Origin of the sequence: Rubrivirga litoralis, assembly GCF_031846415.1 — a bacterium.
Lineage (GTDB): Bacteria > Bacteroidota > Rhodothermia > Rhodothermales > Rubricoccaceae > Rubrivirga > Rubrivirga litoralis.
In genome coordinates this window covers 1-57,671 of the sequence record NZ_JAVRHT010000016.1, presented here as the reverse complement: position 1 = coordinate 57,671, position 57,671 = coordinate 1, and the positions used below count along the sequence as shown (strand labels likewise).

Genomic DNA, 57,671 nt, shown 5'->3' with positions numbered 1-57,671 from the left:
CGAGGGCGGGGCGGTCCGCACGCGGTCGCGGGGCCGCGCGTAGGGCGTCGGTAGCTTCCCGGGGCCGCCGCCCCGCCCGTCGAGTCCGCCCATGCCCGAGCGCTTTTCCGAGGAGGACGCCCGCCGCATCTTCGCGCGGGCCGCCGAGCGCCAGCAGGCCGCCGAGCCCGCGGCGGAGGGGCTGTCGCTAGCCGAGCTCCAGGAGGTCGGCCGGGCGGCCGGGCTGGACCCGGCCCACGTCGCGGCGGCCGTCGCCGAGGTGCGCGGCGCGCCGGCGCCCGCCCCGCCCGCGACGTTCCTCGGCGTCGACGTGGAGCCGCGCGCAAGCCGCGTGATTCCGGGCGGGGTGACGGACGAGGTGTGGGAGCAGATGGTCGCCCGTCTCCGGCAGACGTTCAAGTCCAAAGGGACGCCGACCGACGTCGGCCGCATCCGCGAGTGGACGAGCGGGCCGAACTCGAGCCTCTACGCGACCGTCGAGCCGGTGCCCGAGGGCACACGCGTGACGCTGACGACGTCGAAAGCGAGCGAGGCGGCGCAACATCGCATGGTCGCCGCCCTCTTCGGCACGATGGCGGCGGCCTTCGCCTTTCTGGGCGTCTTCAGCGAGGGCGGGGGGGACGCCGGGTTTTGGGCCTTCGTCTCCATATTTGCCGCGCTGGCCGTCGCGCTCCCGCTGCTCGGGCGCCAGAGCCAGAAGCGGTGGCACCAGCGCCGCCAGGGCCAGTTCGACGCGCTCCTCGACCAGTTCGAGCTCCTCGCCCGCGACGCCGCCCCGCCCGCTGCCGCCCCGCCCGTCGCCGCGGCGCCCGTGCAGGACCGCCCCGCCCCCGACGCCGAGGGCGGGGCGGGGCGGCTCGACCTCGACGACCTGCCCCGCCCGAGCGAGGCGCTCGACGCGCCGGAGCAGCCGGCCTCGCCCTCGCGGCGGACGCGGGCCTAGACGATGACCCCGAGCCGCCCCGTGCCCGCCCGGCCGCCCCGCCCGCTCCGCGTGGGCCTCGTGTACGACCGCTTCGGCGACGCGCCCGCCCCGCCCGACGCCCCGCCCGACTGGGACGCCGAGTACGAGCCCGAGGCGACCGTCGCCGCGCTCGAAGACGCCGTCCGCCACCTGGGGCACGAGCCGGTCCGCGTGGGGAACGTGCCGGCGCTGCTCGCCGCCGTGTGCCGGGGCGGGGCGGGGCGGGGTGGGCTCGGCCTTGACGCGGCCGTCAACATCGCCGAGAGCTACGGGAGCCGCAACCGCGAGGCCCACGCGCCGGTCCTCCTGGAACTGGCCGGCGTGCCGGCGCTGGGGAGCGACGCGCTCGCGCTGTCGGTCTCGCTCGACAAGCACCTCACGAAGACGGTCGCCGCGGCGGCCGGCGTCGCCACCCCGCCCGGCATCGTGGTCCCGGGGCGCACACCGCCCGGGGGCGGGGTGGAGCAGGGCGGGGCGGAGAGCATGGGCGTCCTCGGCGTGGCCGACGCCGACCTCGGGTTCCCGGTGATCGTCAAGCCGCGCTACGAGGGGACGGCCAAGGGGATCGCCCCGACGAGCCGGTGCGCCGACCGCCCCGCCCTCCGCGCCGAGGTCGCGCGGCAGCGGGCGCTCTACGGGCAGGACCTCGTGGTCGAGGCGTTCGTCGACGGCCCCGAGTTCACGGTCGGCGTGGTCGGCACGGGCGACGACGCCGAGGCGCTCCCGGTCCTTCAGCGCGCGACGGAGCGCGCGACGGGCATCGGACTCCACGCGCTCGACGAGGACCCCGCGCGTCCGTTCGCCTACGACCTCGACGGCGCCCTCACGCCCGACCTCGAAGCGGCCCTCCAGCGCGACGCGCTCGCCGTCCACCGCGCGCTCGAGTGCCACGACTTTAGCCGCGCCGACTTCCGCCTGGACCGGGCGGGGCGGCCGGTCTTTATCGAGACCAACCCGCTCCCGACGTTCGCGCCCGACGGCACGTTCGCGATCCTGGCCGAGCTCGCCGGCGAGCCGTACCCGGCGTTCCTCGCCGCCCTCCTCGCGCGCGGCCTCCGCCGCCTGGGGCTAGCGTGAGGGCGCATCGGGTTCGGGGTTGTCGGGTTCAGGGTTCAGAGCTGGCGGACTCTGGGCGGGGTGGACAACTCGGGGGCAACCACCCCGCCCCGCCCTTGACACCGCGGGCGGGGCGAAGGCGGACACCACGCCTACGACCTCGGCCACCCCGCCCATGGCGGGGCGGTTCGAATGCGGACACCATGCATGGTGTCCCTACGAAGTGGTTGCACGAAGGGGCCGCCCCGCCCGCGGTGAGGGCGGGGCGGCCGGGTGCAGACGCCGTGCGCGGCATTCCCGACCACCCTGCTCCTCGCGGCGGGCGGGGTGGCGCATCTTCTGCACATTCCTCGATCCCTCATCCCCAATCCCTCTCCCATGCCCCGCCTTTGGTGGCAGACCGGCGTGATCTACCACGTCTACCCCCGCTCCTTCCAGGACACCGACGGCGACGGCGTGGGCGACCTCGACGGCGTCACGGCGCGGCTCGACTACCTCGCGTGGCTGGGCGTCGACGCCGTCTGGATCGGCCCGTTCTACCCGTCGCCCGGCGCCGACTTCGGGTACGACGTGGCCGACTACTGCGACGTGGACCCGCTGTTCGGCGACCTCGCGGCGTTCGACCGTCTCGTCGCCGCGGCCCACGCCCGAGACCTCCGCGTGGTCGTCGACTGGATCCCCAACCACACGTCGAGCGAGCACCCGTGGTTCGTGGAGAGCCGGGCGGGGCGGGAGAGCGCGACGCGCGACTGGTACGTCTGGCGCGACCCGCGACCCGACGGCTCGCCGCCGAACAACTGGCTGAGCGCGTTCGGCGGCCCGGCGTGGACGCTCGACGAGCGGACGGGCCAGTACTACCTCCACTCGTTCCTCCCCGAGCAGCCCGACCTCGACTGGCGCCACCCCGCCCTCCGCGCGGCGATGTTCGACGTGCTCCGGTTCTGGCTCGACCGCGGCGTCGACGGGTTCCGCGTCGACGTGGCCAACCACGTGCTGAAGGACCCGGCGTTCCGCGACAACCCGCCCCACCCCGCCCCGAGCGGCGGGCACAAGCCGACGGCGCCGTACGACCGGCAGCGGCACGTCCACGACCGCGACCAGCCCGACGCCATCGACCTGTACCGCGAGGTCCGCGCGCTCGTCGACGGGCACGAGCCGGGCCGCGAGCGCGTCCTGCTCGGCGAGACGTTCCTCGCTCACGACCTCGACGCCTGGGCGTCCTACTTCGGGACCGACGAGGGCGGGTTGGCCTCGGGCGGGGCGGAACGGGGCGGAGCCGACTCGGGCGGGGCGGCGCTCCACCTGCCCCTCAACTTCGGCCTCCTCGGGACGGCGTGGACGGCGCCGGCGCTCCGCGCCCACGTCGAGGCCGTCGAGGCGGCCGTGCCCGCGTGGGGCTGGCCGAGCTATGTGCTCGGGAGCCACGACGAGCGGCGCCTGGTGGGGCGGCTCGGGCCGGAGAAGGCGCGTCAGGCCGCCGTGCTCCTCCTCGCCCTCCGCGGCACGCCGACGCTCTACGCCGGCGACGAGATCGGGACGCCCGACGTCAACGTCCCGCCCGACCGCATCCGCGACCCGGCCGCGCTCCGCACGGGGATCGCCGGGCTGGGCCGCGACGCCGGCCGCACGCCGATGGCGTGGGACGGGACCCCGAGCGCCGGCTTCTCGTCCGCCCCGCCCGAGGCGCTGTGGCTCCCGCTCCACGACGGGCACGAGGCGATCAACGTCGAGGCCGAGGCGAGCGACCCTGACTCCATGCTGAGCCTGTACCGTCGGCTCCTCGCGCTGCGCCGTGCCCGCCCCGCCCTCCACGCCGGGAGCGTCCGCGTGCTGGACGGCGTGCCCGCCGACGTGTTCGCCTGGGAGCGTCGCGCCGGCGATGACCGCGCGCTCGCCGTCCTGTGCCTGAGCAGGGCGGGGCGGACGGTCGAGGTCGGGGCGGGGTGGCGCCGCGCGGTCTCGACGCACCACGCCGAGCCGGCCGACGTGGGGCCGACGCTGGCGCTGGCCCCGTGGGAGGGGGCCGTGCTCGTGCCGTCGGCGTAGGCCGCCCCGCCCCGCCCAGACGAAGCGGGCGGGGCGGGGTGGAGAACTCGCCCCCCTTGCCTCTTCCCTCGTCCTTCTTGCCCCATGAACGTCGCCCTTCTCGCCCCGATCGCCTGGCGCGTGCCGCCCCGCCACTACGGCCCGTGGGAGCGCGTCGTGAGCCTACTCGCCGAAGGGCTGGTCGACCTCGGCGTCGACGTGACGCTCTTCGCCACGCTCGACAGCGAGACGCGGGCGACGCTCGACGGCGTGTGCCCGCGCCCGTACGAGGAGGACCCCGACATCGACGCCGGCGTGTGGAGCGCGCTCCACATCGGCTACGCGATGGAGCGGGCGGGGCGGTTCGACGTCGTCCACAACCACTTCGACTTCCGGCCGCTCACCTACGCCGGCCTGGTCGACACGCCCGTCGTGACGACGATCCACGGGTTCTCGTCCGAACGGATCCTCCCGGCCTACCGCGCCTACGCCGACCGCACACGCTACGTCTCGATCTCGGACGCCGACCGCCACCCCGCCCTCCCGTACGCCGCGACGGTGTGGCACGGGATCGACCTGGAGGCGTTCACGCCGCGCACGGACGCGGACGATTACCTCCTCTTTTTCGGCCGCATCCACCCCGACAAGGGCGCGGCCGACGCCATCGAGGTCGCGCGGCGGGCGGGGCGGCGCCTGGTCCTGGCCGGCATCGTGCAGGACGAGGGCTACTTCCGCGAGGCCGTCGAGCCGCACCTGGGCGAGCGGGTCGAGTACGTGGGGAGCGTGGGGCCAGCGGAGCGCGACCGGCTCCTGGGCGGGGCGGCGGCGCTCCTGCACCTCATCCACTTCGACGAGCCGTTCGGGCTGAGCGTGGTCGAGGCGTTCGCGTGCGGGACGCCGGTCGTGGCGCGCCCGCGCGGGTCGATGCCCGAGCTCGTCCGCGACGGCGTCGACGGGGCGCTCGTCGCGGGCGTGGACGAGGCCGTCGAGCGGCTGCCCGAGGTGGTCGCCCTCGACCGGGCGGCCATCCGGGAGGGGGCGGAGACCCGGTTCTCGCGCGAGCGGATGGCTCGCGAGTACCTCGCGGTTTACGAGCAGATCGTGGGCGGGGCGGGGTGAGGGGGCGGGGTGGGGCCGTCGCGCCTCACGGTCCGCTCTCCCTCGGCGGCTCGTCCAGGGCGCGAGCCTCGACCTCGGGCCAGCGGTCAAGGTAGTCGGCGAGGCTCAGCCACAGGGCCACCTGGACGCCGTAGAACCACTCGGCGCGGACGTCGGCGGCGACCGCCCCGCCCGCGGCGGTCGCGCGGGCGCCCGGCACGATGGCGCCCAGCGTCCCGAACGGCGTGACGGCCGCCGTCTGCATGCCCTGGATGCGGTGGATGGTCTCGTGGGCGAGGACGAGGGGCGCGGCGTCGGCCTCGACGAGGACGGTCCGCCCCATCGTCCGGCCGCGGCGCGTGTAGCCGGGCCGGCCGCCCAGGTCGTCGAGCTCCCACACGGGCACGCCGCGCCGCAGCCGCGGGCGCCCGCCCGAGAGCGGGACGGCGACCGACGCGACGAGCGCGAGCGGGTCCAGCTCGAACGCCACGTCCTCCACCCCGCCCCGGACGCCCGAGCGCCGCCCCGCCCGCGCGAACGGCGTGCGGAGGCGGAGGTCGATCGGCCCGAGCGGCACGCGGAGGTGGCTGAACGGCCCGGCCCGCCCGGCGGCGTTCTCGGCGACGGACGCCGCCAGGATAGCCACGCCGTAGCCCAGGGCGGGGCGGCCGCGTCCGGCGGCCACCTTGGCGCCGTAGAACGCGGCGCCGGCCGCGGCGCCCCACGCGAGCGCCTCGGCGCCGTCGCCGGCGTCGCGGACGCCGCCTTCGAGCACGCCCCGCCCCAGCACGAGCGCCGCCGTGCCGCCCACGTTGACCGCCGCGATCCGGCGGCGGACGGCCGGCGTCTCCAGCGCGGCCACGCGTTCGGTCCATGTCGGCGCGGGCGGGGCGGGGCGGGGCGCCTCCTGGGCCGCCCCGCCCGGGCCGAGCGGGGCGGCGAGCACGAGGAGCAGGACGGGGAGCCGGTAGATCGGTGAGTTGGTGTGTGGCCGCCCCGCCAGCAGCGAGTGAGGGCGGGGTGGCGCGTCGTTCAAAAGATGCGTGCCCCGCCCTACGGACCCACTGATCCTCCACTGATTCTACTGATCCACGGTCTACTCCAGCCGCAGGCGGGCCACGATGGGGAGGTGGTCCGAGCCCTTCCGCGCGGCCTCGGTCGCGTGCGTCTTCAGCGAGACGACCGTCGCGCCGCGGGCGTAGAGACGGTCGAGGGCCAGCACGGGGCGGACCGACGGATACGACGCCGGCCAGTCTCGGTTGTGGTGCCGGGCCTCGAAGGCCTCGGCGAGGGCGCGTGACGCCCGCGTCGGCCGCCACGCGTTCATGTCGCCGAGGAGGACCGCCGGTCCGCTCGCGATCTGCGGGTGTTCGAGGAGCGCCCGGACCTGCCGCGCCCGCGTCCGGTCGACGAGCGCGAGGTGCGTCGCGGCGACCGTCACCAGCCCGACCTCGCTCCGCAGGCGGACGGCGAGGGCCGCGCGCCGTTCGAGCCGCCCGAACGAGAGGTCGATCGCGAGCGCGCCCGCGAGCGGCCACCGCGAAAGGACGGCGTTGCCCAGCTCGCCGCGCTTGTGCTGGCGCGTGACGACGAACGCGAGGTGGTAGCCCAGCGCCTCGGCCACGTCCGTGATCGGGTCGTCGTCGCGGTCCGAGGGCCGGAGCACCTCCTGGAGCGCGAGGACGTCGGCGTCGATCTCCTCGATGACCGCCGACGCCCGCTCGGGCCGGTACGCCTTGCCGCCGCGGACGCCGGCCCAGCGGTGGACGTTGTAGGACGCGACCGTCAGCGAGCGGCCGACGACACCGCCGTCGCCGTCGGGCGGGGCGGCCAGGTGCGTCGAGAGGTAGGGGGCGTCGGGCGCGTCGCGGGGCACGGGCGGGGCGGGGGGGAGCGGGGGTGAAGACGGCGCGCCGGGGCGCGGCGATCCCGCCCCGCCCGTTATCCTCCCGACACCCACCCCGAACACCGAATGGACCGCCTCCAGTGCAAGGCCTGCGGCTCGCTCTCGATGCTCCCGATGGACCTCGAGCCCGACGAGACCGATGATTTCGAAGCGCTCGTCGACGACCAGGAAGCGCGCTTTTTCACCTGCCACGTCTGCGGCGACAACTGGCTCACCGTCCGCCGCGTCGAGGACGGCGACTGCAAGATCACGTTCGTCCACCAAATGGGCCTCCAGCCGCTCCTCAAGCGGACGGCCCACATGAGCACGCCGGTCCTCCTCACCGAGGACACCGTCGAGCACTGGGCCTACTTCCTTGGCGACGACGAGGTCGCCGAGCACCGCTGGCGCGACACGCTCGACGAGCGCCGCAAGGTGCTCCGGTCGATCTGCACGAACTAGCGGGCGCCGCCCCACCCGCGGAGCCTGCTCCGCCCGCCGCGTTTCGAGGCGCGCCCGACGACCGGGCGCGCCTCTTTTTTTGGCCCTGGTGCCGGACGGGTACCGCCCCGCCCGAACCTCAGCGGCGGCGGAGAGTGCGGGCGGGGCGGGTGCTCCGGCACGGCCCGCCACCCCGCCCGCTGAAGGAGACGAGAGGAGCGATTCACTTGGGACGCAGTGGGTTGAGACGAGGTCTCGCGTAACCTGTGCTGCCGGCACACCACGCTTCGCGTGGACTCTCGACCGTCGCGCCACACTCCATGGATCCCCGATGTCCAGAGCCTTTTGTCTTGCGGCCTTGCTGGTTTCGGCGTCGGGGTGCTCCTCCATCGACATCACGGAGCACGGGCTGATCCATCCCCGGCGCGCCGAGTCCTCTCCCGAAGTCGTCCCCGGTGCCGTCGCTGCTGCGTTTCCGGGCGTCGCCTACGAGGAGCAGCGGATCAAGGCGGCGGACGGGACGATCCTCTACGGCGCGCTCCTCCGCCAGCCCGGGGCGGACCTCACGGTGCTCTACTTCGGCGGCAACGAGTTCACGGTCGAAAGCTCGGGGCTCGGAACGGCGCAGGCGCTCCTCCCCCTCGGCATCAACCTGCTCCTCATCGACCACCGGGGGTACGGGTGGAGCGACGGCACACCGACCGTAAGCCTGTTGCAGTCCGACGCCCTCGACGTGTTCGACCACGCCGCCGCGCTGCCGGACCTGGGGAGCCTCGTCGCCCACGGCTTCTCGCTGGGGAGCTTCCTCGCGGGCCACGTTGGGGCGAACCGCCCGGCGGCCGGGGTCGTGCTGGAGAGCTCCGCGACGACGCCCGAGGAGTGGGCCAGCGTGCGCATCCCGAGCCTGTACAGGCCGTTCGTCACGGTCCAGGTCGACGGCCCGCTTCGGATCGTGGACAACCGGGCGGAGGTCGAACGGATTGGGGAGCCCCTGCTCCTCCTGGCCGGCGACGAGGACGCCACGACGCCGCCCGTGCTCTCACGCCGGCTCTACGAGGCCTCCCCGCTCCCGGCCAGCCGAAAAACGCTCGCGGTCATCGCAGGGGCCGGCCACGGCGACGTCCAGCAGCAGCCGGAGTTCGCCCGCGTCTACCAGGCGTTCCTGGACCGGGTGCGGGCGACGCGGGAGCCTCGCCCGTAGACGCCGGCTCGTTGGGCGGGGCGGGCGGAACGGGCGGGGCGGGCGATTCGCGGTGCACGAAAAGCCTCCGCCCCGCCCTCGCTGCCGCGGGCGGGGCGGCCTCCCCAGGGCGGGGCGGTTCAGCGCATGCCGGCCGCCGCGAGCGCGGCCGCCAGGAGCGCCGCCCGCTGCCCCACGTCGGGCACGGCCTCCAGCGGGACCCCGAACGAGGCCGTCCGCCCCGACGCGACCGCCGCGCCCTGCCCGTCTGCGTAGCGCGCGACGAGCCGCCCCGCCCCGCCCGCGCGCACCACGTCGGGCGCGCGGACGGCGTAGCGGTCGGGGCCGTAGGACGCGGCGAACGGGACGAGCCCGGCGCCCGCGTCGAGCGCGTAGGCGTCCGGCGCCGCCCCGCCCGCCTCGACGCCGAGGTACCGGCGGACCCACGCCGCCGAGGCCGGGTCGGCCGCCGCGTCACTCAGCCAGTGCGCGCCCGAGACCACGAGCGCGCCGCCGCCGTCGAGGTAGGCGCCGAGGCGGTCGCGGAGCGGGGCGGGGAGCGCCTCGAAGTCTGGCGCCCGCGCGGAGTCGGGGTGCGGCGTCCGCCGCTCCAGGCCCAGCGCGAGGTCGACGGCCGCGTAGTCGTCCAGCGCCACCGCCCCGCTCTCGATGGCCTCGTCCGTGGCCGAGACGAACGAGTGGCCGAGGGCGAGGAGCGCGGCCCCGTGCGCCGCCGCGTGGTCGCGCGTGTTGCCCGCGATGACCGTCGCCTCCAACTCCGCCCCGCTCGCGCCCCAGCCCGGCTGCGCGTCGCTCTCGTAGGCGAGGTCCGGGTCGAACACGCGCTGCGCGCCGACCGTGAGCACGCTGCGCCCGTCCGGCACGCCCACGACGTCAACGAACCCGGCGCTGTCGGGGAGCGCGACCGACGCGGGCGGGGCGACGCGGTCGAAGGCATCGACCACGAGGACCGGCCGCCCCGCCCCGGGCGCGAGCCCGACCGCGAGGGCTACGGACGGCGCGCTCGCCCCGCCCGCGTTGACGGCCACGACCCGGTAGCTCCGCACGACGCGGGGGGGCGGGGCGGGGAGGCTCGCCTCGGTCGCCCGCACGAGCGCGCCCTCGCCCCACCCGCGCTCGCCGTCGCGCGTCTGGACGAGGTAGGCGTCGGGCGCCGCCGTCGGCTCCAGCGGGTCGGCCTGGGGGCGCCACGCGAGGCGGACCGCCCCGCCCTCGAACGTCGCCTGGAGGTGCGTCGGGCGGAGCGGCTGGACCACAAACGGGCGCCCGCGCTGCTCGGCGAGCGACCGCCCGATGGCCTTGTACACGGCCCGCGCGGCGACAGCCTGGAACCGGGGGTCCAGCCCGAACTGCATGTCGCGGAAGTTCTGGTGCGAGAGGAGCTCTAGGAGCGCCGACGGCACGGCCGGCCGCGCGGCCTCGGAGTAGTTCCGGTCCCACAGCGAGCGCCGGTTCCAGTCCGGGTCGAACGTGGCGCGGAGGTCGTCGACGATCGTCGTCTGGAGGCGGTCGGCGAGGTCGCGGTTGGCGAGCCGCGAGGTCCCGTCGGCGAACGTGCCCGTCGAGTCCATGCCCGGCGAGTCGTAGATGAGGAGCGTCCCGACCGTCCCGTCGCGGTCGATCCCGGCGTCCGTGTGCCACGCGAGCGAGAGGTCGACCGGGATGCCGAGCCCGGGGTCGTCCGGCGCGAACGACGGGCCGAAGGGCGCGCCGCGGAGCCAGTTGACCCACTCGCCGCGGCTCCGGTAGTCGTCGACGTAGTCGGCGTCGGGCTCGCCGGTCACGTTGTAGACGGCGGGCGGGGCGCCGGCATACTGCTCGTAGTAGCGGGCCGCCTCGGTCCACCGCGGGCGCCCGCTCGTCTGGCCCTCGCGCGCCACGACCCCCACCCCGCCCCCGAAGCGGACGGCGTCGGCCGAGACCGTCCGGCCGTCGCCCGTGAGCGTGACCGAGGCCGGGCCGCCGAACTCCCACGTCCCGAGGTAGACCCACGTCTCCCCGCCCATCGTCTGGTTCACGAGCACCGCGCTCTCGCCGCCCGCGTGGCGGACCGTGTAGCGCGCGGCGTCCATGCGATCTGCCGGGTTACGGTCTGCCCCGCCCGCGTAGCTCACGTGGACCGCGTAGGCGCCCGGCGCGGGGAGGTCGGCGGTCCACGTGGCCGCGCCCTGCCCCTCGCGCGTGGTGCCGAGCGCGAACGGGTTCTGGCCGTCGCCGTACTGCGCGCGCAGGCCGAAGCCCGGCCCGCCATCGGCCCAGGCGCCCGTCTCGGCGTAGCCCGGGCCGCCGTCGTCGACGACCACCTCGGCCGCCTGCGGGTCCCGCTCGCGCGGGAGGAGCACGACGGCCCCGGCCCGCTCCAGCATGGGCACGAGCGTCTGCGTCACGAGCTGGACCGTGAGCAGGTCCTCGACGGTCGTGAACAGCCGCGCCCGCTGCCAGCCCCAATCGTCCGTTTCTGGGTTGAACAGCCACCCGTGGCTGGGCCACAGCGCCACGTGCCGCCCGGCGAGCCCGGCCGTCGGCGCCGCGGGCGGGGCGGCCGGGCGCGTGAGCGGGTACGCGGGTTCGGGCGGGGCGAACAACCGCGACGGGTCGAGGCTGAGCGAGTCGCGGTACGCGTTGGGGACGAGCGCCTCCAGCGCCGCGCCGCGCGTGACCACGCGGACCGGCACGCCCGGCAGCACGCGCCCGACCGCCGCGGCCACGTCGCGCGTGAACGCCGCCGCCGTCGCCGGGCGGACTGGCGCGTCGCCCAGGTCGCGCGAGAAGCGGACCTCGACCGCCCCGCCCGCCACGACGACGGAGTCGACCTTGACGCCCCGCCCGACGGGCAGCGCGCACCCGCCCGCGCGGCATCGGCTGAGCAGGCCGCCCAGGACGGCGTCCAGGCGCTCTGCCCGCTCGGCCGTCAGCGCCCGATCGGGCGCGGGCGGGGCGGCCGGCCCGCTCGACGCGCACCCGGCGACGGCGAGGACCACGAGGAGCAGGGCGGGGCGGAGGACGATCGGCATGCGGGACGGCGGCAGGGGCGGCCGAACGCTACGCACGGGCGGGGCGGCGCGCGAGCGGCGCGGCGGCCCCACCCCGCCCCCAACGTGCGAGAGAACCCTGCGGAGGCTGCTGGCGCGTCGACCGTCTTCCGACGGGTTCGCTGGGAGCCGTTGCGCGTCTCGTGTTGCGTGACCTCGGAGACGGAACACGGAACACGCAACACACCCTCAACTCATTATATCCGCTGTGACGCAGCGCTGCGGGCGGGGTGGAACGCGAGACGTGGTTCCGGCGGCTTGATACCCGAGCGCCTCGGCGCGCGCGGGGCGGGGCGGCACCTTGACCCCTCCTCTGCTCCGGCCCGACGCTCGGCCGCCCCGCCCGTGCAGACCGGGGCGGGGTGGCGGCCCTACACCTCCTTCAGCTCGTCCTCCAGCTGCTGCTTCCGCACCATCTCCGCGTACGCCCCGCCCTGGGCGACGAGCTCGGCGTGCGTCCCGCGCTCGGCCACGCGGCCGTCGTCGAGGACCACGATCTGGTCGGCGTCCTGGACCGCCGAGACCCGGTGGCTCACGACGACGACGGTCCGCTGGCCGAACTGGGCGCGGAGGTTCTCCAGGATCGTCGCCTCGGTCCGCGTGTCGACGGCCGAGAGGGCGTCGTCGAAGATGAGGATGGGCGGGCGGCGGATGAGGGCGCGGGCGATCGCCGCCCGCTGCTTCTGGCCGCCCGAGAGCGTGATGCCGCGCTCGCCCACGCGCGTGTCGAACCCGCGCGGGAAGTCCTCGACGTTGGCGAGCAGGTCGGCCTCCTCGGCCGCCTCGCGCACCTGCTCCTCGCCCGCGTCTGGGACCCCGAAGGCGACGTTGTTGCCGACCGTGTCCGAGAACAGGAACACCTCCTGCGGCACGTAGCCGATGGCGCCGCGGAGCGTCTGGAGCGGGATCTCGCGGGCGTCGACGCCGTCGATGAGCACGCGCCCCTCGGTCGGGTCCATGAGGCGGGGGACGAGCTCGACGAGCGTCGACTTGCCCGCGCCCGTCCGCCCGACGACGCCGACCGACGAGCCGGCCGGGACGTCGAACGAGACGTCGTCGAGAACGGGCGGGCCGTCCGGCGTGTAGCGGTACGTCACGTGGTCGAACGCGAGCCGACCCTCGACCGCCCCGCCCGCGCCGTCGCCGCCCGCGCCGCGGCCGGCCGAGACTTCCACCCCGCCCGCGCGGCCCGCCGCCCCGTCGCCGGCGGCGAGCGCGTCGGTGACCGTGGGCGGGGTGTCGAGGATCTGGGCGATCCGGCTCATCGACGCCGACGCCTGCTGGATCATCGAGACCACGTAGCCGAACGAGGCCACGGGCCACGTCAGGATCGTCACGTAGATGATGAACTCGGCGATGTTGCCCAGCGACAGCTGGCCCTCGATCACGAGCCGCCCGCCGACCCCGACGACGAGCACCGTCGAGGCCCCGATGAGCGTCGTGAGGACGGGCCGGAACGCGGCGTCGACGCGCGCGAGGTCGAGCGCCCGGTCCTGGTAATCGGCCGAGGCCCCGTCGATCCGCTGCCCCCACGCCTCCTCCTGGGCGTACGCCTTGACCACGCGGATGCCCGAGAGCGCCTCCTGCACGCGGCTCGTGAGCGACGAGTACGCCGACTGCTGGCGGTCCGTGCGGACGTGGACGAGCCGGCTCACGAAGAACGCGGCGACGGCCAGGATGGGCATGGGCAGCACGGCCCAGAGCGTGAGCGTGGGCGAGATGACCACCATGACCGCCAGCGCCGTCACGATCGCGGCGACGGCGCGGGCCAGGTACATCAGCGCCGGGCCGACGTACCGGCGGACCTTCTCGACGTCTGACGTCGCCCGCGTCATCACGTCGCCCGTCGGGTAGTGGTGGTAGAAGTCGGCCGAGAGCCGCTGGAGGTGGGCGTAGAGCCGGTTCCTCAGGTCGTACTCGATGTGCCGGCTCGCCACGACGACGAGCCGCCGCATGAGGAACACGAACACGCCGGCGACGGCGCTGAGCGCGACGACGAGCGCGCCGAGCAGGACGAGCGTGTTGCGGAAGTCGCCGTAGAGGAGGTCGCCCGCGGCCGTCCCGGCGGCGTAGCCCTGGACGGCCACCATGCGCGGGATGGCGTCGATCGCCTCGCGGATGACGCTGGGGACGACGAGCGCGAACAGCGACGAGACGAACGCGCACAGCAGCCCCGGGCCGATGAGCCAGCGGCGGCGCCAGAGGTCGGCGTTGAGACGGCGGAGGGGGGAAGCCATGCCTGCCCCAACGCCGGCTCGGGCGCGCGGTTCACGCGCCGCCACCCCGCCCCGCCCGCGCCGGGCGGGGTGGAGCCGAGGCCTCGGGCGGGGCGGGCGGGGCCGCTGGGAAGGGGGGGAGCTAGTGCGGGATCAAAGGGTCTTCTGCGTTATCAGCGTTCTGACCGGACGGGGCGGGGTGGGAAGAGTCCCCCTCCGGGACAACCGCGCAGCGTCGGCGCAGCCAGGAGGGGACACCCCGAAGGGACGGCGTAGCCAGGGGTGGTGGACCGGGCGGGGCGGGGCACATGAGACCCCTTGCCGCTGCCCTAGACGCGGTCCGCGAGCAGGTCCACGGCCTGCGTGGTCTCGTCGAGCGCCCGGTCGACGGCCTCGTCGCTCGCCGCCCCGCCCCGGGCCATCGCCTCGACCTCGCCCCAGCGGCCGGCGATCGTGTTCAGGCCCACGTTCGAGGCGCTCCCCTTGAGCTGGTGGGCCGCCGCGGCCAGCCCGGCCACGTCGCCGGCCGAGCGCGTCGACTCGGCCTCGGCGACGGCCTCGCGCGCCGAGGCGGCAAACGACTCGACGAGGTCGGCCACGAACTCGGGGTCCTCCTCGCCCAGCATGTCGGTCACGTGGGCGCAGACCTGGTCGTAGAGCGTCTGCACGGTCTCCGCCACCGTGGCCTCGTGGGGCGGGGCGGGGCGGGCGGCGGGCGGGGCGGCGAGCCCGAGCGCCTCGACGAGCGCCTCGGCCCCGAACGGCTTGGCGCAGAACGCGTCGAACCCGGCCGCCAGCGCCGCCTCCCGCGCCCCGCCCTCGGCGTGGTCGGCGACGGCGACGAGGCACGGGCGGCGCTCGGCGGGCAGCGAGGTGCGGACGGCACGGAGCGCCGCGACGCCGTCCATGGCCGGCAGGCGGAGGGCCAGCAGGACGGCGTCGTACGCGGTCCCCAGGCACCGGCGGACGCCGGCCTCGCCGTCGGCGGCCTCGTCGGCCGTGACGCCGAGGCGGCGGAGCAGGTCGAGCGCGGCGCGGCGGTCGGCGGCGTCGCCGTCGACGAGGAGGACGCGGGGGGCGGGGATCGACTCCACGGAAGCGGGCGGGGCTGGGGCGGCGGAAGAAGAGCCCCCCGCGTATCGGCGCTCGGCGCCGCCGACTAAACCGCGCCGCTCATTTCGCCCCTGGTTTCGTCGCCACCCCGCCCACGCAGGGCGGCGGGGTGGAAACGCGGGCGGGGTGGCGGGCCGCCCTACACCTCGAGCACGCGGACCTCCGCCTTGACCTCAGACTTTGGGATGAGCGCCGGCCAGTACGCGATGACCTCGCTCGGGCGCGGGCGCCCGCCGGCGAACCCCGTCACCGCGCTCGGGCCGGTCAGGATGAGCGGGGCGATCTCGCGGCCGAACTGCTCGACGGCCGCCTTGTCCTGGCCGCGCACGGACACGCGCAGCTGGACCTCGTCGAGGTCGGCCTCGCGCTTGGGGGCGGCCTCGTCCACCTCGGAGAGCGCGCCGGCGCCGAGGATCTCGGCCCGGTACTCGTCGAACTCCAGGCCCAGCGCGTCGAGCCGGTCGCGCAGGATGCCGGCCGCGGCCCGCGCCTTCTCGGCCGCGTTCGGCCAGGCGTAGACCAGCGTCGACGTCGCCTTCCAGCCGTCGGCGTAGGCGGCCGAGACCTTGAGGAACTCCGTGTCCGCCCCGCCCTCGATGCCGCTCACACGGACGCGGTCGGAGCCCTCGTCGTCGAGCCGGATCGACGTGAAGTCGGCGACGACGTCGGGCGTGATGTAGTCGGTCGGGTCGCCGATCTCGTAGAGCAGCTGCTCGGCCACGGTCCCGCGGCTGACGAGCCCGCCCGACCCCTCGTGCTTCGTGACCACGAACGAGCCGTCGGCGTTGACCTCGGTGATGGGGAACCCGATGCCGGCCATGTCCGGCACGTCCTGCCAGTCGGTGAAGTTGCCGCCCGACGACTGCGCCCCGCACTCGAGGATGTGGCCGGCGACGGTGCCCGCGGCCATCTTGTCCCAGTCGTCCCAGTCCCACCCGAAGCGGTCGACGAGCGGGGCGAGCGTGAGGCCGGTGTCCGTCGTCCGCCCGGTCACGACCACGTCGGCGCCCTGCGCGAGCGCCTCGGCGATGGGCCGCGCGCCGAGGTAGGCGTTCGCGCTCACGACGCGGTCGAGGACCGTCGAGATGGGCTCGCCGGTCTCCATGTGCTTTAGCTCCACGCCCCGCCCGACGAGGTCGTCGAGGCGGTCGAGCAGGTCGTCGCCCGTGACGACCGCCACCTTCAGGCCATGCGCGCCGCGCTCGCGGGCGCCGGCGACGATGGCCTCGGCGCAGGCGACGGGGTTCACCCCGCCCGCGTTCGAGATCACCTTGAACCCCTTCTCGCGGATGTCCGGGGCCAGCTCGGTCACGACGTCCACGAAGTCGCGGGCGTAGCCCATCTCCGGGTCGCGGAGCTTCTGCTTCTGGAGGATCGACATGGTCACCTCGGCGAGGTAGTCCATGACGAGCACGTCGATGGGGCCGCGCCGGGCCTGGTCGATGGGCGCGCGCTGGAGGTCGCCCCAGAAGCCTTGGCCGGAGGCGATGCGGAGCGGGGCGGAGTCGGACATGGGGCGGGGCGGAGGAGGGCGGAAGGGCTTCCGCTCAAGCTACTCCGCCCCGCCCCCGCCCGCCGTGGATCGCGCGTGCAACCCGGGTAGAGCGGGTAGAGCGGGAGGGCAGGTAGAGCGGGAGGGCAGGTAGAGCGGGAGGGCAGGTAGAGCGGGAAGAGCAGAAGGTGACAGCACGGGCGGGGCGGGGCGGCCTTCTTCGCCACCCCGCCCTTTTTGACGAGCGGGTTTTGTGAGCGGGCCGGGGTGGGGCACGCTCGTTTGCCGCCCCGCCCCTTTTCCCACGAGCGGGGCGGGGTGGGCCGGTTCCGCTCTACATGCCCTCCCGCTCTACCTGCTGCTCCCCCACTCCACGCGTCCCGCCCCGCCCTACGCCGCGCTCGGCCCGGGCGGGGCGGACTCCAGCCGGACGCTCACGGCCGTGCCGCCGTCGTCGAGCGCGCGGACGTCGAGGGCGCCGCCGACGCGCCGCGCGCGGTACGCCATCGTCCGCATCCCGAGCCCGCCGCCCCGCTCGAGCGCCCCGTCTGCGATGCCGACGCCGTCGTCCTCGACCGTGAGCGTGACGCCGGCGCCGTCCTCGTGGGCCAGCGTGATCGTGACCGCGCTGGCCCGGCCGTGGCGGGCCGCGTTCGCGAGCGCCTCCTGGGCGATCCGGTAGAGGTGGCCGGCGCGCTCGCGGGGCTCCACCTGCGCCGAGCCGACGGACACGAACCGGCAGTCGACCCCGAACGCTTCGGACGCGTCCTCGGCGAGGCGCCGGAGCGCGGCCTCCAGCCCGTCCGACTCGACGTCGATCGGGAACAGGCCGCGCGCGACGGCCCGGGCCTGCCCGAGCGCCTGCTCGATCATCTCCTGCGCCCGCTCGGCGTCGGCGGCGAGCGCGTCGTTGCCCCCGCGGCGGAGCGCGTTCTGGAGCGTCTGGAGTTTGAACGTGGCCCCGGTCAGCACCTGGCCCAGCCCGTCGTGGAGGTCCTGCGCGATCCGCTCCTGCTCGTTCGAGGCGACCTCGAGGATCTCGCGTTCGAGGTTGCGGCGCTCGGTCACGTCGCGCTGCGTGCCCACCCACTGCACGATCTGGCCGCCCTCGTCGCGAACCGGGGCGATCTCCCACTCGAGCACGAACGGCGTCCCGTCCTGGCGGTAGTTCACGGTCTCGGCCTGGACGGGCTCGCCGGCCTTCAGGCGCCGCCGGATCCGGTCGAGCACGGCCCGGTCGGTCGCCGGCCCCTGGAACATCCGGGGCGACTGGCCGATGACCTCGTCCAGGTCGTACCCGAAGATCCGGCGGTGGGCCGCGTTCGCGTAGAGGATGTGCGGGCCGGGCGCGTCGAGCGTGGCGTCGGTGACCAGGATGGACTCGGCCGCGCTCTCAATGGCCGCGGCGAGCAGCCGGCGCTCGCGGCTCGTCCGGCGGATCTCGGTCACGTCCTCGGCCACGTACGAGAACAGCGGCTCGCGCCCGTCTGCCCGATTGACGACGACGGCCAGCGCCCGGACGCCCTTGCCCTCGGGGTCCGAGCCCCATGGGAACGTCGTGTCGAAGTGGACCGGCCCGACCGACGCCGCCGCCTCGCGGACGTGGTCGAACCAGATGCCGGCCTCCTCTTCGGTGAACCCGACCTCGGTGAGCGCGCGTCCCTCGAACGTGTCGAACGTGGCCCCCTCGGACTGGAACAGGCCGACCGCCGCCGTGTTGGCCGCCCGCAGCTGGAGCCCGCCATCGACCAGCTCGACGACGCCCATGAGGAACGGAGCGCTGTCGAAGAACGACGCGAGCAGCCCGCGGTGGACGCCCGCGGCCTCGGCCTGCTCGACCTCCCCGGTCACGTCGTTCTGGACGCCGACAAAGTGGGTCACCTCGCCGGCCGCGTCGCGGACGGGCGAGATGTAGAGCCGGTTGTAGAAGAGCGTCCCGTCCTTGCGGTAGTTGCGGAGGACGACGTCGGTCGAGCCGCCCCGCCCGACGGCCGTCCGCACCTTGTCGAGCGCCTCGGCCTGCCCGTCGTCGTCGTCGTCGCGCGTCCCGTCGGCGCGTGTCTGGAGGAACCGGCAGTTCTGGCCGACGACCTCGTGGCGCTCGTAGCCCGTCGTCTCGAGAAAGTTCTGGTTGACGACGACGAGCGGCGTGTCCGGGAGCCGGGCGTCGGCGACGACGACGAGGTTGTTGACGGCGTCGAAGGCGCGCTGGATCAGGTCGCTCGCGTCGCGGACCGTGCCCTCGAAGCGGTCGCGGAGGAACAGGAGCGTCCCGTCGCCGACGACGCGGGCGACGGCCTCGGGCACGGCCCCGTCGGGCCGGATGCGGCTGGACTGGACGCGGACCCACGCCCACCCGCCCCGCCCGTTCCGCATCCGCACCTCGCGCTCGAACGGGGGCGGGGCGGCCCAGAAGGGGCGGCCCTCGTGCTGGACGGCGTCGTCGGGGTGGACGAGGTCGAGGAACGGGCGCCCGAGGGCCTCGTCGGGGTCGAGGCCGAGGACGTCGACCAGGCCGGGGCCGACGTAACGGACCGCCCCGCCCGCGTCGACGATCAGGACGGCGTCGGCGAGCGCGGCGGAGAGCGCCTCGAACGCGTCCTGGCCGTCAAAGTGGAAGTCGGGCTCGGGCGGGGTGGTCTCAGGCATGCGTTTGGGGGAACCGCTCAATCTATCCGGCCCGGCGCTCAGGGATCTCCCCGGCTGTGCCCCGGGCGCCTTCTCTACCGCGTCTGCACGCGGACCGAGTCGAGCGCCACGCGCGAGACCTCGAACGTCCGCCCCGCGTCGTGGATGTCGCCGTAGTCCTCGATCGCGCTGACCGAGTCGGCTGTCAGGTTCCGCCAGTCTTGGAACAGCACGCCGTCCACGCGGCGCTCGCCGTCGAGCGCGCGGAACCGCGTGCCCGTCTCGGCACGCGACGTGTCGGCCGGGTCTGCCGCGTAGGTGTAGGCGTAGTAGGCGACCCGGCCGTCGGGGCGGAGCCAGTAGACGTAGCGGTCGTCCCAGTCCGCCCCGCCCCCGTCCTGCGCGAACGTGACGCCGACGCGGTCGAAGGCCTCGCCGCCGACGCGGCCCGGCCCCAGCGACCGCGCGCGGACGGCGGGGTCCGCGAGCGGGGCGGGGAGGAGGGCGAAGTAGGCCACAGAGTTGACGGCCGTCGCGAGGCGCGCGGCCTCGGCCGAGTCCAGCGGCACCGCCGCCCCGCCTACGGTCCGGTGTGCGCCCTCGTTGTCGACGGCCTCCTCGACAGTCCGGCCTAGCGAGTCGGTAAGCGTGCGGGCGTAGCGGAAGGCGCCGCCGTCGCGGCGGAGCGTGAACGGCGTCCCGCGGAACTCGAACCGGACGTCGGCGCGGTCGAGCGCGGCCGAGCCGTGGACCGCCCGGGCGCGGTCGAGGAGCGCGAGCGCCTCGGCGTCGCCCTGCGGGCGGGGCGGCTCGGCGCAGGCGGCGAGGGCGACGACGGCGGCGACGGCCCACCCCGCCCACGACCATCGGGCGGGGCGGCGGACGGAGTCGGGTGGGGCAGAGCGGCCGCCCCGCCCGCGGCGGGCGGGGCGGGGTGGGCTCACGCGGGCTGCGGCGGGTCCGCGAGCGCGGCCCCGGCGGCGGTGGGGAACCGGACGTGGACGGCCGTGCCGCCGCCGGGCCGCCGGAACACGTCGAACGTGCCGCCGACGCGCCGCGCGCGGTACCGCATCGTGCGCAGGCCGAGGCCGCCGGCCCCGTCGTGGTCGGCGCCGTCGAGGTTGGCCTCGGGGATGCCGGCCCCGTCGTCCTCGATCGCGAGCAGGGCGCGGCCGTCGCCGTCGCCGCCGTGGCTGGGGTCCAGGCGGACCACGACGGACGACGGCCGGCCGTGGCGGACGGCATTGGCGACGGCTTCCTGGGCGATCCGGTACAGGTCGCCAGCGGCCTCGACGGGGCGGACCGCCGGCGCCCCCGAACTCACAAACTGGCACGCCACGTCGTACGTCTCGGCCACGTCCCGCGTCAGCCGGACCAGCGCGGCCGCCAGGCCGTCGACGCCGACGGCGACAGGGGAGAGGCCGTGGGCCAGCGACCGGGCCTGGCGCTGGGCGTTCTGGACGAGGTCGGCCGCCCGCTGGGCCTCGGCGGCGAAGGCTGAGCCCTCGGCCGCGAGGCTCTCGGCGAGCCCGTGGAGGTGGTACGCCGTCCCTGAGAGGACTTGGCCGAGCCCGTCGTGGAGGTCGCGGGCCACGTCCTCCTGGGCCTGGGCCGCCGCCGAGAGCACCTCGCCCTCGAGCCGCCGGCGCTCGGTCACGTCGCGCTGCGTCGAGACGTAGCCGGTGACGGCGCCGGCGGCGTCGCGGAGCGGGGCGATGTCGACCTCGACGAGGTACGGCGTCCCGTCCTTCCGCTCGTTGACGAGCTCGCCCCGGTACGGCCGCCCCGCCCCGAGCGCCCGCCGCATCCGGTCCAGCTCGGCCCGGTCGGTCATGGCCCCCTGCATGATCCGCGGGCTCCGGCCGACGACCTCGGCCCGGGTCCACCCGGTCATCTCCTCGAAGGCCCGGTTCACGTAGTGGATAAACGGCCCCGGCGAGTCCAGCCGGCCGTCGGTGATGACGACGGCGTCGGCCGCCTGTTCGAGCGCCGCCGTCCGCTCGGCCTGGGCCGCCACGAGCCGGTCAAACTCCGTCACGTCCTCGATCACGACGGCCGCGGTGCCGTCGTCGACCGGCGTCAGGGTGATCCGGAGGTGCCGGGCGCCGATGGCGTCGGGGTCGGCTCCGGGCGGCCACACGGCGTCCAGTTGGGCCGGGCCGCCGCCGTCGAGGCACGCCCGAACCGCGCGCTGCCACGCCGCGCGCTCGGCCTCGCCGTGGCCGAGCGCGGCGAGCGGCCGGCCGGCGAGGTCGGCCGGCTGCGCACCGTAGGCGGCCGCGAGCTCCCGGTTTACGCGCCGGTACGCGAGCGCCCCGCCCTCGCCGACCTCGACGACGCCCATCAGCCACGGGGCGCCCTCGAAGAACGCCCCGAGCAGGCGGCCGCGGGCGTCGCGCTCGGCCTCCACCTTGACGCGGTCCGTCACGTCGTTCTGGACGCCGACGTAGTGCGTGAGCCGCCCCGCCGCGTCGTGGACCGGCGTCACGAACAGGTCGTTCCAGAACATCCGCCCGCCCTTCGTGTAGTTGCGCACGAGGACGTGGACGGCCTCGCCGGCCGACACGCTCTGGCGGAGGTGGCGGACTCCGTCCTGGTCGCCGTCGCGCGTGCCGTCGGGGCGGTCCTGGAGGAACCGGCAGTTCCGACCCAGCACCTCCTCGCGCTCGTACCCGGTGACGTCGAGGAAGTGCTGGTTGACGAACGTGATGGGGAGGTCGTCCTGGGTGGCGTCGGAGACGACGACGAGGTTGTTGGTGGCGTCGAGCGCCCGGCGGAACAGGTCGAGCCGGTCGCGCGCCACGCGCTCCTCGCCGATCTCGCGCGCGAGCAGGAGGGCGTACCCGTCGAGCGGCCCGAGCCCATCCACCTCCACCCCGCCCAGGCCGGACGCCGATAGGCTCACCCAGCGCCCGTCGGCCAGCTGGACCTCCCACACGCCCGAGGCCGTCAGCGACGGGGGCAGCGAGCCGCCGCCGGCGAGGACCGACCGGACGGGGCATCCGCGGAGGGTGCCGGAGCCGAACAGGGCGTCGGCGCCGGTGCCGGCGTACACCACGCGCTCGTCGGGGTCGAGGACCACGAGGACGTCCCCGAGCGTCCGGGACAAAAACTGGAACGCGTCGCTCTCGTCCAGCCAGGCCGCCAGGCGGTCGGGCTCGGAGCGGCCGGCGAGGCCCGATAGGGCGGGGCGGCGGGACATCATAGTGGAAGGGATCTATAGACCCTGAATCTACGACGACCGCCCCGCCCCGCTCGCGGGGCGAACCCGCGCGGGCGGCGTCCCTCGGCACACGCCCCCGGCCAGTGGGGCGGGATGGTGCCGGGCGGGGCGGCTAGACGAACGGCGTCTGCTGGGCCGCCCCCGCCAGCTTCATCGTGTCGAGCGCGATTACGAGCTCCTCGTTGGTCGGGACCACCCACGCCTGGACCGGGCTGTCGAGCGTCGAGATCCGGGCCTCCGCCCCGCTCGCGGCCTCGTTGGCGTCGGCGTCGAGGACGATCCCGAGCCCCTCCAGACCATCTAGGATCTGGGCGCGGACGGGCGCCGCGAACGTGCCGATCCCGGCCGTGAACGCGACGGCGTCGAGGCCGCCCAAAACGGCGAGGTAGCGGCCGACGTAGCTTTTGACCCGGTAGCAAAACACGTCGATCGCCTGCTGACACCGGACGTCGCCGTCGGCGGCCTCGGCCAGCAGGTCGCGCATGTCGGCGGCGTAGCCGCTGAGCCCCAGGAGCCCCGAGTAGCGGTTGAGGAGCGTGTAGACCTCGGCGAGCGGCATCTCCTCTTTGTCCACGAGGTCGAACACGATCGACGGGTCGAGGTCGCCCGAGCGCGTGCCCATCACGAGCCCCTCCAGCGGCGTCATCCCCATCGACGTGTCCACGCTCCGGCCGTCGCGGATGGCGCACGCCGAGCACCCGTTGCCCAGGTGGAGCGTGAGCACGCGGCTGTCGGTCTTGTCGAGCTCCGCGAGCTCGTAGAGCCGCCGCGAGACGTAGTAGTGGCTCGTCCCGTGGAACCCGTACCGGCGGATCTTGTGGCGCCGGTAGAGCCGGTTGGGGAGCGCGTAGAGGTAGGCGTGGGGCGGGATCGTCTGGTGGAACGCCGTGTCGAACACGGCCACCTGCGGCACATCGGGGAACGTCTTCTGCGCGGCCAGGATGCCCCGGAGGTTGGCCGGGTTATGAAGTGGAGCCAAGTCGAACGCGTCGCGGATGGCGTCGACCACCTCGCCGTTGATGAGCGCCGACTCGGCGAACCGCTCGCCGCCGTGGACCACCCGGTGCCCGACGGCTTCGATGGGGGGGAGCACGTCGCGGTTCGGGCCGTCGGCCTCGCGCATCTTGCCCAGGAGCACGTCGAGGGCGACGGCGTGGTCGGGCGCGGAGAGCGACACGCGGTCGGGCTTGCCCTCGCCCAGCCGGAACGAGGCGAGGCTGGAGACGGCCCCGACCCGCTCGACCTGCCCCGACGCCAGCGTCTCCTGCGCCGCGGCGTCGATGAGGTCCACCTTCAGGGACGACGAGCCGGCGTTGATGACGAGGACGACCATGGGGGGCGGGAAACGAGGAACGGGAAGAGGCCGGGCGGAGCGCTACGAGGCAGACGGAAGATGCGACCACCCCGCCCTGCCGTGGGCGGGGCGGATTCGTAGGGACACCACGCGTGGTGTCCGCATTGGGGCGGGCCTGCAGGCCTCGGGGGCGGGGCGGCGACTGTTCGGACCGCCCCGTCCGCCCGGCAACCACCCCGCCCTTTGGGTCCTAGCCCCTCCTGGCTGCGCCGACGCTGCGCGGTGTTCAGGAGGGGGACTGCCTCGCCTCGGGCGGATGTCTGCGACACACAAGACCGCCCCGCCCGCGTTGGACACGACGCGTCGTGTCCAACGCGGGTGCCTGCGGGGGCGGGGTGGCCGGCGCCGGGCGGGGCGGGGCGGGGCGGGGCGGGGCGGGGCGGAACAAAGACGGGCACCACCCCGCCCGCGCGCCACATCCCTTATCCCGCCACGACCTGTGCGCGCTGCTGCTCGTAGGCGTCGTGGAGCGCGTCGGCGGCGGCGGCGCGGACGTCGGCGGCGGCGCCGTCGACCGGGGCGACAGCGCCGATGAACACGGCCGGGGCACTCGCCGAGGTCGACTCGCACCACGCGGCCACGCCGTCGGGGTCGAGGTCGAGGAACGCGCCGACCAGGAGGTCCCCGAACGGCTCCGTCCGGCGGACGGCGGGGTGGTCGGCGAGGCGCCGCCGGAGGCCGGCCTCCGCCTCGGCGACCTCGTCGGGCGCCTCGCGCGCGAGGATCTCCTCGGCGTCGGCGAGCGTGACGAGCGCGAACGCGAGCGGCCGGCCCTCGACCTCGGCCGCCTCCTGCTCCTCCCGGATCACGGCCGCGCGCGAGGGGCGCGCGGGCACGGGCGGGGCGGCGGGCGCGAGGTCGGAGAGGCCAGCGAGGAGGTCGGCGAACGGCCCCACCTGGCCGACGGCGGCGTCGGCGTGGGCCGGCGCCACGACCAGGAACGCCCGCGCCGCGGGCGGGGCGGCGAGCGCGCGGACGAGGACGTCGCCGGTGAACGGCCCCATCCCGCTCGGCTCGTCGAGGAGCGTGAGCTCGCCGTCCTGGGGCGCCCGGTGGAGCGGGCAGCGGTCGGCCGGGAGCGGCTCGGGGAGCCGGGCGCCGGCGGCGGCCTCGGCGACGTAGGCGTCGGCCTCCGCGTCGTAGCGGAGGACGCCGGCCGCCCCGCCCGCGTGAGCCGCGAGCGCGGCCAGCAGGTGCCGGGCCGGCTCGGCGCCGTCGGGCCAGAGCGTGGCGTCGGGGCTCACCTCGCCGTCCGCCACCGGGCCGGACGGCCGGGCGAGCGCGGGCGGGGCGGCCGCCGGGGCGGGCCGGGCCGGGCCGGGGCGGGGCGGGGCGGCGGCGCGGGCGGGCGAGGCGCTGGACTCGCGGACGGGCGACGCTCCCGGTTCGCGCGCGCGAACTTCAGAGAGCCCCAGGCTCGTCAGGTCGTCGCGGCCGAGCGCCGGGCGCGGCGGCGGCGTCGCGCGGCGGCCGCGCAGGACGACCCACGCGACGGCGGCCGCGACGAGGAGCAGGAGGAACCAACCGAGGGTGGACACGAGGGCGGGGCGGCGTCACGGGGCGGGCCGAGTAAGGTATCCGTCCGACGGGCGCTCCACAACCGGGACCGCCCCGCCCGCGGGTGCGTCTCTCCGCCCGCGCCGCGGACGGCCCCGCCGCCGGCCCGGCCCCTCCCACCCCACCCCGCCCCTCCCGTGGAGACCTACTACAAGCCCGAGCACCTGCCGCGATTCGGCGAGATCGAGGAGGGCTCGAAGCCCCTCGCCGACGCCTTCTTCAACTACTACGGCAAGGTGTTCGAGGACGGCGCGCTGACGGCGCGCGAAAAGTCGCTCATCGCGCTCGCCGTGGCCCACACGGTCCAGTGCCCGTACTGCATCGACGCCTACACGCAGGACTCGCTCGCGAAGGGCTCGGACCTGGAGCAGATGACCGAGGCCGTCCACGTGGCGACGGCCATCCGGGGCGGGGCGTCGCTCGTCCACGGGCTCCAGATGCTCGACGGCGTCAAGGCGCAGACGATGTGAGGGCGGGGCGGGGGGAGCCCGCTCCCTCTTTCCCTCCCTTTTTTCTCCTCCCCGTTTTCCGCCCCGCCTCTGCATGTCGTTCGACGCCACCGGCGACGGCTCCGCTCAGCCGATCTCGCTCCCCGTCCTCTCCGCTGAACTCGTCGCCGACGTCCAGGACGGGCCAAAGCGGACGACCAGCCTGTACGGGCGGCGGACGCCGCTCGCCGAGCCGGACGTCCAGCTCGCCGCGCTCGACGCCGTCCCGCTCGCTCTCGGCCCGACCGGGACCGGGAGCTTCCACGCCGACCTCGCGGCGTCCGGCTGGCCCGGCGGCCTCCGCCCCGCCCCGCTCGAGATCGTCCAGGTCAACGTGGGCAAGCTGTGCAACATGACGTGCCGGCACTGCCACGTCGACTCCGGCCCGGACCGGACGACCGAGAACATGGACCGCGAGGCCGTCGACGCCTGCCTCGGCGCCATCGACCGGATCCTGGCCCACCCCGACTGCGCCCTCCACACGGTCGACCTCACGGGCGGGGCGCCCGAGCTCAACCCGCACTTCGAGTACCTGGTCGACGAGTGCGTGGCGCGCGGCCTCCACGTGATCGACCGCTGCAACCTGACCATCCTGACCGTCCGCCGCTACCGGCACCTGCCCGAGTGGTTCGCCGAGCGCGGCGTCGAGGTGGCCTGCTCGCTCCCTCACTACCGCGAGCTGGGGACGGACGCGCAGCGCGGCGAGGGGACGTACGCCAAGTCGCTCAAGGCGCTCCGCGCGCTCAACGACGCCGGCTACGGCCAAAGCGACCCCGAGCGCGTGCTCACGCTCGTCACGAACCCGGTGGGGAGCTTCCTCGCTGGCAATCAGGCGTCGTTGGAGGACGAGTGGAAGGCGGCCCTCGCGCGGAACCACGGGGTTTCGTTCGACCGCCTGCTCGCGCTCAACAACATGCCCATGAGCCGCTACCTCGAGTGGCTGATCGAGAAAGGCCAGCTCGAGACGTACATGGAGCGGCTGCTGGGCGCGTTCAACCCGGGCGCCATCGACGGCGTCATGTGCCGGAACACGGTCTCGGTCGGGTGGGACGGCCGGGTCTACGACTGCGACTTCAACCAGCAGCTGGAGATGGACGCGGCCGTCCCGTTCGAGCACGTGGCCGACTTCGACCTCGACGCGTGGCAGGCGCGGGCGGTCCGCACGGCGCGCCACTGCTACGGGTGCACGGCCGGAGCGGGCTCCTCGTGCGGCGGCGCGACAGCGTAAGAAGGCAAGGGAGACGGGCAAAGGGGCAAGAGGGACCGCCCCGCCCAACGCGGGGGCGGGGCGGGACACGGGACCCGGCGAGGGCGTAGGAGGCGGCCACACCTCTCCCACCCATGCTCTCGCAGAAACACACCTGGATGCTCGTCTCGGGCGGGGCGGCCGTCGCCGCCGCCTTTGCCACCCGCTCTCTCCTCAAAGTCGGCTGGAACGCGGCGACGGGCGAGGACCCGCCCCTCAACCCGGCCTCGTCGGAGACGGCCTGGACCGAGGCGCTCACGTGGACGGTCGCGGCGTCGGTCGTGGCCGGCGTCGCGCGGCTCGCCGCCCGCCGTGCGGCCGCCCACGTCCTCGACGGTCCGGTCCCCACGGACCGCTACGACGCCTGACCGCCCCGCCCACGCGGGCGGGGCGGTACAAGACGCCAGTTGGGCTGAAGTCGCCGGGCTCGCTCCCGACCGCCCCGCCCACGAGCGACAGCCCACGCCCAGCGGAGACCGCGAACAGCAGCATCGGCGCGCCGGTCACGACGGTGTAGATCCTGGCGAGGGACAGCGGCTCGATCCGGCGGAGAACGGCGATCATGCGGGGCGGGGTGGTGGAGGCGTTCCGTGCCGAGCGCCGCGCGGCCCCGCCCCGCCCTCAGCGCTCGGCTTGGTAGGCGTCGAGGATCGCGCTCTTGAGCTCGTCCTTCGTCATCGTGCTCCGGCCGCTCACGTCGAGCTCCCGGGCGCGCTCGTACAGCTCGTCCTTGGTCAGCCCGTCGCCGTCGGCGTGGCCCAGCTCCGCCATCGTCCGGCGGACGCGGTCGGGCCAGTCGGCGACCTGCTCGCCGGCGTCGTCGGCCGCCTTCTTGGTCCGCTCGGCCTCGCGGCGGGCGGCGTCCGTGAGGAGCGCCCAGGCGTCGCGGGGGAGGTAGCGGGACATGTGGTCTCCCGCGGCGGCGTCGGCCGCCCCGCCCTCGGTCTGCCAGTCCTGGTCGGTCCACGCCTCCAGGCTCTTCTGGCTCTCGGCCTTGTCGCCGGCGTAGCCGCCGCCGCGCCGCTCGTACTCCTGCGTCAGAAGCTGCGCCTTGCGGGCCGACCACTCGCCCTCGTCACCGCCCTTGCCGCTGGCTTGGATCGCCTCCTTGATCCGCCAGCGGAGCTCAGGGTCGGTGTACTTGTCGCCGTAGTCGGCGGGGACGTCGGACGCGTCGATGTCGATCTCGTCGAGCCAGTCGTCGATGCTCTTTTCGGCCATGCGAGGGCGGGGCGGGGCGGGGTAGGCTCGTTCCACGACCGCCCCGCCCACGCGGTCCGCGGGCGGGGCGGTTCAGGGGAGGCCCGAGGGCGGGGCGGTCTCTGCGGAGTCTAGTCGCCCCGGCGCTTGGCGATGAAGTTGCTCGATCTGATCGACGACTCGCTCCAGCACTTTCTCGGCGAGATGAGCCGGCTCCTCGTCACCGATCACCTGGTCGTATGCCACTCGCACAAGCGGAGTTTGAGAACCGACTAAGCTGATTACGACGTGATCTCTCCCCGAGCGCCCGCCTACTTCCAAATGCACGTCCTGCGCCGGGTCTTCTACATATCCCCTTAGATACAACTCATACTTAAAGCTATCCCAATCAGCACGCACTAAAACTTCATCTACATCCCTGTTCCCAAGAAACTTTGTCGGCCTGTTTGCTTCGGCGTAGGTGCTGAACTCGTCCAATCCTGAGAACAAGGAGGCAAGGTCGCGTCCTCCTTCGTGGACCCGCTCAAGGAAGGGAACAACAAACCCCCGCGTAATCCGCGCCAGCGCCTCCGGCGTTCGCTCGACCGACCCGCCCGAGGTCTCCACCTCCTTCCTCAGCAGCGCCACGCGGCGGCTGAACGCCGTCGGGTCCGGCTCGCCGCGGAGGGCGCGGAGGTACAGGTCAAGCGTCGCCGTCAGCTCGTCGGCCACGAAGCGGACGAACGGGCCGAGGTCGCCGGCGTCCGCCTCCGCGAGTGCGCCGTAGTAGGCGGGCCGGTTCTCCTGGCGGATGACCGCCGGCGGGTACCCCGCCCGCATCAGGACGAGGTTCATGAGCAGGCGCGCCATCCGCCCGTTCCCGTCGTCGAACGGATGGATCGCGACGAAGCGGTGGTGGAGGTCGGCCGCGACGACGACGGCGTCCGCCCCGCCCTGCTCTACCTCTCGCCACCCCGCTCGGTAGCGGTCCACGAGGTCGGTCATGAGAGCGGGCGTCTCCTCGGGGCGCGCGTAGTAGTGCGTCTCGCCGGTCACGGTCTTGACGCTGTTCGAGAACGCTTTGAACTCGCCAGGCGTGACGGTCCGGCGCACGCGCTGGCCGTCCGCCGTCTCAGCCCACGTCTCGTAGGGCTCGCCGAGGAGCACCCGGTGAAGCTCGCGGACCGCCGCCAGCGTCAGCGGCTCGTCCGCTCCGGCGAGCCGTTCGAGGTGGTCCAGCGCCTCGCGGTGGCCCTTGATGTCGAGGTGATCCTTGAGCGGCTTCCCCTGCGCCGTCACGCCGTGCATGAGGAGCGCGCGCGTCTCGCCGTACGTGAGCGAGTTGCCCTCGATGGCGTTCGAGTGGTAGGTCCACTCCAGGCGGAGCCGCTGCATCGCCTTCCCGACCTGCTCCGGATCGAGGGGGCGCAGGGCGTCCAGCTCGTCTCGGAGAGCGCGGGCACGCTCGATCTGGGCGGCGGCTCCGAGCATCGCGGGGTCAGACACGGCTATCCGGGCGGGGTGGCGGTCTCTCCATATACGAACCGCGGCGCCCCGGTCGGGACGGTCCGCGCCTCGTCGGGCATCTCGACTTCGGGAAGATGCACGGGCGGGGCGGCGCCGTCGAGCGGGTTGGGCTCGGCCCAAAGCGTGCCCCGCGTCGTCTCCATGACCACCCAGTCTCCGGCGCGGCCGAGGACGTAGTCGCGGGTCAGCGGCACCTTGCCGTCGGGCGTGTCGAGCACGTAGGTGGGGACGGCGAAGCCGGACGTGTGGCCCCTCAGCTCGCGCATGATCGCCATGCCCGTTTCGATCGGCGTCCGCAGGTGGGCCGTGCCGCCGATGAGCTGGGCCTGGTAGAGGTAGTACGGCCGGACGCGCATCGTGACGAGCCCCTCGCACAGCGCCCGCATCGTCTCGGCGTCGTCGTTGACGCCGGCGAGGAGGACGGTCTGGTTGCCCACGGGGACGCCGGCGTCGGCCAGCCGCGCGCACGCCGCGCGGGCCTCGGGCGTGAGCTCCTTCGGGTGGTTGAAGTGCGTGTTGAGCCAGACCGGGTGGTGCCGGGCCAGCACCGCGCACAGCTCGTCCGTGATCCGCATCGGGTTGACGACGGGCAGCCGGCTCCCCAGGCGGACGACTTCGACGTGCGGGATCTGGCGGATCTCGCCCAGGAGCCAGTCCAGGTTCTGGTCCGAGAACACGAGCGGGTCGCCGCCGGTGAGCAGCACGTCGCGGATCTCGGGGTGCGCGCGGAGGTAGTCGAGCCCCGCCCGCAGCTCGTCCTTCCGCATCATGAAGTCGGCGTCGCCGACCATCCGCTTGCGGAGGCAGTACCGGCAGTAAACGGCGCACTCGGACGTGACGCAGAAGGCGACCTTGTCCGGGTAGTTGTGGACGAGGTTCTTGACCGGGCTGTGGCCGCCCTCGTCCAGCGGGTCGACCACGCCGACGATGTCGGGCTCGACCTCGGCCCGCTGCGGGACCACCTGGAGGCGGACCGGGTCGCGCTCGTCGACGGGGTCCATGAGGCTGGCATAGTACGGCGTGATGGTCCATCGGAACACGCCGCGCGTGGCCTCGATCGCCTCGCGCTCCGACGCCGTCGGGCGGACGTACCGTTCGAGGGCCTCGACCGTGTCGACGCGGTGGCGCATCTGCCAGCGCCAGTCGTCCCACTCGGCCGCCGAGCCGTTGTGCTGGGGCCGGGCCGTCATGCGCCGTCGGGCGGGGCGGGGCGGCCGCCGGAGGGCGGGGCGACCGGGACGTCGGCGGGCTTGCGGACGTACGGGTACTTCCGGTACTGCTTCAGGACCTCGGGGTCGCGCGTCGTCTCGAACGTCTCGCCGCAGAGCGAGCACGTGAACGCGATCTTTTTGGGCGCGCTCGACACGCCGTTGAAGAGCGCGAACCACCCGCCGCCGCCGTACGTCAGGTCGGCGCGGACGGCGTGGTGGTAACGGTCGAACCCGTGGGCGTTGCAGGTCGGGCGGTCGGGCACGGCGGGGGCGGGGTGGCTCCGGGTGGTACCGCCCCGCCCGGTCGCCGTTCGCGGACGGGCCGTGGATTCCACCCCGCCCGCTCGAACGTCGGCCGCGACCGTTCCGAGCAGGCCGGAGCAGGAAGGGGAGTGAGATGCCTTCGCCCTGGCTCCCCACGTCCGGCGTGGCCTCTGAAGTGCCGTGGCCCGAGCTGGGGAGGCGCTCTGCGGGAGCGGCCCCGGTGGGCGGGGCGGGGAGGAGCGCACCACCCCGCCCGGCGGGCTTCCTCTGCCCGTCCTCCCTTTTCCCTTCCCCATTTTCCCTCTTCGGGGCTCCCCGGCGGCCGACGCGCGTACAGGTCCGTCCCCTCCCACACCACCCCCCTTCCCGCTTTGTCTAGCTCCCAACCCTCCCTCGGCGTCATCGGCCTCGGCGTGATGGGCCGCAACCTCGCCCTCAACGCGCTCGACGAGGGCGTCTCCGTCGCCGGGGCCGACCTCGGCGCCGACGCCGTCGAGGGCTTCCAGCAGGAGGCCGAGGGCCGCGCCGTCGCCGCGACGACCGACTTCGACGCCTTTCTCGACGCGCTCCCGACGCCGCGGAACCTGCTCGTGATGGTCCCCGCCGGCCCGCCGGTCGACTCGGTCATCCAGTCGGTCAAGGGCAAACTGTCCGAGGGCGACCTGCTCATCGACGGCGGCAACTCGTTCTTCCGCGACACGCAGCGGCGGCAGGCCGAGATGGCCGAGGCCGGGCTTCACTTTTTCGGGATGGGCGTCTCGGGCGGGGAGGAGGGCGCCCGCCACGGGCCGAGCATGATGCCCGGCGGGCCGAGCGAGGTGTACGACCGCGTGGCCCTGATCCTGGAAGGCATGGCGGCCAAGGTCGACGGCGACCCGTGCGTCGCCCACCTCGGCGGCGGCGCCGCAGGCCACTACGTCAAGATGGTCCACAACGGGATCGAGTACGGGCTCATGCAGATCCTGGCCGAGGCCTACGACGTGTGCAAGCGCGGCCTGGGCATGGGCAACGAGCAGATGGGCGACCTGTTCGGGCGCTGGAACGAGGGCGCGCTCCAGTCCTTCCTGGTCGAGATCACGGCCGACATCCTCCACCAGCCCGACGCCGCCGGGGTCCGGCCCGACGAGGAGCCCAGCGACGAGAGCCCGCCCGAGGGCGCGACCGGCCGCTACCTCCTCGACTTTATCGCCGACCACGCGAGCCAGAAGGGGACCGGCAAGTGGACGAGCCAGGACGCCATGGACCTCGGCGTGCCCACGCCGACGATCGACGTGGCCGTCACCAGCCGCTACCTCTCGGCGCTCAAGCCCGAGCGCGTCGCGGCGGCCGAACTGCTCGGCACGCCGGCCGGCCGCGTGAGCGGGGTGGAGGCCGACGTCGTCGGCCAGCTCGGGAACGCCGTCCACGCGGCGTTCCTCGTCACCTACGCCCAAGGCTTCGCCCTCCTCAAGCGGGCGTCGGACGCCTACGAGTTCGGGCTCGACCTGGGCCAAGTCGCGCGCATCTGGCGGGGCGGCTGCATCATCCGCGCCGCCATGCTCGAGTCGTTCCGCGCGGCGTTCCGGGCCGACGGCGACTTGGACAACCTGCTCGTGGCGCCGGTCGTGGCCAAGGAGCTCAACGGGCACCAGGAGGACATCCGCGACATCACGGCCGAGGCCGTCCGCGCGGGCATCCCGGTCCCGGCGATCTCGGCGTCGCTGTCCTACCTCGACTCGTACCGGAGCGCGTGGCTGCCGGCCAACCTCGTCGCCGCCCAGCGCGACTACTTCGGCGCCCACACGTTCTCGCGCGTCGACCGCGACGGCGTGTTCCACGCCCAGTGGGCGCCGGCTGGGCTGTGAGAAACTGTTGAGCCGCCGGCTCCGAGTCTCCTCCCCCCCGGCGGGGGAGGTCGGGAGGGGAGACCCAGGACGGCCGCCCCGCCCTCGCTGGCCGCTCCGATGTCTGTCCCCTCCCTGGCCCTCCCCCGGTGGGGGAGGGGGAACCTCTACTAAACGGTTTCTGATAGCGACGGGTGACGAGTAGAGGGCGGGGTGGCGCCTGCTCAACCACCCCGCCCCCACCGTTCCCTCCTGCTCATCACTCATAACCCATTACCCGTAATGCGCGTCCCCCCCACGGTCCAGCTCGTCCTCTTCGGCGGCGGTGGCGACCTTGCCCACCGGAAGCTCGTCCCGGCCCTCTACGACCTCCACCGCGAGGGGCACCTGCCGGCCGAGGTCGACGTGGTCGGCGTCGACATGGCGGAGATGGACGACGGCGGGTTCGCGTCGTTCGCCTGCGACGCGGCCACCTCGCTCGGCCGCTTTTTCCCCAAGGACGCGGCCAACCAGGACTGGGACGCCTTCGAGGAGCGGCTGGCCTACGTCCAGGGCGACGTGACGCAGGCCGAGACGTTCGAGCGGCTCCGCGAGCGGCTCGACGCGCTCGCCCCGGACGGCGAGGCCCCGCACCGCGTGTTCTACCTGTCGGTCGCCCCGTTCCTCGTCGAGCCCATCGTGCGCGGGCTGACGGAGGCGCACCTGCTCGACGACATCGTGCGGAGCCGGATCGTCATCGAGAAGCCGTTCGGTCACGACCTCGAGAGCGCTCGGGCGCTCGACCGGACGCTCACCGAGACGATCGACGAGAGCCAGGTGTACCGGATCGACCACTACTTGGGCAAGGAGACGGTCCAGAACATGCTGGCCTTCCGGTTCGCGAACGTCCTGTTCGAGCCGATCTGGGACGCCCGTTACGTCGACCACGTTCAGATCACGGTGGCCGAGACGGTCGGCGTCGAACACCGGGGCGGGTACTACGAGGGGGCCGGGGCGCTCCGCGACATGGTCCAGAACCACCTGCTCCAACTCCTGTGCCTGGTGGCGATGGAGCCGCCCGTCGCGTTTCAGGCCGACGAGGTCCGCAACAAGAAGGTCGACGTGCTCCGGGCGGTCCGCCCGATCGCGCCCGACCGGGTGCACGAGGTGGCCGTGCGCGGCCAGTACGGGTCGGGGTTCCTGGGCGGGGCGGAGGTCCCGGCGTACCGGGCGGAGCCCAACGTCGACCCGCACTCGACGACCGAGACGTATGCCGCGCTCAAGCTCGAGGTCGACAACTGGCGCTGGCACGGCGTCCCGTTCTACCTCCGCACGGGGAAGCGGATGCCGCGGCGCGTGTCGGAGGTCTCGGTCCAGTTCCGGCCCGTCCCGCACCGGGCGTTCCCGGCCGGGGCCGACGAGGCGTGGCAGCCGAACCGGCTCGTCATCCGCATCCAGCCCGACGAGGGCATCGTGCTCCGGTTCCAGGCCAAGCGGCCCGGCCCGTCGATGCTGCTCCACCCGGTCGCCATGCGGTTCGACTACGACGACGCGTTCGAGACCCCGCCCGAGGCGTACGAGACGCTGCTCCTCGACGCCATCCGCGGCGACGCCACGCTGTTCATGCGGGCCGACCAGGTGGAGACGGCGTGGGAGGTGGTCCAGCCCGTCCTCGACGCGTGGGCCGACTCGCCGCCGGCCGAGTTCCCGAACTACGCCTCGGGCACCTGGGGGCCGGCCGCGGCCGACCGGATGCTGGCCCACGACGGCCGCTCGTGGTTCGAGCCGCTCCCGCCCGACCCCACGCCGGCCGGCATGGCGCCCGAGGCCGCCGCCGACGCGCGGCCGGCGTCGGTGGCGCAGGAGGGGTAGCGCCGCCCCGCCCCGCCCGGCACCACGCCGAGGGCGAGGCGGGGGCGGCAGGGTGCGGCCGCCCCGCCCTCGCCCTTCGTTGCGTGCCTGTTGGCTCCACCGCGGGCGGGGCGGTCGTCGGGCGGGGAGGCCGCCCCGCCCTACTCGGCACCGGGGCGCGGCAGGGTCCGTTGCCGATCCGCCACCCCACCCACGGCACGGGCGGGGCGGGCGTTGAGGCCGCCGCGCCGTGTGGGAATGCCAGCCGAGGGACACGGGGCATTTTGGTGTACCAAAGGAGACGGTGTAAGGGCCTAAATGTAGATTCGGCCGGCGCGCGCGATACCGATCCACTCACGCGCCCTCTCCCGCCTGTGCGCCGGCTCCTGCCCCTCGTCGTCCTGCTCCTCCCCGCCCTTGCGGCGGCCCAAGACCTCCCCATCCGCTGGGGGGACGTCACCGACGCCGAGCGCGCGCTCGACGCGGCCCCCGATGACCCCGACGCGGCGGCCGTCGTGCTGGGCGATGTCGGGGTGGCGGAGCTCGAATACGACCGGTACCGGAACGACTTCCGCTACACGGTCCGCCGCCACCGCCGCGTCAAGGTGCTCCGCGAGAGCGGCTACGAGCTGGGCGAGTTCGCCTACCGCTACCACCGCGACAACAAGGTCCGCAGCGTGAAGGGGCAGACGTTCGTGCCCGAACCCGACGGCTCGATGCGGCGCGTCGAGCTCGAGGGCGGGGCGGTCCTCGACGGCGACGTCGGGGAGGACCTCCGCGAGGTTCGGTTCTCGATGCCGGCTCTCACCCCAGGCGCCATCTTCGAGTTCTCGTACGTCTACGAGAGCGACAACATCTTCTCGCCGCCGCCGTGGGTCTTCCAGTCCGGCGAGCCGACGCTCGTGAGCGAGTACCGCTTCGAGGTGCCGGAGTTTTTCGACTACATGGCCTACACGCAGGGCGGCCAGGTCGAGGTGCAGCCGACCCAGGGCGACTACCGGCGCGACTGGCGGACGACCACGCTGCGGTGGACGGCCCACGACGTCCCGGCCCTCCGAGAGGAGCCGTTTACGACGACCGAGGCGGACTACGAGCAGAAGGTGCTCCTCCAGCTCCGCCGCATCAACCCGCGCAACCAGCCGACGCGGACCGTTCTCGGGACGTGGGAGAAGGTGGCCAACGAGCTCGACGGCCACAACGAGTTCGGGCGGCGCCTCCGCCCCGGCCGCCGCGTCCGTGCGCTCGCCGCCGACGCGTCGGGGACGCCGGGCGAGGTGGCCCGCGCGCTCTACGACCTCGTCCGCACGCAGTACGTGTGGAACGAGCGGGGCGGGGTGTTCGCGGAGCGCAACCTCGAGGACGTCGTCGAGACGAAGGGGGGAACGGCCGCCGAGCTCAACCTGCTCCTGGCGTCGCTCCTCCGCGAGGCCGGCGTCGCGGCCACGCCCGTCCTGCTCTCGACGCGCGGGAACGGCCGCGCGCTCGATCTCTACCCGCTCGTCAACCAGTTCGACTGGGTCGTGGTGCTGGCTGAGGTCGAGGGCGAGCCGCCCCAGCTTCTCGACGCGACCGACCCAAACCGGCCGTACGGCACGCTTCCGGTCCAGGCCCTCAGCGGAGCCGGCTGGCTCGCCGACCGCGACCGCCCCGAGTGGATCGACTTCGGGGCGCCCGGCGGCACCTCCACCTCCATCACCGTCCAGGCCGAGGTCTCGCCCGAGGGCGGGGCGGCGGGGAGCGTGCGCCTCCGGCTGGACGGGTACGCCGCGCTCGACGCGCGTACCCGACTGGACGAGGAGGCCGCCGGCGCTCCGGCCGCGGCCGCCACGCAGGCCGCCGAGGCGGCCGCCGAGGCCCCCGACGAGGTCGAGATGGAGGTGGTCTCGGTCGAGGGCGCCGGCGACCCGTACGCCCCGCTCCAGATGGACGCCACGTTCGCGGCGCCGGACGCCGGCGAGGTGGTCCTCGACGAGATCTACCTGACGCCGGCGCTCCTCATGCGGCTCGACGAGAACCCGTTCGAGCGCCCGACGCGCGCCTTCCCCGTCGACTTTGCCTACCCCTCGACGCGAACGTACGTCGCCGACCTCGCGCTCCCCGAGGGCTACGCCGTCGAGGAGGTGCCCGATCTGCTCGCGCTTACGATCCCGAGCCGGGCCGTGACCTACCGCCGCGCCGTCGTCGCGCAGCCGGGCCGGCTCGTCGTCCGCGCCGTGCTGACGGTGGCTCAGGCGCAGGTCTCGCCCGAGGAGTACCCCGCCCTGCGGAGGCTCTACGACGAGATCGTAGCGGCCGAGGGCGAGGCCGTCGTCCTGACGCGGACGGCCGCCCCGCCCCCGGCGGCCCCAGACGAAGCGGTTACAGAGGAGGCCGCCGCGGGCGGGGCGGATACGGGCGGGGCGGATACGGGCGGGGCGGAGGCCGCTTCCGAGACGGGGGGACAGCGATGACCGCCCCGCCCCGACTGACGTTTGCCGCGTGGTGCCTCGCCGCGGCGCTCTTCGCGGCCCTCCCCGCCCGCGCCCAGGACGCCGCGTTCGCCGTCACGCCCGAGACCGCCGCGTTCGCCGACGGGGCTCCGGCCGTCGTCCGGCTCTACGAGACCGAATACGACGTGGCCTCGCCCGGACGCGCGACGACGCGCGTGCGCCTGGTGACGACGGCGTTCGGGCCGGCGGGGCGGGAGGCGGCCGGGGCGCTCCGCCTCGTCCACGGCGGGTTCCGCGACCTACGCCGCGTCGAGGGCACGCTCCGCGACGCGGACGGCCGCGTCGTCGGTACGGCGGGCGGGCGCGACGGCGAGGACCGCGCGCTGACGTCGCTCTACGAGGACCTCCGGCTCCGCTCCGTCGAGCTCTACGGCGACCGCTACCCGTTCACGGTCGAGTGGGCGTACGAGATCGAGCACCGCGGCGTCCTCGGCTGGCCGACGTGGCGGCCGCAGCCGGAGGGCCGCCCGGTCGAGTCGGCCGCGTTCTGGCTCGAGGTCCCGTCCGAGGCGCTCGTGCGGACGTGGACGCGCGACTTGGGCGAGGGCGTCCGCGTCCGGTCGGGCGGGCGCGACCGCTACGCGTGGGGCCTCGCCGACCGCCCCGCCGCCGAGGCGGAGCCGTTCGGGCCGCCGTGGTGGGACCAGCTCCCCGAGCTCCGGCTGGGGACCGACCGCTTCGAAATCGGGGACGCTCCGGGCCGGCTCGACTCGTGGGACGCGTTCGGGGCGTGGTACGGCGGGCTGTCGCAGGACCGGCAGGCGCTCCCCGAGGCCGCCCGCGCCGCGGTCCACCAGATCATCGAGGGCGCAGCGACGGACCGCGAAAAGGCCCGGCGCCTGTACCGGCACCTCCAGCAGACGACGCGCTACGTGAGCGTCCAACTCGGGCTGGGCGGCTGGCAGCCGTTCGACGCGGCTTATGTGTTCGAGCGGCGCTACGGCGACTGCAAGGCGCTCACGAACTACATGCAGGCCCTGCTCGCCGAAGCCGGCATCGCGTCCGACCCGGTCCTGGTCGAGGCCGGCGAGCACGGCTCAGCGCTCGCCGAGGACTTTCCGGACAACGCGTTCAATCACGTCGTCCTCCGCGTGGCGCTCCCCGACGAGGCCGAACTGCCGATGCGGACGGCCCCGATTCGGACGGGCGCGGCGTGGCTCGAATGCACGAGCCCCTACGCCGCCTTCGACCACCTCGGCGCCTTTACCGAGGGCCGCCCCGCCCTCCGCGTGACCGACACCGGCGGCGAGCTTGTCCAGACGCCCGTGAGCGCGCCCGACGCCAACCGGACGCTCCGCACGGCGACCGTGCGCCTCGACGAGCGGGGCGGGGCGGAGGCCGACGTCGCGTGGGCGCTGCGCGGCGAGCCGCGCGCCGACGCCCTCGCCGCGTTCGACCGGACCACGTCGGCCGAGCACGCCGGCGTGCTCCGCGAGGTGACGGGCCTCCCCAGCCTCGACGTCCTCGACTTCGACCTGTCCGGCGCGGCCGAACGGCCCGACGAGATCACGATCGGCGCGCGGCTCCGCATCGCCCACGCCGCGCGGCGGGCGGGCGGGCGGCTCCTGGTCAGCCTCGTCCCGTTCGCGGGCGCGGCGCCGGCGCTGCCCCGCGTGGACGCGCGCACGCAGCCGGTGTGGCTGGGGTCGGCCTCGGCCGAGCGCGACACGGTTCGCTTCGTGCTCCCCGAGGGCTACGCCGTGCACCGCCTCCCCGAGCCGGTCCAGATCGTGAGTCCGGCCGGGCGCTACCGTCTGGAGGCGGAGACGGCGGACGACGGGGCGCTCGTCGTCGTCCGCGAGCTCGTCGTGGAGACGCCGCGCCTGCCGGCGGAGGCGTACGACGAGGCGCGCACCTTTTTCGCCGCCGTCGCCCGCGCCGACGCCGAGCAGGCCGTCCTCCGAACGGAGCGGTAATCCAGGCGCCGCCCCACCCCGACCTGGCCGCCCCGCCCGCGCAGAATCGGTGGAGTCCGCTGCTGGGCGGGGCGGCGCCGCCCGCGTGCGTAGGATGGTCCGTTCCGCCCTCCACGACCGCCCCGCCCATGTCGCCTCTCGCTCGTCGCACGCTCGTCGGCTCCGCCCTCGCGGGCGGGGCGGTCGCCGCCGGTGCCGCCGCCCTCCGCCACCCCGTGTTCGGGGCCGCGCCCGAGGGCGAGCGGCTCGCCCGGATGCGGCGGTCGCCGCAGTGGCGGGACGGCCGGTTCCAGAACCCCGAGGGCACGCGCGTGGGCGCCTCGCTGGGGGCCGCGTGGGCGTGGCTGACGGACCGGGCCGCCGACCGCCGCCCGGGCGGGGCGGTCCCGACGGTGCCCCGCCGCGCCGTCTCGTTCACGGCCCCGCAGGACCTCCGCGTGACGTGGCTCGGCCACTCGACGGCGCTCCTGGAAGTAGAGGGCGCGCGCCTCCTGACGGACCCCGTCTGGAGCCCGACGGCGTCGCCGGGCGCGGCGTTCGGGGTCCGGCGCTTTTTCGAGCCGCCGCTCCCGCTCGACCAGGTCCCCTCGCTCGACGCCGTCCTCGTCACACACGACCACTACGACCACCTCGACTGGCAGACCGTCCGGGCGCTCGTGCCGAGCGTGCCGCGGTGGCTGGTCCCGCTCGGCGTCGGCGCGCACCTGGAGGCGTGGGGCGTGCCGGCCGATCGGATCACCGAGCTCGACTGGTGGGAGGAGGCGACGGTCGCCGGGCTCCGCGTGGTCGCCACGCCGGCCCGCCACTTTTCGGGCCGCACGCTGGGCGACCGCGACCGGACGCTGTGGTGCGGGTGGGCCGTCCTGGGACGCGACCGCCGCGTCTACGTCACGGGCGACGGCGGGTACCAAGTGGCGTTCGCCGAAGTCGGCCGGCGGCTCGGGCCGTTCGACGCCACGCTCGTCGAGGTCGGTGCGTACAACGCGCTCTGGGCCGACATCCACATGGGGCCGGAGCAGGCCGTGCGCGCCGTCCAGGACGCCCGCGGCGGGCTCATGCTCCCGGTCCACTGGGGCACGTTCGACCTCGCGCTCCACGGGTGGACCGAGCCCGTCGAGCGGGCGCTCGTGGCCGCGGACGCCGCCGGCGTGCCCATCGTGGTGCCGCGCCCGGGCGAGAGCGTGTTCCCGTTCGCCCCGCCCCCGCCCGAGCGGTGGTGGCCGGAGTTGGACTGGCAGACGGCGGCCGAGGCGCCGGTCGTGTCGAGCGGGGTGGGGCGGTAGGTCAGTAAGTTATTAAGTCGGTGGGTCAGGCCGCCCCGCCCGGCAGGCCCGCCTGCGTCGGGCGGGGTGGTGGGCCGTGTCGTAGGGACACGGCTCGCCGTGTCCGCCGGAGGGCGGGGCGGTCATCGTCCGCTCGCCGCTCGCGCTGGTCCACCCCGCCCGCGTGGAGTAGAGCGGTGCACCGCGCCGCTTCCTGAGGGCGGGGCGGGGCGGACGCCGCGGGCCGCCCCGCCCGCGCGTTGCGCCGCTCGCGTCGGGTGGGGCGGACCCGCCGGGCCGGCCGATGTCACAGCGTCGTCACCGGGCGGCGGTACTCGTGGGCCGCCCCGCCCCGTTCTCCCAGGCCGCCCCGCCCCCGGCCCGCCTTGCTCTGCCCGCCCCGCCCGACAGCGGACCCGGCGGGCGGGGTGGAACGGCAGGGTAGGGCGGCGTGTAGCCCCCGATCTGGCCCAGCCCAACCCCGTGGACGACAGCATCCTGATCCGCGGCGCCCGCGAGCACAACCTCCAAGGCGTCGACCTCGACATCCCCCGCAACGAGCTCGTAGTCGTGACCGGCCTGTCGGGGAGCGGCAAGTCGTCGCTCGCGTTCGACACGATCTACGCCGAGGGCCAGCGGCGCTACATGGAGTCGCTCTCCAGCTACGCGCGCCAGTTCCTGGGCGTCATGGAGCGGCCGGACGTCGACTTTATCGACGGGCTCTCGCCGGTCATCGCCATCGAGCAGAAGACCGTGAGCCGCAATCCGCGCTCGACGGTCGGCACGGTGACGGAGATCTACGACTTTCTCCGGCTCCTCTACGCCCGCGCCGCCGAGGCGTATTCGTACAAGTCGGGCCGGCCCATGCGGCGGCAGTCGGACGACGAGATCATCGACGCCATCGCCGCCTTCCCCGAGGGCACGCGCGTGCAGATCCTGGCGCCGGTCGTGCGCGGGCGAAAAGGGCACTACCGCGACCTCTTCGAGCAAGTCGCCAAGCAGGGGTTCTCGCGCGTCCGCGCCGACGGCGAGGTCCGCGAGATCGAGAAGGGCATGCAGCTCGACCGCTACGCGATCCACGACGTCGAGGTCGTCGTCGACCGGCTCGTCGTCAAAGACGGCATCCGGCCGCGCGTGGCGCAGGCGGCCGAGATCGCGCTCGGCATGGGCGGCGGCACGCTCATCGCCCAGGTCGACCGCGTGCCCGCCCCGCCCGCGGACGGCGGGGGCGGGGCGGCTGCGGGCGGGGTGGTAGTCGAGCCCGGCGACGTCCTGTTCTCGCGCCACCTCACGGCCCCCGAGGACGGGCTGAGCTATGAGGACCCCTCGCCCAACACGTTCAGCTTCAACAGCCCCTACGGCGCGTGCCCGGCGTGCAACGGGTTGGGCGTGCGCAAGGAGATCGACCCCGGCCTCGTGGTCCCCGACGACGCCAAAACCATCGCCCAGGGCGGGGTGGCGGCGCTGGGCAAGCCCAAGGACGTGTGGGTCTTTAGCCAGCTCCGCGCCGTCGCCGAGGTCTACGGGTTCGACTTCGAGACGCCCATCCGCGACCTCACCGACGCCCAGCGCGGCGTGCTCCTGGGCGGGGCGGGCGACGAGCAGTTCGACATCGCCTACAAGTACAAGGGCCGCGAGGTCGTCTACCAGCACCGCTACGGCGGCGTCTACGGGCACGTCCAGCACACGCTGGACAACGCCTCATCGAAGACGCAGCGCCAGTGGGCCGAGGCGTTCATGCGGCTCCTCCCGTGCGGCGTCTGCGGCGGCGGCCGCCTCAAGCCGGAGTCGCTGAGCTACCGGATCGGCAACACGCACACCTACGAGGGCGACCAGAGCATCGCGGACCTCGTGCAGCTCGACCTCCGCGCGCTCCGCGCGTGGTTCGAGGGTCTGGAGCTGGAGGGCCGGCAGGAGACGATCGGCGGGCCGGTCGTCAAGGAGATCTGCGAGCGCCTGGACTTCCTTCTCAACGTCGGCCTGGACTACCTCACGCTCGACCGCCCCGCCCGCACGCTCTCGGGCGGGGAGTCGCAGCGGATTCGGCTGGCGACCCAGATCGGGACGCAGCTGACGGGCGTGCTCTACGTGCTCGACGAGCCGTCCATCGGGCTCCACCCGCGCGACAACGCCAAGCTCATCGCGTCGCTGACGGCGCTCCGCGACCTGGGCAACTCCGTCCTCGTGGTCGAGCACGACCGCGAGATGATCGAGGCGGCCGACTTCGTGGTCGACCTGGGGCCGGGCGCCGGCGAGTTCGGCGGCAAGCTGCTCGCGGCCGGCCCGCCGTCCCAGATCGCCGACGTGTCGGGCGACGGCGCCCCGCCCGCGTCGCTCACGACGGCCTACCTCTCCGGCCTCCGCGCCGTGCCCACGCCGGCCCCGAGCGAGCGCCGGACGGGGACGGGCAACGTGCTGCGGCTGGAGGGCGCGCGCGGCCACAACCTCAAGGACGTGACCGTCGAGGTCCCGCTGGGCACGCTGACCGTGGTCACGGGCGTGAGCGGCTCGGGCAAGTCGTCGCTCGTCAACCAGACGCTCGCCCCGATCCTGTCGTCGCACTTCCACAACGCGACGGCCGTCCCGCTCCCGTACCGCGAGGTCGAGGGCCTGGAGCACCTGGACAAGACGATCGTCATCGACCAGAGCCCGATCGGGCGCACGCCGCGGTCGAACCCGGCGACCTACACGGGCCTGTTCACGCTCATCCGCGACCTGTTCGCGCGGCTGCCCGAGTCCGAGATCCGCGGCTACAAGCCGGGCCGGTTCTCGTTCAACGTCAAGGGCGGGCGGTGCGAGACGTGCAAGGGGGCCGGCATCGTGAAGCTGGAGATGAACTTCCTCCCCGACGTTTACGTCGAGTGCGAGACGTGCAAGGGGCAGCGCTATAACGCCGAAACGCTGGCCGTCCGCTACAAGGGCAAGAACATCGCGGAAGTGCTGGAGATGCCGGTGTCGGAGGCCCTGGAGTTTTTGGGCGCCGTGCCGCGAATCGCGCGCAAGCTCCGCACGCTCGACGCCGTCGGCCTGGGCTACATCCGGCTGGGCCAGCAGGCGACGACGCTCTCGGGCGGGGAGGCGCAGCGGATCAAGCTGTCGAAGGAGCTCTCGCGGCCGGGCACGGGCCAGACGCTCTACATCCTCGACGAGCCCACGACGGGGCTCCACTTCGAGGACGTCCGCCACCTGCTCATCGTGCTCCAGGCGCTCGTCGACAAGGGCAACACGGTGCTCGTCATCGAGCACAACATGGACGTGGCCAAGCAGGCCGACTGGGTCCTCGACCTGGGGCCGGAGGGCGGGGCGGGCGGCGGCCACCTGCTCTACGCCGGTCCGCCCGAAGGGCTCGCGGACGCCGACAGCCCGACGGCCCCGTTCCTCGCCGAGGAGCTCGCACGCGCGGGCGGGGCGGGCCTCGACGTGCGCCCCATCGACCTCGACGCGCTCGTGAGTGGCGACGACGACGACGACACGGACGACGTAGAGGAGGACGAGCCGGAGGCGGAGGAGGCGTAGCGGGCAGACGCGCCCGAGACCGCCCCGCCCGCCCAAGACCACCCCGCCCGCACCGCCCCACTCGCAGTCTGGGCGGGGCGGGGTGGCGGCCCTCTCCTCGATCTCCTCGCGCCCCGCCCGCAGGCGGGGCGGTAGGTTCGTTCGATGCCGTTGCTCCCGATCGTCCCCTACGCCGAGCGCCGCGACCGCCTCGCGGCCGTGCTCGACCGGCGCGCCGTGTTCGACGACGCCGTCGAGGCCGCCGTCCGCGCGATCCTCGACGACGTGCGCGGGCGGGGCGACGCGGCGCTCCTGGACCTGACCGAGCGGTTCGACGGCGTCCGCCCCGCCCCGCTCAAGGCGACGGCGGACGAGCTGGACGCAGCGCTCGACGCGCTCGACGCCGGCTTGCGCGAGACGCTGGAGGCGGCCGCCGCGAACGTCCGCCGGTTCCACGAGGCCGAGATGCCGGCGTCGTGGATGCGCGACGACGGCGACGGCGTGGCGTACGGCCAGCGCGTGATGCCGGTCGACCGCGCCGGGCTCTACGTGCCGGCCGGGACCGCCCCGCTCCCGTCGAGCGTGGTCATGAACGCCGTGCCCGCGCTCGTGGCCGGCGTCGGCGAGCTCCACCTGTGCAGCCCGCCGGGGCCGGACGGGCGGCCGCACCCGCTCGTGATGGCGACGGCGCGGCTCCTCGGCGTCGAGCACGTCTACGCCGTGGGCGGGGCGCAGGCCGTCGCCGCGCTCGCGTTCGGGACCGAGACGGTCCCGCGCGTCGACGTGGTCGTGGGGCCGGGCAACGCATATGTGGCGACGGCCAAAAAGCTCGTCGTCGGGCAGGTCGGGATCGACTCGGTCGCCGGCCCCTCCGAGGTCGTCGTGCTGGCCGACGCCGACGCGGACCCGACGTTCGCGGCGGCCGACCTGCTCGCGCAGGCCGAGCACGACGGCCGCGCGAGCGCCGTCCTCGTCACGCCGTCCCTGTCGCTCGCCGAGGCGGTCCAGGCCGAGGTCGAACGCCTCGTCCCCACGCTCCCCCGCGCCTACGTGCTCCGCGAGTCCGTCCCGGCCTACGGCGCCGCGATCGTGACCGAGACGATGGACGAGGCCGTCGCGTGCGTCGACGAGCTGGCGCCGGAGCACCTCGTCATCCTGTCGGACGACGCCGAGGCGCTGTGGGCGCAGGTCCGGCACGCCGGCGCCGTCTTTCTCGGCCCGCACTCGCCCGAGCCCGTCGGCGACTACTTCGCCGGCCCCAACCACGTGCTCCCGACCGGCGGCACGGCCCGGTTCGCGTCGGCGCTCGGCGTGGGCGTGTTCCTGCGCCGGCAGTCCGTGCTCCGCTACTCGGCCGCGCGCCTGGCGCAGACCGGCGAGGCCATCGCCCGCCTCGCCGAAGCCGAAGGGCTCGACGCCCACGCCCTCGCCGTTCGCTTGCGGCTCGATCCAGGTACGGGGTACGAGGTACGAGGTACGGCCGCCGAAGCGTAGCGCCACTCTCCACCTGTACCCGGTACCCCGCACCCTGTACCCCCACCCCGATGCCCACCCCGCCCGTTGATCTCGTCCGCCCCGCCGTCCGTGCCGAGACGGTGTACCGCGTGCCCACGACCGTAGAGGCGGCGGCCAAGCTGGACCAGAACGAGAGCCCGTACGACCTCCCCGACGAGATGAAGCGGGCCGCGCTCGACCACTTTGGCGAGTCGCCGTGGAACCGCTACCCCGACGACCGGCCGCACCGGCTGGTCGCGGCGCTGGAGGCGCAGAACGGGCTCCCCGAGGGCAGCGTCATCGTCGGGCGGGGATCGAACGAGCTCGCGCAGACGCTGGCCCTGTGCTTCCTCGACCGCGGGACGCCGGTCGTGCTCCCAAGCCCGATGTTCGCGCTCTACGCGAGCGTCGCCCGGATGCACGCGGCCGACATCGTGGACGTCCCCGCCGGCCCGGACCTGCGGCACGACCCGGACGCCATCCTGGAGGCCGCGCAGCGGACGTCCGCCCCGCTCACGGTCGTGACCACGCCGAACAACCCGACGGGGCAGGCGATCGCCCACGCCGACCTGGAGCGGCTGGCAGCCGGCGTCCCCGGCGTGCTCGTCATCGACGAGGCGTACCACGAGTTCCTCGACGGCCCGACGGCCACCGACCTGCTGAAGGACCACGCCAACGTGCTCGTCCTGCGGACGTTCTCGAAGGCGCTCGGGCTCGCGGGCGTCCGCTTAGGCATGATGGCGGGCCACCCCGCCCTTATCGCCGAGATCGAGAAGTCCCGCGTGCCGTTCCTCATCGACCGTCTGGGCGAGGCGATCGGCCTGGCCGCCCTCGACCACGCCGACCTCGTAGCCGAGCGCGTGGCCGAGATGAAGGCCGAGCGCGCGCGCCTGGAGGCGTGGGCGGGGCGGTTGGACGGCGTCGAGGTGCTCCCGGGCGCCGCCAACTTTTTCCTCTTCCGCACGCCGCTCGCAGTCCCCGACCTCATCGCGCGGATGGCCGAGCGGGGCGTGCTCGTCCGCAACGTGACGGGCTACCCCGCCCTCGCGGGCCGCGACGGGCGCCCCGGCTGGGCGCGCGCATCGGTCGGCACCGCTAGCGAGAACCGGGCGTTCCAGGACGCCCTCGCCGCCGTCCTGGAGGCCGAGGGCGTGGCCGCGGGCGACGCGTGACGGGCACAAGCTGACGAGCCCACTCGCCGTGGGCGGCGCGGCGCGTTCGTCCCGGTCTACCACCCCGCCCGCACACGCGGCCGCCCCGCCCGCGTGAACGGATCGGGCGACCGCCGGTCGCCCCGACGCACCCGGTCCCGCCGGGCGGGGCGGTTGGCCCCAGCCCTTCGTCGTTCAGCGTTCATCATTCAGCGTTCCCCATGACCCTTCTCGACGACCTCGCCTGGCGCGGCCTGCTCTACGACCAGACGCCGGACCTCGCCGACCACCTCGCCGGCGGCGTGCGGACGGCCTACTGCGGGTTCGACCCGACGGCCGACAGCCTCCACGTTGGGCACCTCCTGCCGGCGCTGGGGCTCGCGCGGCTCCAGCGGGCGGGGCACCGGCCGGTCGCCCTCGTCGGCGGCGGGACCGGCCTCATCGGCGACCCCTCGGGCAAGCGCGCCGAGCGGACGCTCCAGACGCGCGACGACGTCGAGGCGAACGCCGCCGGCATCCGCGGCCAGCTCGAACGGTTCCTCGACTTCGACGGCCCGAACGCGGCGCGGATGGCGAACAACCTGGACTGGCTGGGCGGGGCGGGGCTGCTCGACTTCCTCCGCGACGTGGGCAAGCACTTCACGGTCAACGCCATGACGGCGAAGGAGTCCGTGCGGAGCCGGCTGGAGAGCGAGCAGGGCCTGTCGTTCACCGAGTTCAGCTACCAGCTCCTCCAGGCCTACGACTTTCTCGTCCAGTACCAGCGCGACGGCGTGACGGTCCAGATCGGCGGGAGCGACCAGTGGGGCAACATCACGGCCGGCGCCGACCTCATCCGCCGCGCGGCAGGTGGGCAGGGGCACGGGCTCGTGATGCCGCTCGTGACGAACGCGGCCGGGACCAAGTTCGGGAAGACGGAGGGCGGGGCGGTCTGGCTCGACCCGGAGCGGACGTCGCCGTACCAGTTCTACCAGTTCTGGCTGAACACCGACGACCGCGACGCCGTCGGCTATCTCAAGGCGTTCACGTGGCTCGGCCCGGACGAGGTCGAGGCGCTCGCGGCTGAGGCCGAGGCAGCCCCCCGCGCCCGCCCCGCCCAGCGTGCCCTCGCCCGCGAGGTGACCACGATGGTCCACGGCGCCGAGGCCGCCGAGGCTGCCGAGCGGGCGGGCCGCGTCCTGTTCGGCGACGGCGACATCACGTCGCTCGACGCAAAGACGCTGGGCGAGGTGTTCGAGGAGGCCCCGTCGGTCGCGCTCCCGGCCGCCCGGTTCGAGGGCGACGGCGTCCCGGTCGTGGACCTGTTCGTCGAGGCCGGGTTGGCGGCCTCGAAGGGCGAGGCCAAGCGGCTCGCGCGCGGCGGCGGCCTCCGCGTGAACGACGAGCCGGTCGAGGCCGCCGCCGCCGTGACCGCGTCCGACGCCGTGGGCGGGGCGGTCGTCGTGCTGCGGAAGGGGAAAAAGTCGTACGCGCTCGTTCGCCTGGAGCGGTAGGGCGGGGCGGGCGCGCGGGCCGTCGGGGGCGGGGTGGTCTGTCGCCGCCGCCCCGCGCCACCCCGCCCGGCGTCGCCCCGCCCACGTGGGCGACCGGCGGTCGTCCCTACGGCCGCGCGTCACCTGACGGCACCGCCCGACGGCGTTGCATGCAACGCCGCTACGGCAGCCGCCCCGCCCTCGGCGTGGGCGGGGTGGCGCCGCTGCCCGCTCGGCACACGCCCGGGCGGGGCGGTCCCGTTTGACCGGCCCCGCCCGAGGCCGGGCCGTATCCTGGCCGCCCCGCCCCCGGTTCTGCATGAGCGGCCTGCCGCGTTGAGACTCCTCTAGCCGCCCCGGACCGTGCGCCGCCCCGCCCTCGCCGTCATTGCCCTCGCGGGCGTGCTCCTCGCCGCCCCCGGGTGCCGGCCGGGGACGGCCCTGGGCAACCGCTACAACAACTTCCGGGCGTTCTACAACACGTACTACAACGCCTCGCGGAGCCTGGAGGAGGGGGAGGAGGCGCTCCAAAACGACGCCGCGGTCGTCGACCGCACCGAGCTGCTCCGCGTGTTCCCCGTCGTGGCCGCGGGCGGGGCGGGCGGCGGGCCGTTCGAGGACGCCGTCGAGAAGAGCGCCGACCTGCTCCGCGACCGGCCCACGTCGAAGTGGGCCGACGACGCGCTCCTCGTCATCGGGAAGGCGTACTTCTACCAGCGCAACTTTGCCGGGGCCGAGCAGAAGTTCGAGGAGACGGCCGCCGCCGCGCAGGCGACCGGCGACCGCCGGCTGGGCGACGAGGCCCAGTTCTGGCTCGGGCGGACCTACGCGGCGACCGAGCGCTACGACGAGGGCGTGGCCGTGCTCCAGGACGGGCTGGCCCGCGACGACGTCGACCGCCGGTGGCGCCCGCGGATGCGGCTCGCGCTGGGCGAGCTGTACGCGCTGGCGGGGCGGTGGGACGAGGCCGCCGAGGTGCTCCGCGAGGGGGCGGCCGAGGTCGACGACGGCGACCTCGCCGCGCGGGCCTACGTCCTCCTCGGGCAGGTCGAGGAGTACGCGGAGCGGTACGACCGAGCGGCCGAGGCGTACACGGCGGCCCTCGACCAGCAGCCCGCGTTCGAGCTGGGCTACGCGGCGGCCGTGAGCCGCGCGCTCGTCGTGGGCCTCGACGCCGGAAAGACCGACGAGGCGCTCGCCCTGGTCGACCGCATGGAGGGGGACGACAAGTTCTACGAGCGCCGGGGCGAGCTCGCCCTCGTCCGCGCCCGGCTGCTCGCGGCGGCGGGCCGCACGGCGGCGGCCGAGGCCCGGTTCCGCGACGTCCTCTACGACCCCGACCTCGACGGGCAGCGCGTCCGCGGCGAGGCGCACTACCGGCTGGGAGAGTTCTATCGCGACGCGCTCGACGACTACGTCCGCGCCTCGGCTCACTTCGACACGGCGGCGACGGCCCTCCGCGAGCCGCCCCTCGAGGTCCGACCGTCGCGGGCGGCCGTGGTCGGGATCGGCCAGCAGGCGCGGACCTACGCGGCGCTCGCCGAAACGGCCCGCCGCGTGAGCGAGGCGGATTCTCTCCTGGCCCTCGGCGCCCTCTCCGACGACGCGTTCGCCGCCCGCATCGAGTCCATCGAGGCCGAACGCCTCCGCGTGTTCCAGGACCAGCAGCGGCGGCTCGAAGCGGAGCGGGCAGCCCAGGCGTTTTCGGGCGAGGGCACCCGCTTCGAGGGCGACTCCCCCGGAGGCCCCGCGGTCGCGCAGGCGCCGGTGGGCGGGGCGGACGTCGGGTTCCTCTCCTACCGGAACCCGGGCACGATCCAGGCCGGCCTCGTCGCCTTCGAGCAGCGGTGGGGGAGCCGCCCGCTCGTCCCCAACTGGCGCCGCCTGTCCGACGTCCGCGCGACGGCGCTCGCGTCCGACGTCGGCGGCGTCGCCGACAACATCGCCGGGCCGCGGACGACGCTGGGGCAGGGGCCGCCGCCGCTCGACATCGCGCGCGTTCCGCGGACGCTCGCAAAGCTCCAGGAGCTCAACACCGAGCTGGCCCAGCTCCGCTACGAGCTCGCCAACGCCTTTTTCCTCTCGGCCGGTCGCGCCGACACCGCCGCGGCGCTGTACCGCGCCATCCTCACCGAGACGCCCGACCTCCCCACGGCCGTCCGCGCCCGGTACGCGCTCGCCGAGATCGAGCGGGGGGCGGGGCGGGAGGACGCGGCCCGGCCGCTCTACGAGGAGGTCATCGCCGCCGCCCCGACGTCGGACTTGGCGCGCGCCTCGCGCGTGCGGCTGGGCCTGGAGGACGACCGCCCCGCCCCCACGCTGCGGACGGCCGCCGAGACGTCGGCCGCCTACGACGCGGCCCGGGCGCAGTGGCGGGACGGGGCGCCGCGCGAGGCGGCCGCTGCGTTCGTCGCCCTCGCCGACGCCGACCCGGATAGCGCCTCGGCGGCCCGGGCCTACCTCGCCGCCGCCGCCGCCATCGCCACCTGGGCCGACGGCGACGCCGCCCTTCTCACCGGCCCGCTCCCGGCTGACCTCGTCTCGCCCGTCCTCCGCCGCGCGCCGCGCGCGCCGGATGCCCCGCCCCGCCCCGCCCCGTTCGAGGACGAGCGAGAGGACAACGACAGATCAAGCTTCGAGCCGGAGCCCGGATTCGAGGACGAGCCGGACCCGGCCGACGAGGAGCGCCCGTTCGCCGACATTCCCGCCGTTGCCGAGGCGCCCGCGCCCGTGGGCGGAGAGGAGCCCGAAGCCCGGCTCCGCCCGCAGCGCCGGGCCGCCGACTCGCTCACCGTGCCCGAGCCGCTCGCGCCGCCCGCCGAGCGCCCACGGGACACCGCCCCGCCCGCGATCGTCCCCGCCCCGCCCCCCGTGGGCAGCGGGCGGGGCGGGGTGGACCCATCCGGCTCCTCGTTCACGCTCCGCGACCACCTTCGCGCCATCGTCGCGCTCTACCCGCGGACCGTCTACGCCGAGCGCGCCCAGGCCATGCAGGACGCGCTGTCCGCCCCGCCCGCGGGCGATCCGCCCGCCGGTCCGCTCCCCGCCGCCGCCCCGCCCGCCGCCGTGGACGGCGCGCCGGCGGTAGAGCCCTTCGAGGACGAGGAGCCTGTCGCGGACGAGGAGCCGACGGACGCCTCCCCGCCCGAGGACGCCGGCGAGGCACTGCCCGAACTGCGGGGGACGGCGCCCATCGACCCGGCGGCGGGCGGGGTGGCGCTCCGACTCCGCACGCTCTCCGTCGCGACGGAGGGCGCGGCTTTGGAGCGCGGGCTGAGGCGCGGCGGCTTCCGCGCCGCCACCGTCACCGACGGCGACGCCTTTTATGTGGTCGTCGGCCAGTTCGAGACCGCCGGGGCGGCCGAGGCCGCGCGCGACGCGCTCCCGCCGTGGGCGCAGGAGGGGGCCGAGGTCGTCGAGCTGGACGACTTCTCGGTCGTTCCACGGGACGAGGGCGGGGCGGGAGACTTGCGCCCCTAGCTCCGCGTTACAGGACGGCGCCGGCACGCGCCGGGCCTGTGGCAGGGCTCCTGGACCCGCGCCGGCTGCCGGAACCTCCCCCTATAGGCCGGGTACGGCCTAGCCTTTGCCTTGGACTCCGACGCCGCGCCAGGGGCCGTCGAGCGTCCCACGCGCCCCCCGACGCGGGCGCCTCCCCCACCCGCTTCATGGCCACGCCGACCCCCAAGCCCGGCAACCCCCGCGACGGACAGTCCGGCCGCAAGAACGACAAGAACAAAAAGCCCAAGCTGTCGCTGGGGACGTTCTACCTGTTCGTCCTGGTCGCGCTCCTCCTCCTCGCCGTCCAGACGTTCCTCTCGGGCGGGGCGGCGTCGTCCGAGGTCGAGTACTCGGCGTTCCTGGAGGAGCTCCAGGAGGGCGACATCGCCTCGTTCGAGGTCCAGGACCGAACCGACATCCGCGGCGCCTACACCGAAGAGGCCGTCGAGGCGGGACGCGTCGAGGTCGCCGCGCCCGAGCCCTCGTTCGGCCGCACGGCCGACGCCGACGCCGGCCGCCGCTTCCGCACCACGAAGCCGGCCGACCACGACCTGACGGAGTTCGTCCAGACCATCAACGAGCAGCGGGTGGCCGCCGGCGAGACGCCTATCGAGTTCACGGCCGACTACACGTCGAGCGTGTGGAGCGGCATCCTCTCGTGGGTGCTCCTGCTGGGCCTGCTCGCCGTGTTCTGGATCTTCATCCTGCGCCGCATGGGCGGGCCGGGCCAGCAGGTCCTGAACATCGGCAAAAACAAGGCGACGCTCTTCGACCAGACCGAGGGCGCCCCCATCACGTTCGCCGACGTAGCCGGCTTGGACGAGGCCAAGGAGGAGGTCGAGGAGGTGGTCCAGTTCCTCAAGAACCCGCAGCGGTTCACGAAGCTGGGCGGCAAGCTCCCCAAGGGCGTTCTCCTCGTCGGCCCCCCGGGGACGGGCAAGACGCTGCTCGCCAAGGCCGTGGCCGGCGAGGCGCAGGTCCCGTTCTTCTCGCTCTCGGGCTCCGACTTCGTCGAGATGTTCGTCGGCGTGGGCGCGGCCCGCGTGCGCGACCTGTTCAAGCAGGCCAAGGAGAAGGCGCCGTGCATCATCTTTATCGACGAGATCGACGCCGTCGGCCGCAGCCGTGGGCGGGGCGCGATCATGGGCGGCAACGACGAGCGCGAAAACACGCTCAACCAGCTGCTCGTCGAGATGGACGGGTTCAACACGGACAAGGGCGTCATCCTGATGGCGGCCACCAACCGGCCCGACACGCTGGACTCGGCCCTCCTTCGGCCCGGCCGGTTCGACCGCCAGATCCTCATCGACCGCCCCGACCGCCGCGAGCGGGCGGCCATCTTCAAGGTCCACACCGCGAACCTCACGCTCGCCCCGGACCTCGACACGGACCTCCTGGCCGGCCAGACGCCCGGCTTTGCCGGCGCCGAGATCGCCAACGTCTGCAACGAGGCGGCCCTCCTGGCCGCCCGCGACGGCAAGGACGCGATCGAGATGATCGACTTCGAGCGCGCGATCGATCGCGTGATCGGCGGGTTGGAGAAAAAGAACAAGCTCATCAGCCCCGAGGAAAAGGAGATCGTCGCCTACCACGAGGCCGGCCACGCCGTGGCGGGGTGGTTCCGCGAGTTCACCGACCCCGTGGTCAAGGTGTCGATCGTCCCGCGCGGGATGGCCGCGCTGGGCTACGCGCAGTCGCTTCCCGAGGAGCGCTACCTGTACACGACCGAGGCGCTCGTCGACCGCATGGTGATGACGATGGGCGGGCGCGTGGCCGAGGAGCTCATCTTCGGCCGCATCACGACGGGCGCCCAGAACGACCTGGAGAAGATCACGATGATGGCCTACGCCATGGTCGTGGACTACGGGATGTCGGAGGAGATCGGCTACGTCTCGTTCAACCTCTCGGGCAAGACCGACCAGCCCCAGTTCGACAAGCCGTACTCGGACGAGACGGCCCGGAAGATCGACCTGGAGGTCAAGCGGATCATCGGCGACGTCCGCCAGCAGACGCGCGAGGTGCTCACCGAGCGGATGGACAAGCTGGAGCAGCTCGCGCAGGCGCTCCTCGAAAAGGAGGTGCTCAATGAGAACGACCTCCGCGAGGTGCTCGGGCCGCGGCCGTACAAGCGGCCGGAGCACGAGCCCGGCGTGACGGCCGAGGGCGAGCCGGTCAACGCGCCCCCGGACGGTCCGGCCGCCCCGCTCGCGGGCGAGGGCGACGGCCTCTCGGACGCGCCCACCCCGCTCGGCCCGTCGCCGCGCATGGGCGGGGCGGAGACGGGGGGCGACGGCGCCTCGCAGGAGCCCGGCCCCGTGGGCGGGGCGGGGCGGCCGCCGCAGGTGTGATCGCTCCGTCTGCGGCTGCCGAAGTCCGAGGCGCCCAGGCGCTGGAGAGCCGGCGCACTTCCTCTTTGGGTTCTCGTCCGAGACGCTAGCCCGGCTCCCGCTCCACACGCTGGACAGGGCGGGGTGGGATGATGTCGAAGCGCTAGCCGCGGAGGTGTTGGCTTGTACCCGCGAGGTCGTCGCGGCCGTGGAAGCCCGCCGGGAAGCGGACCACCGCCGCAGCTCCCATCTCCACCCCGCCCGCGCACAGGTGGGCGGGGTGGAGGAAATGAGAAACGCGGTCTACTGGTTTAGACCACATAAACTTGTTCATGCAAGCTTGGCGCGTTTCCGGGCCTGTCGCGCGCTTCTGGAGCCCGGGCGGAGTGGTCCTGCGTTGCAGGTGGCCGTGCCAAATGAGTAGGTTGTCCGACCGCGCCGGCACCGCAGCCGCGCCCCCGACCACGAACACGCCGCACCGCAGTGCCTACGATCAACCAGCTCGTCCGCAAGGGACGGACCCCGAAGCGCAAGACCTCCGGGTCGATTGCTCTCCAGGGCAACCCGCAGCGCCGCGGCGTCTGCACGCGCGTCTACACGACGACCCCGAAAAAGCCGAACTCGGCCCTCCGCAAGGTGGCCAAGGTCCGGCTCACGAACGGGTACGAGGTCATCGCCTACATCCCCGGCGAGGGTCACAACCTCCAGGAGCACTCGATCGTCCTCGTCCGCGGCGGCGGTGCCAAGGACCTCCCGGGCGTCAAGTACCACATCGTGCGCGGCGCGCTCGACACGGCCGGCGTCGCCGACCGTCGCAAGAGCCGCTCGAAGTACGGCGCCAAGAAGCCGAAGGCGTAGGCGGCCGTCGGGGCGCCTCGGACAGGCCGCCCCGCCCGTCACGTCTCGCCCCTGGGCGCGGCCTCTCGCCGCCCCGCCCCGCCCCCGCATCGCCGGGGCCGCCGTGTCTGGCCGCCCCGCCCCTGCTCCTGCATTTCTGACTCCCCATGCGTAGAAAGCAAGCCGACAAGCGGATCCCGATCCCCGACCCGATCTACGGCGACGTCACCGTCGCCAAGTTCGTGGCCGCCGTCATGCGCGACGGCAAAAAGTCCGTGGCCCAGGGCCTCGTCTACGGGTCGTTCGACCTGATCGAGGACCGGACCGGCGAGCCCGGCGTCGAGGTGTTCCGCAAGGCGCTCACGAACGCCGCCCCGCTCGTCGAGGTCCGCAGCCGCCGCGTCGGCGGCGCCACCTACCAGGTGCCCATCGAGGTCCGCCCCGAGCGGCGCACGTCGCTCGCGTTCCGGTGGCTGCTCCAGTACGCCCGCCAGCGGGCCGACAAGTCGATGGCCAACCGGCTCGCCGCCGAGCTCATCGCCGCCAGCCGCGGAGAAGGCGGTGCGGTTAAGAAGAAGGACGACACGCACCGCATGGCCGAGGCGAACAAGGCGTTTGCACACTTCGCCCGCTACCGCTAGCTCTCACCGGCCCCGCCCCGCCCGGGCGCGCCCAGCATCCCCCAGACATGGCTGACCTCACCGGCAAAACCTTCTCGCTCGACCAGACCCGCAACATCGGGATCTCGGCCCACATCGACGCGGGCAAGACGACGACGACCGAGCGCATCCTCTACTACACCGGCAAAACCCACCGGATCGGCGAGGTCCACGAGGGCGGCGCCACGATGGACTGGATGGAGCAGGAGAAGGAGCGCGGCATCACGATCACGTCGGCCGCGACGACGGCCGAGTGGGACGACCACCGGATCAACATCATCGACACGCCCGGCCACGTCGACTTCACGGTCGAGGTCGAGCGCTCGCTCCGCGTGCTCGACGGCGCGATCGCGCTGTTCTGCTCCGTGGGCGGGGTGGAGCCGCAGTCCGAGACGGTCTGGCGGCAGATGAACAAGTACAACGTGCCGCGCATCGCGTTCGTCAACAAGATGGACCGGACGGGGGCCAACTTCGAGAACGCGGTCCAGATGATGAAGGACCGGCTCGGCGCGAACGCCGTCCCCGTCCAGATCCCGATCGGCGACGGCGAGATGTTCCAGGGGGTCATCGACCTCATCGCGAACAAGGCCATCGTGTTCGACGACACGACGCAGGGCGCGACGTGGGACGAGGTCGAGATCCCCGAGGACCTGAAGCCGACCGCCAAGAAGGCCCGGATCGCGCTCCTTGAGGCCATCGCCGAGCACAACGACGAGCTCCTCATGATGTACCTCGAAGGCGAGGACATCCCCGTCGACGACATCAAGGCCACCGTCCGCAAGGCGACGATCTCGATGGACATCACGCCGGTCTTCTGCGGCTCGGCGTTCAAGAACAAGGGCGTTCAGCGGCTCCTCGACGGCGTCGTCGACTACCTCCCGTCGCCGAACGACGTGCCACCGATCTCCGGCCACAAGCCGCGGACCGAGGACATCGTGACGCGCGAGGCGGACCCCGACGGTCCGTTTGCGGCGATCGCCTTCAAGATCGCGACCGACCCCTACGTCGGCCGGATCACGTTCTCGCGCGTCTACTCCGGCACGCTCAACAAGGGTGAGGCGCTCCTCAACGCGACCTCCGAGAAGAAGGAGCGGGCGGGGCGGCTCCTGTTCATGCACGCCAACACGCGCGAGGATGTCGACCAGGTCAAGGCCGGCGACATCTGCGCGATCGTGGGCTTGAAGGACACGCGCACCGGCGACACGCTGACGGATCCGGACCACCCGGTCGTCCTGGAGGCGATGGACTTCCCGGAGCCCGTGATCAAGATTGCCATCGAGCCCAAGACGAAGGCCGACATCGACAAGCTCGGCGTCGGGCTCCAGAAGCTCGCCGAGGAGGACCCGACCTTCAAGGTGTCGTCGGACGACGAGACGGGCCAGACGCTTATCGCGGGCATGGGTGAGCTCCACCTCGAGATCATCGTCGACCGCCTCAAGCGCGAGTTCAAGGTCGAGGCCAACGTGGGCGCCCCGCAGGTGTCGTACCGCGAGGCCATCCGCAAGTCGGTCGACCACACCTACACGCACAAGAAGCAGTCGGGCGGCCGCGGCCAGTTCGCCCACGTCGAGATCGAGTTCTCGCCGATGGAGGAGGGCGGCGTCGGCCTCGAGTTCATCGACGAGATCAAGGGCGGGTCCATCCCGCGCGAGTTTATCTCGTCGGTCCAGAAGGGGATCGAGAGCGCGCTCGACCAGGGTCCGCTCGCCGGCTATCCCATCGAGGGCATCAAGGCCCGGCTCTACGACGGCAAGTTCCACAACGTCGACTCCGACCAGCTCTCGTTCGAGATCGCCGGGCGCATGGCGTTCCGCGAGGCCACGCGCCGCGCGAGCCCCGTCATCATGGAGCCGGTCATGAAGGTCGAGGTCATCACGCCCGAAGAGTACATGGGCGAGGTGATCGGCGACCTCAACAGCCGCCGCGGCCAGATCGACGGCATGGGCCAGCGCAACGACGCGCAGGTCATCGACGCGATGGTGCCGCTGAGCGAGATGTTCGGGTACTCGACCGACCTCCGGAGCAACACGCAGGGCCGGGCCATCTACTCGATGCAGTTCGACCACTACAAGGAGGTGCCGAAGTCCATCGCCGAGGAGATCTCGGCCAGCACCAAGGAGGCCGCCGCGGCTTAGCGCACGCGGGGGCGGGGTGGCTCAGGCCGCCCCGCCCCGCCTACCACATTTAGACAGCACACCACTCAGACCACGAGAAT

At 74.1% G+C, this 57,671-nt stretch carries 38 protein-coding genes; 23 read left to right on the top strand and 15 right to left on the bottom strand.

The window, feature by feature from the left end; all coding sequences use genetic code 11:
* Positions 1 to 91 precede the first annotated feature (91 nt).
* The 4 genes from RM540_RS08315 (at position 92) to RM540_RS08300 (ending at position 5,164) form a co-directional block, all read left to right on the top strand.
* Positions 92 to 943, top strand: a complete 852-nt coding sequence (locus RM540_RS08315; protein WP_311663091.1) for a hypothetical protein — start codon at positions 92 to 94, stop codon at positions 941 to 943.
* A gap of 3 nt (positions 944 to 946) precedes the next feature.
* Positions 947 to 2,041, top strand: coding sequence for a D-alanine--D-alanine ligase family protein (locus tag RM540_RS08310; protein WP_311663090.1), 1,095 nt, complete (start codon positions 947 to 949; stop codon positions 2,039 to 2,041).
* A gap of 357 nt (positions 2,042 to 2,398) precedes the next feature.
* Positions 2,399 to 4,066, top strand: coding sequence for an alpha-amylase family glycosyl hydrolase (locus tag RM540_RS08305; RefSeq protein ID WP_311663089.1), 1,668 nt, complete (start codon positions 2,399 to 2,401; stop codon positions 4,064 to 4,066).
* A gap of 84 nt (positions 4,067 to 4,150) precedes the next feature.
* Positions 4,151 to 5,164 carry a glycosyltransferase family 4 protein gene (locus RM540_RS08300; protein ID WP_311663088.1) on the top strand — a complete coding sequence of 338 codons (1,014 nt, stop codon included), beginning with the start codon at positions 4,151 to 4,153 and terminating at the stop codon, positions 5,162 to 5,164.
* 25 nt (positions 5,165 to 5,189) lie between these two features.
* Here the strand turns inward: RM540_RS08300 and RM540_RS08295 are convergent, their stop codons facing one another.
* Both RM540_RS08295 and RM540_RS08290 read right to left on the bottom strand, forming a co-directional pair.
* Entirely contained in the window at positions 5,190 to 6,179 is a 990-nt protein-coding gene (locus RM540_RS08295; RefSeq protein WP_311663087.1) for a hypothetical protein, read from the bottom strand.
* A gap of 60 nt (positions 6,180 to 6,239) precedes the next feature.
* Positions 6,240 to 7,019 carry an endonuclease/exonuclease/phosphatase family protein gene (locus RM540_RS08290; RefSeq protein ID WP_311663086.1) on the bottom strand — a complete coding sequence of 260 codons (780 nt, stop codon included), beginning with the start codon at positions 7,017 to 7,019 and terminating at the stop codon, positions 6,240 to 6,242.
* A 96-nt stretch (positions 7,020 to 7,115) separates the two neighbouring features.
* Between RM540_RS08290 and RM540_RS08285 the strand changes: the two genes are divergently transcribed.
* A complete protein-coding gene (locus tag RM540_RS08285; RefSeq protein ID WP_311663085.1) occupies positions 7,116 to 7,490 on the top strand; it encodes a hypothetical protein in 375 nt (124 codons plus the stop codon).
* A gap of 310 nt (positions 7,491 to 7,800) precedes the next feature.
* Positions 7,801 to 8,670, top strand: a complete 870-nt coding sequence (locus RM540_RS08280) for an alpha/beta hydrolase (protein WP_311663084.1) — start codon at positions 7,801 to 7,803, stop codon at positions 8,668 to 8,670.
* Positions 8,671 to 8,789: 119 nt separating this feature from the next.
* Here the strand turns inward: RM540_RS08280 and RM540_RS08275 are convergent, their stop codons facing one another.
* The 9 genes from RM540_RS08275 to RM540_RS08235 form a co-directional block, all read right to left on the bottom strand.
* On the bottom strand, positions 8,790 to 11,684 hold the full coding sequence (locus RM540_RS08275) for a golvesin C-terminal-like domain-containing protein (RefSeq protein ID WP_311663083.1): 2,895 nt from the start codon (positions 11,682 to 11,684) through the stop codon (positions 8,790 to 8,792).
* Positions 11,685 to 12,073: 389 nt separating this feature from the next.
* Positions 12,074 to 13,939, bottom strand: coding sequence for an ABC transporter ATP-binding protein (locus RM540_RS08270; RefSeq protein WP_311663082.1), 1,866 nt, complete (start codon positions 13,937 to 13,939; stop codon positions 12,074 to 12,076).
* Positions 13,940 to 14,247: 308 nt separating this feature from the next.
* Complete coding sequence (locus RM540_RS08265) at positions 14,248 to 15,012, bottom strand: response regulator (RefSeq protein ID WP_311663081.1); 765 nt, start codon at positions 15,010 to 15,012, stop codon at positions 14,248 to 14,250.
* A 158-nt stretch (positions 15,013 to 15,170) separates the two neighbouring features.
* Positions 15,171 to 16,544: an acyclic terpene utilization AtuA family protein gene (locus tag RM540_RS08260; RefSeq protein ID WP_311663080.1), complete on the bottom strand. Its 1,374-nt coding sequence runs from the start codon at positions 16,542 to 16,544 to the stop codon at positions 15,171 to 15,173.
* Between the two features lie 369 nt (positions 16,545 to 16,913).
* Positions 16,914 to 19,172: a sensor histidine kinase gene (locus RM540_RS08255; RefSeq protein ID WP_311663079.1), complete on the bottom strand. Its 2,259-nt coding sequence runs from the start codon at positions 19,170 to 19,172 to the stop codon at positions 16,914 to 16,916.
* A gap of 74 nt (positions 19,173 to 19,246) precedes the next feature.
* The gene (locus tag RM540_RS08250; RefSeq protein WP_311663078.1) at positions 19,247 to 20,095 is read right to left on the bottom strand and encodes a DUF6503 family protein; all 849 of its coding nucleotides are present in this window, start codon (positions 20,093 to 20,095) and stop codon (positions 19,247 to 19,249) included.
* Positions 20,092 to 22,356 carry a PAS domain-containing sensor histidine kinase gene (locus RM540_RS08245; protein WP_311663077.1) on the bottom strand — a complete coding sequence of 755 codons (2,265 nt, stop codon included), beginning with the start codon at positions 22,354 to 22,356 and terminating at the stop codon, positions 20,092 to 20,094. Before RM540_RS08245 ends, RM540_RS08250 begins: the two co-directional genes overlap by 4 nt.
* A 130-nt stretch (positions 22,357 to 22,486) precedes the next feature.
* Positions 22,487 to 23,707 carry an acetate/propionate family kinase gene (locus RM540_RS08240; RefSeq protein WP_311663076.1) on the bottom strand — a complete coding sequence of 407 codons (1,221 nt, stop codon included), beginning with the start codon at positions 23,705 to 23,707 and terminating at the stop codon, positions 22,487 to 22,489.
* Positions 23,708 to 24,150: 443 nt separating this feature from the next.
* Entirely contained in the window at positions 24,151 to 25,266 is a 1,116-nt protein-coding gene (locus RM540_RS08235) for a hypothetical protein (protein WP_311663075.1), read from the bottom strand.
* Between the two features lie 156 nt (positions 25,267 to 25,422).
* Here RM540_RS08235 and RM540_RS08230 point away from each other — a divergent pair, with 156 nt between their 5' ends.
* The 3 genes from RM540_RS08230 (at position 25,423) to RM540_RS08220 (ending at position 27,387) form a co-directional block, all read left to right on the top strand.
* A complete protein-coding gene (locus tag RM540_RS08230) occupies positions 25,423 to 25,755 on the top strand; it encodes an arsenosugar biosynthesis-associated peroxidase-like protein (protein ID WP_311663074.1) in 333 nt (110 codons plus the stop codon).
* Between the two features lie 73 nt (positions 25,756 to 25,828).
* Positions 25,829 to 27,001: an arsenosugar biosynthesis radical SAM (seleno)protein ArsS gene (gene arsS / locus RM540_RS08225; RefSeq protein ID WP_311663073.1), complete on the top strand. Its 1,173-nt coding sequence runs from the start codon at positions 25,829 to 25,831 to the stop codon at positions 26,999 to 27,001.
* Between the two features lie 113 nt (positions 27,002 to 27,114).
* On the top strand, positions 27,115 to 27,387 hold the full coding sequence (locus tag RM540_RS08220; protein ID WP_311663072.1) for a DUF4235 domain-containing protein: 273 nt from the start codon (positions 27,115 to 27,117) through the stop codon (positions 27,385 to 27,387).
* A 253-nt stretch (positions 27,388 to 27,640) separates the two neighbouring features.
* Here RM540_RS08220 and RM540_RS08215 read toward each other — a convergent pair whose 3' ends face one another.
* From RM540_RS08215 to RM540_RS08200, 4 genes are all read right to left on the bottom strand, one after another.
* Entirely contained in the window at positions 27,641 to 28,240 is a 600-nt protein-coding gene (locus tag RM540_RS08215; protein ID WP_311663071.1) for a hypothetical protein, read from the bottom strand.
* A gap of 72 nt (positions 28,241 to 28,312) precedes the next feature.
* Entirely contained in the window at positions 28,313 to 29,704 is a 1,392-nt protein-coding gene (locus RM540_RS08210; RefSeq protein WP_311663070.1) for a Fic family protein, read from the bottom strand.
* 2 nt (positions 29,705 to 29,706) lie between these two features.
* On the bottom strand, positions 29,707 to 30,915 hold the full coding sequence (locus tag RM540_RS08205) for a KamA family radical SAM protein (RefSeq protein ID WP_311663069.1): 1,209 nt from the start codon (positions 30,913 to 30,915) through the stop codon (positions 29,707 to 29,709).
* Positions 30,912 to 31,199: a hypothetical protein gene (locus RM540_RS08200; RefSeq protein WP_311663068.1), complete on the bottom strand. Its 288-nt coding sequence runs from the start codon at positions 31,197 to 31,199 to the stop codon at positions 30,912 to 30,914. Before RM540_RS08200 ends, RM540_RS08205 begins: the two co-directional genes overlap by 4 nt.
* A gap of 372 nt (positions 31,200 to 31,571) precedes the next feature.
* Here RM540_RS08200 and gndA point away from each other — a divergent pair, with 372 nt between their 5' ends.
* From gndA to fusA, 14 genes are all read left to right on the top strand, one after another.
* Positions 31,572 to 33,044, top strand: a complete 1,473-nt coding sequence (gene gndA, locus RM540_RS08195) for an NADP-dependent phosphogluconate dehydrogenase (RefSeq protein ID WP_311663067.1) — start codon at positions 31,572 to 31,574, stop codon at positions 33,042 to 33,044.
* Positions 33,045 to 33,305: 261 nt separating this feature from the next.
* Entirely contained in the window at positions 33,306 to 34,874 is a 1,569-nt protein-coding gene (gene zwf, locus RM540_RS08190) for a glucose-6-phosphate dehydrogenase (protein ID WP_311663066.1), read from the top strand.
* Positions 34,875 to 35,227: 353 nt separating this feature from the next.
* Positions 35,228 to 37,303 (top strand): DUF3857 domain-containing protein, encoded by a 2,076-nt coding sequence (locus tag RM540_RS08185; protein WP_311663065.1) that lies wholly within the window; start codon positions 35,228 to 35,230, stop codon positions 37,301 to 37,303.
* Positions 37,300 to 39,258: a DUF3858 domain-containing protein gene (locus RM540_RS08180; protein ID WP_311663064.1), complete on the top strand. Its 1,959-nt coding sequence runs from the start codon at positions 37,300 to 37,302 to the stop codon at positions 39,256 to 39,258. The genes RM540_RS08185 and RM540_RS08180 overlap by 4 nt, the downstream gene beginning before the upstream one ends.
* Positions 39,259 to 39,386: 128 nt before the next feature.
* Positions 39,387 to 40,541, top strand: coding sequence for an MBL fold metallo-hydrolase (locus RM540_RS08175; RefSeq protein WP_311663063.1), 1,155 nt, complete (start codon positions 39,387 to 39,389; stop codon positions 40,539 to 40,541).
* A gap of 462 nt (positions 40,542 to 41,003) precedes the next feature.
* Positions 41,004 to 44,036 (top strand): excinuclease ABC subunit UvrA, encoded by a 3,033-nt coding sequence (uvrA, locus tag RM540_RS08170; RefSeq protein ID WP_311663062.1) that lies wholly within the window; start codon positions 41,004 to 41,006, stop codon positions 44,034 to 44,036.
* Between the two features lie 150 nt (positions 44,037 to 44,186).
* A complete protein-coding gene (gene hisD / locus RM540_RS08165) occupies positions 44,187 to 45,509 on the top strand; it encodes a histidinol dehydrogenase (protein ID WP_409945961.1) in 1,323 nt (440 codons plus the stop codon).
* Positions 45,510 to 45,559: 50 nt separating this feature from the next.
* Positions 45,560 to 46,681 (top strand): pyridoxal phosphate-dependent aminotransferase, encoded by a 1,122-nt coding sequence (locus tag RM540_RS08160; protein ID WP_311663060.1) that lies wholly within the window; start codon positions 45,560 to 45,562, stop codon positions 46,679 to 46,681.
* A gap of 200 nt (positions 46,682 to 46,881) precedes the next feature.
* On the top strand, positions 46,882 to 48,153 hold the full coding sequence (gene tyrS / locus RM540_RS08155) for a tyrosine--tRNA ligase (RefSeq protein ID WP_311663059.1): 1,272 nt from the start codon (positions 46,882 to 46,884) through the stop codon (positions 48,151 to 48,153).
* A gap of 342 nt (positions 48,154 to 48,495) precedes the next feature.
* Positions 48,496 to 51,612, top strand: a complete 3,117-nt coding sequence (locus RM540_RS08150; RefSeq protein ID WP_311663058.1) for a tetratricopeptide repeat protein — start codon at positions 48,496 to 48,498, stop codon at positions 51,610 to 51,612.
* 188 nt (positions 51,613 to 51,800) lie between these two features.
* On the top strand, positions 51,801 to 53,981 hold the full coding sequence (gene ftsH, locus RM540_RS08145) for an ATP-dependent zinc metalloprotease FtsH (protein ID WP_409945629.1): 2,181 nt from the start codon (positions 51,801 to 51,803) through the stop codon (positions 53,979 to 53,981).
* Positions 53,982 to 54,443: 462 nt separating this feature from the next.
* On the top strand, positions 54,444 to 54,818 hold the full coding sequence (rpsL, locus tag RM540_RS08140; protein WP_311663057.1) for a 30S ribosomal protein S12: 375 nt from the start codon (positions 54,444 to 54,446) through the stop codon (positions 54,816 to 54,818).
* Between the two features lie 146 nt (positions 54,819 to 54,964).
* Positions 54,965 to 55,438 (top strand): 30S ribosomal protein S7, encoded by a 474-nt coding sequence (gene rpsG, locus RM540_RS08135; RefSeq protein WP_311663056.1) that lies wholly within the window; start codon positions 54,965 to 54,967, stop codon positions 55,436 to 55,438.
* 47 nt (positions 55,439 to 55,485) lie between these two features.
* A complete protein-coding gene (gene fusA / locus RM540_RS08130; protein WP_311663055.1) occupies positions 55,486 to 57,591 on the top strand; it encodes an elongation factor G in 2,106 nt (701 codons plus the stop codon).
* Positions 57,592 to 57,671: the final 80 nt, after the last annotated feature.

What these genes read in the sequence shown, in the direction of transcription:
- RM540_RS08315 (WP_311663091.1), top strand. Translation starts at nt 92, where the DNA reads ATGCCCGAGCGCTTTTCCGAGGAGGACGCCCGCCGCATCTTCGCGCGG.
- RM540_RS08310 (WP_311663090.1), top strand. Translation starts at nt 947, where the DNA reads ATGACCCCGAGCCGCCCCGTGCCCGCCCGGCCGCCCCGCCCGCTCCGC.
- RM540_RS08305 (WP_311663089.1), top strand. Translation starts at nt 2,399, where the DNA reads ATGCCCCGCCTTTGGTGGCAGACCGGCGTGATCTACCACGTCTACCCC.
- RM540_RS08300 (WP_311663088.1), top strand. Translation starts at nt 4,151, where the DNA reads ATGAACGTCGCCCTTCTCGCCCCGATCGCCTGGCGCGTGCCGCCCCGC.
- RM540_RS08285 (WP_311663085.1), top strand. Translation starts at nt 7,116, where the DNA reads ATGGACCGCCTCCAGTGCAAGGCCTGCGGCTCGCTCTCGATGCTCCCG.
- RM540_RS08280 (WP_311663084.1), top strand. Translation starts at nt 7,801, where the DNA reads ATGTCCAGAGCCTTTTGTCTTGCGGCCTTGCTGGTTTCGGCGTCGGGG.
- RM540_RS08275 (WP_311663083.1), bottom strand. Translation starts at nt 11,684, where the DNA reads ATGCCGATCGTCCTCCGCCCCGCCCTGCTCCTCGTGGTCCTCGCCGTC.
- RM540_RS08270 (WP_311663082.1), bottom strand. Translation starts at nt 13,939, where the DNA reads ATGGCTTCCCCCCTCCGCCGTCTCAACGCCGACCTCTGGCGCCGCCGC.
- RM540_RS08260 (WP_311663080.1), bottom strand. Translation starts at nt 16,544, where the DNA reads ATGTCCGACTCCGCCCCGCTCCGCATCGCCTCCGGCCAAGGCTTCTGG.
- RM540_RS08255 (WP_311663079.1), bottom strand. Translation starts at nt 19,172, where the DNA reads ATGCCTGAGACCACCCCGCCCGAGCCCGACTTCCACTTTGACGGCCAG.
- RM540_RS08245 (WP_311663077.1), bottom strand. Translation starts at nt 22,356, where the DNA reads ATGATGTCCCGCCGCCCCGCCCTATCGGGCCTCGCCGGCCGCTCCGAG.
- RM540_RS08240 (WP_311663076.1), bottom strand. Translation starts at nt 23,707, where the DNA reads ATGGTCGTCCTCGTCATCAACGCCGGCTCGTCGTCCCTGAAGGTGGAC.
- arsS (WP_311663073.1), top strand. Translation starts at nt 25,829, where the DNA reads ATGTCGTTCGACGCCACCGGCGACGGCTCCGCTCAGCCGATCTCGCTC.
- RM540_RS08220 (WP_311663072.1), top strand. Translation starts at nt 27,115, where the DNA reads ATGCTCTCGCAGAAACACACCTGGATGCTCGTCTCGGGCGGGGCGGCC.
- RM540_RS08215 (WP_311663071.1), bottom strand. Translation starts at nt 28,240, where the DNA reads ATGGCCGAAAAGAGCATCGACGACTGGCTCGACGAGATCGACATCGAC.
- RM540_RS08205 (WP_311663069.1), bottom strand. Translation starts at nt 30,915, where the DNA reads ATGACGGCCCGGCCCCAGCACAACGGCTCGGCGGCCGAGTGGGACGAC.
- zwf (WP_311663066.1), top strand. Translation starts at nt 33,306, where the DNA reads ATGCGCGTCCCCCCCACGGTCCAGCTCGTCCTCTTCGGCGGCGGTGGC.
- RM540_RS08180 (WP_311663064.1), top strand. Translation starts at nt 37,300, where the DNA reads ATGACCGCCCCGCCCCGACTGACGTTTGCCGCGTGGTGCCTCGCCGCG.
- RM540_RS08175 (WP_311663063.1), top strand. Translation starts at nt 39,387, where the DNA reads ATGTCGCCTCTCGCTCGTCGCACGCTCGTCGGCTCCGCCCTCGCGGGC.
- RM540_RS08160 (WP_311663060.1), top strand. Translation starts at nt 45,560, where the DNA reads ATGCCCACCCCGCCCGTTGATCTCGTCCGCCCCGCCGTCCGTGCCGAG.
- tyrS (WP_311663059.1), top strand. Translation starts at nt 46,882, where the DNA reads ATGACCCTTCTCGACGACCTCGCCTGGCGCGGCCTGCTCTACGACCAG.
- ftsH (WP_409945629.1), top strand. Translation starts at nt 51,801, where the DNA reads ATGGCCACGCCGACCCCCAAGCCCGGCAACCCCCGCGACGGACAGTCC.
- rpsG (WP_311663056.1), top strand. Translation starts at nt 54,965, where the DNA reads ATGCGTAGAAAGCAAGCCGACAAGCGGATCCCGATCCCCGACCCGATC.
- fusA (WP_311663055.1), top strand. Translation starts at nt 55,486, where the DNA reads ATGGCTGACCTCACCGGCAAAACCTTCTCGCTCGACCAGACCCGCAAC.